This window comes from Arthrobacter sp. Dra40 (assembly GCF_059091905.1).
On record NZ_JBNHHB010000030.1, the window covers coordinates 1 to 56,649 of the forward strand.

Here is a 56,649-nt window from a genome sequence, read left to right on the forward strand (position 1 = left end):
GGGCACCGGCTACTTCGACACCATCTCCACTGCCCTCAACCCCAACGGCAGCACCCTGGCACTGGTCGGCTCCACCGAAGAGGGCCAGTTCCACTAAATCTTTTCGCATCGAGGAGTCAGCAGGCGCCCTTCTCAGGGCTGGGAAGGGCGCCAGCTGAACAGTCGATGCACTTCTTGAGGAGTGAATGAGCGATGAACGATCCGATTACCTTGAACGGGATTACGTTGACGGCCCCGCCGGTGCGCCGGCAGGAGGAAGTGCTGACGCCGCAGGCGCTGCAGTTCGTGGCCAAGCTGCACCAGGCCACCGCGGCACGGCGGGGAGACCTGCTGGTCCAGCGGGAGAGCCGGCGCAAGTCGATCGCCCGCGGGCACGACCCGAAGTTCCTGCCCGGCACCCGGCACATCCGCGAAAACGCCTCCTGGCGGGTGGCGCCCCCGGCGCCCGGGCTGGAGGACCGGCGGGTGGAGATCACCGGGCCGGTGGAGAAGAAGATGACCATCAACGCGCTGAACTCCGCCGCCAAGGTGTGGCTGGCGGACATGGAGGACTCCTCCACCCCCAGCTGGTCCAACGTCATCAACGGGCAGCTGAACCTGACCGACGTGCTGGAGCGGCGGATCGACTTCACCTCCGAGACCGGCAAGGAATACAAGCTCACCGGCCAGACGCTCACCGACCTGCCCACCATCGTGGTCCGGCCGCGAGGCTGGCACCTGCCGGAGAAGCACATGCTGATCGGCGGCGAACCGGTGGCCGGCGGGATCGTGGACTTCGGCCTGTACTTCTTCCACAACGCCCAGCGGCTGATCGCGCAGGGCCGCGGACCGTACTTCTACCTGCCGAAGATCGAGTCGCACCTGGAAGCCCGGCTGTGGAACGACGTGTTCATCCTGGCGCAGGACCTGCTGGGCATCCCGCAGGGCACCATCCGCGCCACCGTGCTGATCGAGACCATCACGGCCGCGTTCGAGATGGAGGAGATCCTGTACGAGCTGCGCGACCACGCCTCCGGGCTGAACGCCGGCCGCTGGGACTACATCTTCTCGGTGATCAAGAACTTCCGGGCCCGCGGGCCGCGGTTCGTGCTGCCGGACCGCACGCAGGTGACCATGACCGCGCCGTTCATGCGCTCCTACACCGAGCAGCTGGTCCGCGCCTGCCACCGCCGCGGCGCCATGGCCATCGGCGGGATGGCCGCGTTCATCCCCAGCCGCCGCGACCCGGAGGCCAACGCCATCGCCATGGAGAAGGTGCACGCGGACAAGACCCGCGAAGCCTCCGACGGGTTCGACGGCTCCTGGGTGGCGCACCCGGACCTGGTCCCGGTCTGCCGCGAGGTGTTCGACTCAGTGCTGGGTGACCGGCCCAACCAGCTGGACCGCCAACGCGAGGATGTCACGCCCGACGACGGTGCCCTCCTGAACATCGCCGGCACCGAAGGGACCATCACCGAGACCGGCATCCGCACCAACCTGGAAGTCGGCATCCAGTACATCGAGTCCTGGCTGCGCGGCAACGGCGCGGTGGCCATCCACAACCTGATGGAGGACGCGGCGACGGCGGAGATCTCCCGCTCGCAGATTTGGCAGTGGATCCACGCCCACGCCCTGACCGACGACGGCGAGATCATCACCCGCGAATGGGTCCGGGAACTGCTGGAGGAAGAGTTCGCGGCCCTGCCCCGGTTCGACGGCGACCGGTTCGACGACGCCCGCGAGATCTTCGAAGAGTGTGCCCTCGGCGAAGAGTTCCCGGCCTTCCTGACGATCCCCGCCTACCAGAACTACCTGCTGGAGAAGTCGCCTACCAAGGTGGTTGCTGCAGCCTAAGTCTCCTCGCCCTCTGGTCCGAGCCGCTGGCAACAGTGGCCCGGACCGGAGGGCGGGAGTGGGGGACGGGGGATGCTGCCCGGGATGTTCTGTTCTTTCCTCGCGATTGAACACAACATCCGGGGCCATCCCATCCGCCACCGAGGCATCGCCCTTCGGGAGATCCCCTTCTAACTGTCCGGCGGTTGACCTGGGTCCAATAGCCAGCCCCTGGTCAACCGCCGGGTTCACGTGCCGGTGCCATCACCGGGCACACACGGTTTCCGCTTACCGAGCGGAAGCCGGCCAACTCCGCGGGGCCGCCCGGTCCACGCCGTTCGCCACAGGCAACCCGAAATCCGGGCGGCCCGGGCCGGTCCTGCGGAAACACTGCCACCGTTGCTTCCATAAACACATTCTCATCCTTCAATGAGCGAGGGTGCGATGATCAACAACGATTTGCCACACTACGCTGTCTAGAAGTATTGACGTAAATAGTCCCTAAGCTCTTCGTTGCAGACATAGACGTAGGTGCCGAAAATCCCTCGGGTGAGCAGCACGGTGTAAATATTCCGCACGTACTCGAGCAGATCTTGGTCCGAGTAGGTGATCCCGAGTTTTGGGTTGTTCTCACGGCCCTTCTTGTCGTGATACGTGGATCGGTTAAAGGTGATTGCCCCAGCCGAATTGTCATAGCGAAGGTCTTCGCCGATTATGACGCCCGCATAGTTCAAGTCATAGCCTTGAACGGTGTGAATTGAACCGACTTCGAGCTCTGACCCGGGCGAATTGATCCAGTCGCGTTGAGTCGAGTTCCACCGAAGCTTCACGCCGTCGAGTTCGATGTCAAACGCATTCTTGTCCGTCTTGCTGCTCCACTTCCAGGCGTATCCTGCAAGGAGGCGTGACAGTCCCTTCTCCCGATCGCGCAGGAGGATCTCATGTCTCATCTTTCTGAGATCTGTGAAGAAGCGAAGGTCATAGCCATCGAAGTCCTCGCGGGTCAGCGGTGGCATATCGCTAAGCACTTTGCGGACATACCCGACATAGTCTTGTTCCGCAGATATTCTCATCTGCGATTGAAGCGGGTAGAGACGGCCTGAAGTTGATGCCTCCTTGAGGAGTGCGTTAGTGGTGGCGGCGGGCAGATCCGCGGGACGCACACTTTGCCCTGTATCGAGCATCAGGATGGTGTGCCTGCTCTGCTGCCGGACCCAATCTAGCTGCGTAAATTTGGGGTCGTCCTTACCGAAAAGCTTCCGGTTGATCTCCTCAAACTTCTTGTTGAGCGGGCCGGATGGCTGGTTAGCCCTTTGGTTGAGGCGATGAGCTTCATCAACAATCAGCAGATCAAAAGGCTCGTCACTCTCGCCGACGGAAAAAGGTGTGAGCACGAGGTTTTCGTGGAGCCCAGGGGTAAGTTTGAACACTCGCGAGATCGACGCACGGAGCGACTGTTGGGGGACGACCAGACCCACATGCAGTGTTGCCAAGAGTTCGGCACGTGCTGGGGTGAAATATTCGCTGAAGATGGAGTCACTGTCTAGTGGTTCTTCAGGGTCATGCCGTCGAATGTCTTCCAGCAGCTTCAGGAGATAGATGGCGACGACGGTCTTCCCCGTACCGGGATTGCCTTGAACAACGACAGTGCTCGGTGTATCGCTTTCTAGATCAGCGAAGAGTCCGTCAAGGATGTCCTCAACAGCGATCGCCTGATCATGATTAAGTGCTTTGAACGGTGAAAGCTTGAAGAGGTCACTGTTGATGATTTCAGGGAGAGTGCGCTGGAACAGGTGCTCTTGGGTTCGGAGCTTTTCGAAGACCTCATCGAAGCTCTTCCTGTACACCTCGCGGTCATAGTAGTCAGCGTCGGTAATGCCCGCGTTTTGGTTGAGCACCTGATACTGTCCGTCTCCGGAGAACATCCGGATGAGATACGATTCCAGATCCAGGCACGCTGACTTGTTGAAAGTTTCGTTTAGCACGACGCGAACCCAGCTGAGCCGACGCTTCTCGTCTGAGTCTAGATGCTGCCGCATACGGCTTTCGGAGTTCAACGATTCGCCGACGTACACTTCGGTGTCATTGTTCATGACGTACACAACAGGCCAGTTGCGGTGTCGAAGATCGGCCGCGCCCCACGCGCGAATTTCGTTCGGATCGAATGGGAATCGTTCGAGGCTAAAGTTGGTCATACTTCTCGCTTCGGCCTCGTGCTTTTTCTATTGGGTACTTCTCGCCTGTTTTCTTCAGCTTCTCTAACACGATGGCTTGGGGATCGACGCCCAGTCGGTCGGCAAGGAGAATACAGTACGTGAGTACGTCCGCGAGCTCTTCTTGCGCGGAGCGAAGATTCCCTCCGCCCCATTGGAAGCACTCAAGGAGCTCCGCAGCCTCAATACTGATGCTCTTTGCAAGATTCTCGGGCGTATGAAACTGCTCCCAATTTCGTTCGGCAACGAACGCGCGAAGTGCTTCAAGGGCAGATATCTTTTGCATGAATCAAAGCTATCAGCCGCCTGTGACAGCCCCAGTTAACCACTGCCCTATCGCAGGACCTGTTTAGTTGCACAGTGATCGTCAACGAAGACCATTTATCGGTGCCGGCGGCCCCTGCGGAAAAACAGTGAATGAAAATGCCGGGTGCGGCTCTCCCCACCCGGCGTTTCTCGTTGTCGGTTGTGGAGCCACCGCCCATCCAGGGCGCTGGCTCCACTCGGATGACGCTAACGAGCCTGGCGGCGAGGACCGCTCAGCGGGGACCTAGCTGGCGGGATCGTATCCGAAAGCCCGCACCTCCTGGGCGCAACGGCAAGCGACCGCGAACTTCGCGGCCCACTCCAACGCCGCATCATACCTCCAACACCGAGTAGCCGCCTTCTGCGTCGTATGCGGGTAAGTGCCCTCACGCACGATGCCATCGCCGGCGTCCTTCGCCGCCTGAACCACCGCGTGCGACGCATCCGAAACGGCCGGCAGCTCTTCCTCGGAGACGTCCATGGCGGCACTCGGAAACGAGATCAGATACTTCGTCATCGCGTCGACTCTCTCTTCGCAGCACATGATCACGTGCATCCTCGCGGATGCCACCGGGCCGCGCAAGGATTTCGGCCGGTTCCGGGGGCCGACCTCCGGCCAATCCGACTCGCTGTCTCGAAACCTCTGCGATCGCCAGAGCCGGCCCCGTACTCTCACTAGACTCGGCCCGACAAGGTCAAACGTCGCACGACGATGCCATTTTGGTTTTCGCCGCCGTGTTCCATACTGCAGGTGGAGGTGATGCGGCATGGTCAAGGGTTCGCAGAGGTATGTGCTCGCCAACGGTCCCCAATACGGGTTGCAGCCCGTCCCCGGATTCAAGTTCATCTACGTCCTGATGCTGAACTTGAAAGGGCTGCCTTCCAAACCATTCTACGTTGGGCAGGCCGAAGACCTGCTGCGGCGCTTCCACAACCATCAGATAGTCATGTGGCACTGGGCCAAATTCACCCGGCCCGTCCGGGCGTACATCGCTGGTCTGGTACCCGCGGCATCCGCCACTGAGGCCGAGATGGACCTGATCCAGCGCCTAACCGCGGCCCGGTACAAGCTGGCTAACATGGTCACCGGCTCGCCCGGCAGCAGGCGGGTCCAGGTCAGCCACGCCCTGCTCGATACGGGTGCCGGGGAAATCAGCGTGTACCTGAAGGAGCGCGGCCACCCCGAGGGGTCCGTACTGCTCAAATGGGGTGCCTACTGGGTGAGCCCGCGCTATGCCGATGTTAGCCTCAAGCAGCTTGGAAAACGGCTGCGCATCCGAGGCCTGGCGGTCCCGCAGCCGCAGCGGAGAGGTGACTTCAGATACCTGCAGAACATCTGGGTATTCCCACCCAGGGCCCACCGCGGCACCGGCCGCTTCAGGCTCACCAATCTCCAAGAGGAATCGCTCATCCGCTAAACAGACCGGCTTACGGGCTTTCGTGAAGGCGGCCGATAGCTCCCTCGGTTCGGCTATCAGGCGACCTACAGTGATCCGCGGCCGATTCGATCCCTGCTACGCGCTCTGCGGCGGGCCAATGGCTTCTCCACCCCGAACTGATAGTTGGCGGCTGGCTGGCACCGACCCAAAGGGGTGGCCGAAGGCCTTGTTCTGGTGTTCTTTCAGCAGCGGCGGGCAAACCTAAGCAGCGCTAAGGCTGCGAACGAGGAATTCGGCATAGCCTGCAGCGGTCAGGCCATGGAGCAAGAGCCAAGGCTTGGTCCGCGCGAAAGGTCACGGAACCTGGCTGCCCGCTGTCCACGACCGGCTTTACACGACAGGCAGAGCCCGTGCTGTTGCCTTGTGCTCGGCGCGGAGGGCCTTGAGCGTCGGGTAGTAGGGATGATGGCTGTTGCCCTGGAGGTTGAGTGGCAGGCTCAGTTCCTTGAATGCCTGCGCCTCCGCGTGCCACGGGGAATCCGCCTGCGCCCATGTCACGCGGGCATGCCCGCTCATCCACTCGCTGAGCTGACGTTCGCCGTCTGGCGTGAAGGTCAGCCGGGTTCCACTGCCGACTCTGCGGAGGGCGATTCCTAGCGTTCCTGTCAGGTGGCATCCCAGCGTCAGCCGCAGCGTAGAGCCGTAGGCGTTGCCGCGGTAGTGGTATCGGATCCGGTGCCGAAGCGTTTGCGAACTCGGCCGTCTTCCATTTCGTGGCGGCTCCTTCGGAGCGATCCCGACATATAGCAGCACGCCTTCTGGGCTGACATGGCAGCCACGGATGTCTACGCCAGACGGCAGTTCATCGAAGTACCACGCGTAGACGCCAGACAACATGGGCACTGGTGACGGCCGCTCAAGCACTTCCTTGCCGGTGTAGAGGCGCGTGGGCGTTAGTAGCTGCGTGAGCACTGTTGCATTGTCGGTGATGATGCTGTCCTTTCCGTGCCCATCATTGACTGGGGCGAACATCGAAGTTCATGGACCGCCTATGGCAAGTCCGGATACAGCCCGTGCCCGCCCGAGATTTCTGGTTCGGTCCTCACAGATCAACGATGACGGCGAGCCACCCGGTAGTCGTTCATCAACACGCCCAGAGAACGAATATCGCACGGGATGCCCTATCGGCCGGAGCAGAAGCAGTTGCTCCACCGTGTTGTTCAACCACCCGCCGGCCTTGGCCGGAGGGGAACCCGCACCCCTGCCCCCGGCCGCCGCCGATGGCACCCTAGGGACGGCCCTTCCGCGGTCCGCCGTAAGGATGCGGCCGCAACCGTTGACACAACAGTTCGCTGGCGACCGCATCCCGTCGCCGCCAGGGCCCTACGGTGACCGCGCCTTTTCAGTAGGATCAGTCCCGTGAAGATCCGCCTCGCAACCCAGCACGACGCACCCCAGCTCGCAGAACTGCTCAAACACTGGGATGGGCACCAGTTTGAATCCGAGCGCTACGCCAATGGCCGGGGACCACACGGTCCAGGTACCCACGTTGCCGAGCGCGACGGCACTATCGTCGGGTGGCTGAACGGCAGCCACACCAACTGGAACGCGAACCAGATGGCGGACTACGCGGACCGACCAAACTCGAGGTGCTCCGTGCTGGCTGCGATGTATGTTGACCCCAGCCACCAGGAAGACAATGTTGGCACGGCCCTCGTAGAAGCCTTCCTGAAGGAGAGCGAAACCGGACGCAACACCATGGCCTATGTACAGCCGGATGCCTCCGCCGACGTAGATCTGGAGCGGCTGCGGGGCTTCTACAGACGCTTCGGCTTCACGCTGCGCCAGCCGGTTAGCCGCATCAGGATGGAGCACTGGCCCATGGCCAGGGATATTGCGGGCTGGCGATACGATCACTGCATGTAGATCCGCCCCGCCACCGCCTTCGACCCCGCCCAGCTCGCGGACCTGCTCCGGACATGGAACGGGGTGACGGAGTACACCGAGGGCAACCGGTAGGGCGGCGGTCCAACCGGGCCGGGCACATGTCGCGGTTCGTTGCGCTTCTCAAAGTCCGGCTCCTCCTTCGAGCAAATCGTCCGAAACAAGATGATCCGTTTTTGGATGATCTGATGCCGGTCGATACCATGGGAGCGTGCTACCCAACGTTGATCTCGACCCGTCACTCAAGCCGTGTGCGACGGTGGACAGCCCTTTCACCAGCGACCTGACCTGGCTGATGCATCGTGCGGTCGGAGTGCTGACCGAGAACTTCGATGCTGCTTGCCGGGACAACGGCTTGCACGATATGCGTGACACCCTGGTGCTTGCGGTGGCCGGAGATGGCACGCCGCGCACCCAGATCGAGATCGCCACCACGCTCGGTCTCGACAAGTCCACGCTGATGTCTATTATCGACCGGCTCGAAAAGCAGGGCTACCTGGTGCGGGACGCCGATCCTACGAACCGTCGCATCCGCATTCCACGCACCACCGACGAAGGCCAAGCTGTACTGAACCGCGCCCTTGCCGCACGCGACCAAGTAGTCGAGCAGACCCTTGCCGGCTTCGGCGAGGACGATGTCCGGCAACTGCGCACCCTGCTGTGGAAGATCGCCACCACCAAATAACTTGACCCGCCTCTCCCGCCGGCTGCCTCCCGCTGCCCGGCTTGGCCCCTTTTCCGCGCCCCGCGCACCCCAAAACGAACCCTTAGTGAGGACTTGCCATGGAAACCCCTAGCGATATCGCCGTCGATGGGCACTACGACCTGATCATCATCGGCACCGGATCCGGAAACTCAATCCCCGGGCCGGAGTTCGAGGACAAATCGATCGCGATCATCGAGAAGGGAACCTTCGGCGGCACCTGCCTCAATGTCGGCTGTATCCCCACGAAGATGTACGTCTATGCAGCCGACGCCGCGTTGGAGACCGCCCAGTCCGGGCGGCTGGGCGTGAATGCCCAAGTCAACTCCGTGGACTGGCCCGGAATGGTCACCCGCATCTTCGAAAACCGCATTGACCCGATCGCCGGCGGGGGTGAAGAGTACCGCCGCGGTCCGCAGACTCCCAACATCGACGTCTACGACCAGCATGCTGTCTTCGTCGGCGAACGCACGCTGCGCACCGGCCAAGGCCAGCAGCAGAAGATCATCTCCGGCGACCAGATCGTCATCGCCGCCGGCTCCCGCCCCTTCATTCCCAACTCCATCGCTGCCTCCGGAGTGCGGTACTACACCAACGAGGACATCATGCGCCTGCCGGAGCAGCCAAAGTCCATGGTGATCATTGGTGGAGGCTACATCGCCATGGAGTTCGCCCACGTCTTCGAGGCCCTCGGCACCGAGGTAACGGTCATCTCTCGCTCTTCGCTGCTGCGTAGCCTGGACACCGAGTTGGGCGAGCAGTTCAATGCTATCGCCGCCCAGCGATACCAACTCCTGTCCGGCCGAACCGCCATCGGCGCCGAGGAGACAACCGAGGGCGTGACCGTCAGGCTCGACGACGGCACCTCCGTCACCGCGGAAGTACTGCTGGTGGCCACCGGGCGCGTGCCCAACGGTGACCAATTGGACCTGGCCTCTGCCGGGATCGAAATGACCGACGACGGACGTGTCCGCGTCGACGAGTACGGCCGCTCGACCACCGCCCAGGGTGTCTGGGCCCTCGGCGATGTATCCTCGCCCTACATGCTCAAGCACGTGGCCAACGCGGAGATGCGTGCCGTGCGGCACAACCTGCTCCACCCGGACAATCTGCGAAAGATGCCGCACGACCACGTTCCCGCGGCCACCTTCACGCACCCGCAGGTCGCCACCGTCGGGCTGACCGAGGAGCAGGCCCGAGAACAGGGCCACAACGTGACGGTCAAGGTGCAGAAGTACGGGGATGTCGCCTACGGCTGGGCCATGGAAGACACCACCGGCATCTGCAAACTGATCGCAGACCGCGACACCGGGAAGCTGCTCGGCGCGCACTACATGGGGCCCCAAGCCTCCACCTTGATCCAGCAGATGATCACCGTGCTCGCCTTTGACTTGGACGTCCGCGATTTCGCGGCCAAGCAGTACTGGATTCACCCGGCGCTGCCCGAGGTCACCGAGAACGCACTACTCGGCCTTGAGTTCAATTAAAACGAGGGAACGCTTTGTGGGTGCGGCTCTGCCTAAAGAGCCGCACCTGGCAGTGTTCGTGGCACGTTCTGGGGGCCAACCGCGTCGCAGAGACCTAGCTGGCAGGGTCGTATCCGAAGACCCGCACCTCCTGGGCACACCGGCAAGCGACCGCGAACTTCACGGCCCACTCCAACGCCGCGTCATACGAGGGCAGTTCCAGAACCGAGTAGCCGCCTTCGAGTTGCGCCGTCTGGGGGTAGGTGCCCTCGCTCACGGTGCCATCGCCGTCGACCATCACTGGCGGGACGCTGTCATCGATGCCACCGCCGAACACCCACACGCCGGCGTCCTTCGCCTCCTGCACCACCGCGTGCGCAGCACCCGAAACGGCCGGCAGCTCTTCTTCGGTGACGACCATCGCGTCACTGGGAAACGAGATCAAATACTTTGTCATCGCGTCGGCTCCTTCTTCGCAGCACGGGATAACAGGCATCCTTGTAGATGCCAGCGTGCCGCGCAAGGATTTCGAGGGTCCGGCGGATGACGGTACCCCGGTCCAAGCTCTGGACGAAGAGTTTCCGGACTCATGGTTGTCCTGGAGAAGTCGCCCACGCTACGGGCGCGGCCTAGAGTCGCAACCACCGTCCGGCGGCGGCCGTCAAATCAGGCTTTGTCTCGCCGCCGGCATCACAGACTCTCCGCCCGGCCGTCAGGTGAGCGCCCGGGTTCCTTGTTTTGTCGTTGGCTTCTGTCGCCTCCATTACAAACAGAAGCGGCGCATAGGCTCCGGTTATGGGATGGTTCTCAGACGCAGTCGAGGGGCTCCTAATCCGGCTGCAGCCAGATGCCGACGTCCTCTTGCCGTACGCGCCGCTGTTGCTCCCCTTGGCAGGTTTGCAGGCGGCGTTGATAGTGAAGCTGGACAAGAAGACCGGCAAGAAGACTGCTGAACACATCGTAAGAATCGCCGAGGGCAAAGCCAGTTAAGCAGCCGGGCTGAGGGACACGATGGCCGCGAGCTCGGCGCAGGCGGATCGCTACTGCACCTTCCCGCAGAGCTGTCCACCGCCGTCGTTATTTCCAGCCCCTAAGGGTCAGACCGTTTCGATCCCTTCCAGCACTTCGGTGGCATAGTCCATGACCGCACGCGCGCGGGCGCTGAGGGCCACGCCGTCGGGCCAGACGGCGACCACGGAGGTGACCCCGGCCCGGGGACGCAACGGCCTGGAGACAATAGGCAGTCCCTCCGTGGTGACGGGTATCTGGTTGGGCCTTGACATCAGCAGGCTGTAGCCCAGCCCGCGGCCCACCAGCGCGCGGACCAGGTCGATCTGCGGCACACGCGCCGCATAGTTAGGAGTGAGCCCGCGTTCGTCGAACATCAGCTGGGTGTAGCCGGTGCTGGGTTGCGATTCGAGCATGATCAGCGGTTCCGGGGCGAGCTCTGCCAGGTCGATGTCCGGCTTTGCGGCCAGCGGGTGCGACCCGGCGAGGATGGCCATCACTTCGGTCTTGTAGATCTCCTGCCGCTGCAGGCTCGCGGGCATGCCGATGCCGTAGACGATCGCGGCATCCAGGGCTCCTGTTTCCAGCTTCGGCAACAGGTCGCCGTGATCGCCTACCGTGATGCTGATGTCCACGTCGGGGTGCAGCTTGCCAAACCCTTCTAAGACTGACGGCAACACGTTGCTGGCCAGCCCGATGTAGCACCCCAGTGCCACGGGGCCCTTCAGTTGCCCTCCGACGCCGGCCAACTCGCTGACCAGCCCGTCGGTTTCCTTCAAGATGGTGCGGGCCCTGGCAGCAAGATATTGGCCCGCCTGGGTTAGCCGCATACCTCGGGCTTTCCGGCGTACACACAGCTGCTCCCCTACTGCCGCCTCCAATTCGCTGAGCGCATGGGAGAGGGCAGATTCGGAAATGTGCAGCGCCGCCGCGGCAGAGCTCAACGTGTCATGGTCCGGAAGGGCGGCAAAGAGTTCCAGCTGCCGCAAGGTGAACTTTGGCATGTAATCCTACTAAATCGAAGAAGTTGTCCGAATATCCGCAGTTTACTAGGAGAAGAACGCGCGTGACACTAGTCACCAAGATGTAGTTGATACCAGGAGGACAGATGTCTACCGCCCTCGACGGCCGATGCCCCTTCGGCTATGGAGCAGATTCCGGCAGCACCGCCGCCGTCGCACCCTTGGAAATCTCGGACACCCGCGGCGCGGCACTTGCTGCTACTTCGCTTGCCGAGTCCACGCCGAATGCACCCTACCCGGTGGCGGACTGGGTTGACCCGGTTCGGATGATGGCCGATCCCTACCCGACCTACGAGCGGCTGCGGCAAGAGTCGCCGGTCGCCTGGGTTCCGGCGATCAAGAAGTTTCTCGTGACCAACTACGAGGGCTGCCACGCAGTGGAGATGGATCAGGAAATCTTCAGTGCCAACGTCAGTGGCGCCGCGATGAACCGGGCACTTGGCGCGCAGCCGATGCTGCGCAAGGACGATCCGGAGCACGCCGCCGACCGCGCCCCGATCAATCCGGTGCTGCGCCCTAAGAACATCAAGGAAGCTTGGGCACCGGTCTTCGAACGCAACGCACAGACTTATCTGGATGTGTTGGAGGACATGGGCCCGGACAGGGCCGACCTCAACCGCGACTACGCGGCGCCGGTGGCCTCTCAGAACCTGATTGACTTGCTCGGTCTCAAGGACGTCGCCGTCGAGCAGATGCGCCGCTGGTCCCATGACTTCATTGCCGGTTCTGGAAACGTCCTGAACGATCAGGCCATTTGGGACCGCTGCGACGCATCGCAGGCCGAACTGGATGCCATCCTTGACGAACTCATCCCGTTCTATCAGCAGCACCCCAACGCGTCGATGACCTCGGCGCTGGCCAACAGCGGGCTGCCGTTCGACAACGTGGCCGCCAACGTCAAACTCACCATCTCCGGCGGGATGAACGAGCCGCAACACATGGTGACCAACATCGTGTGGGCACTGAGCCAGCACTCCGAGCAGCTGGATAGGGTCCTAACCGACGACTCCCTCTGGCCCGCCGTGTTCGACGAGACCGTGCGCTGGCGCTCCCCCATCGGCATGTACCCGCGTGAGACCACCCGGGAAACCACGCTGTGCGGCGTCCGGCTTCCGGCCGGCGCGGGTCTCGGTGTTGTTGTCGGATCTGCCAACCGGGACACCGCCCACTTCGGCCCCACGGCCGACGAGTTCAACATCTTCAGGCCCAAAACCTCCCACTTGGCCTTCGGCAGCGGCGTCCACCTGTGCGCCGGGCACTGGGCGGCCAAAACCTCCATCGGCCAGATTGCCGTACCGCTGGCGTACAAACGCTTCCCCAGCCTCCGCACCGACGAGACCCGGACGGAAAGCTGGGACGGCTGGGTCTTCCGCGGCCTCACCAGCCTGCCCGTCACCTGGAACTAGAAAGCAGAAGAACCAATGGCAAAGATCAGCTTCCACCACTCGGACGGCAACGTTGACGTCCTCGACGTCGACCCTGGCACGTCCCTGATGCGGGCCGCCGTGACCAATGGCGTCGCCGGCATAGTCGGCGAATGCGGCGGCCAGGCCATGTGCGCCACCTGCCACGTTTATGTCCGGCCAGAGTACCTCGACGGGCTGCCGGAGATCAGCGAGGACGAAGCGGAAATGCTCGACTGCACCGCCGGCCCGCGCGACGAAACCCGCAGCCGGCTCGGCTGCCAAATCAAGGCCGGCGAAGGGCTCGAGCAGATCGAAGTCGACGTCCCCGAAGACCAGATCTAGGACAAGCCCATGAGCACACTGGGGAACATTGTTGTTGTTGGCAACGGCCAGGCCGGCATCCAGCTGGTGGATTCGCTGCGCAAGGAAGGCTACACCGCCGCGATCACCTTGCTCGGCGAAGAACCGCACCACCCGTACCAGCGCCCGCCGCTGTCCAAGGACTACCTCGCCGCCGGCAAGCACCCGGTCCCGCTCCCCTTGCGCCCGGAAAAGTTCTTCACCACCAACGACGTCGATGCCCGCCTCGGCGTGCACGTCACCTCCATCGACCGGACCGCCAAGACCGTCACCCTCGACGACGGCACCACCGTGGCCTATTCCACACTGGTCCTGGCCACCGGCGCCGCCAACCGCGAACTCACCGTCCCCGGAGCCGGACTGACCGGCATCCACGGCCTGCGCACCCTCACCGACGCCCAGGCCCTGCACGCCCGCCTCGACACGGTCCGCTCCGTCGTCGTCATCGGTGCCGGGTTCATCGGGCTGGAGTTCGCCGCCGCCGCCCGCGCCCGGGGCCTGGACGTCACCGTGCTCGAGTACGCCGACCGGCCGATGGGCCGCGCCCTGACCCCGGTCATGAGCGGCTTCTTCGCCGACGCCCACCAACGCCTCGGCGTGACCCTCCGGCTGGGCGAAGGCATCGCTTCCTTCGACGGCGACAACACCGGGCACGTCACCGCCGCGGTGTCCACCACCGGGCTCCGCTACCCCGCCGACCTGGTGCTGGTCGGCGTCGGCGTCACCCCGCGCACCGAACTCGCGGCAGCCGCGGGCCTCGAGGTCGAGAACGGCATCGTGGTCGACGGGTCACTGCGCACGTCCGACCCTGACATCTACGCCCTCGGCGACTGCGCGTCCTTCCCCAACGTCCACGCCGGCACCCGAGCCCGGCTCGAATCCGTGCAGAACGCCACCGACCAGGCCCGCCACGCCGCCCACGCCATCCTCGGCGCAGAACCCGGCGGCGCGCCCGACTCCAAGCCCGGCACCGACTCCAAGCCCGGCGCCGGGTCCGGGGGCGCGTCCGGCGGTTACGCGGACCTGCCCTGGTTCTGGTCCAATCAGGGCCATCTGCGTCTGCAGATCGCCGGCCTGGTAGCCCCCGGCGACCAGACCGTGCTCCGCGGGAACCCGGCGGAGGAGAAGTTCTCCGTGTTCTGCTTCCGCAACGGGGTCTTGGCCGCGGTCGAATCAGTCAACCAGCCTGCCGACCACATGGCCGCCCGCCGCCTGCTCTCCGCTGGCCGCACCCTCACCCCTGAACAGGCTGCGGACCCGGACTTCGACCTCAAGACCTACTCCAAGCAACAGTCCGTCACCATCTAGCGCCAAACTCCTAACCCGTTCAATTGTCGGCCGACACCGACACCACAGTTTGACTATCAAAGGGGAAATCCATGAGCACTGCTGCTCTCAGGCATTCGTCCGCCGCGAACCAGCGCCGCGTCGCGTTTGCCACGATTATCGGCACCACCATCGAGTGGTACGACTTCTTCATCTACGCCACCGCGGCTGGCTTGGTCTTCGCGCACCTGTTCTTCGAGCCAGCGGGCGAATCCATTGGCCTGCTGCTGGCCTTCGCCTCCGTGGGCATCAGCTTCCTTTTCCGGCCGCTGGGCGCCTTCCTGGCCGGTCACTACGGCGACAAGCTTGGCCGCCGCGCCATGCTGGTCATCACCCTGATCCTGATGGGTGCGGCCACCACGCTGATCGGTGTGCTGCCGACCTACGAGACCGCAGGGGTTCTGGCACCGGTCCTATTGCTGCTGCTGCGCATCCTGCAGGGCATTTCTGCCGGCGGTGAATGGGGCGGCGCCGTGCTGATGGCCGTGGAGCATGCTCCCCGTGATCGCCGTGGCCGGGCCGGCTCCTTCCCCCAGCTGGGTGTACCGCTGGGGATGCTGCTGGCCTCCGGCGTCACCACGTTGATGACCGGCGTCATCGCCCCCGGCGATGCCTTCCTCGAGTGGGGCTGGCGGGTTCCGTTCCTGCTGAGCGTCGTGCTGATCGCCGTCGGTTACTTGGTCCGCCGCTCGGTAGACGAATCGCCGGTGTTCAAGGAGATCGCTGCGAAGAAGCAGCAGACCAAGGTCCCCGTCGTCGAGCTGTTCCGCAAGCACTGGCTGCTGGTCATTCTGGCCGCGCTGGTCTTCGCGGGCAACAACGCCGCCGGCTACATGGCCACCGGCGGTTTCATCCCGAGCTACGCCACCTCCGACGCGGTGGGTATGGAGCGCACGGACGTGCTGCTGGCCGTCACCTTCGCCTCCGCTATGTGGTTCATCTTCACCGCATTGGCCGGCGTCCTCGCCGACAAGATCGGCCGCAAGCGCACCTACCTGATCGGGTTCAGCGCCCAGTTGCTGACCGTCTTCCCGCTGTTCTGGCTGATCGACACTGGCTCACTGGGCATGCTCTACCTGGCTCTCGGCCTGTTCACCGTCGGCCTCGGCCTCGGCTACGGACCGCAGGCAGCGTGGTATAGCGAGATCTTCCCGGCCTCGGTCCGCTACTCCGGCGTCTCGATCGCCTATGCACTCGGCGCCATCCTCGGCGGAGCCTTCGCCCCCACCATTGCACAGGCGCTGATCAACGCCACCGGGGCCAGCAGCTCGGTCTCGATGTATCTGTTCGGCATGACGATCGTGTCCATCATCGCCGTGCTGATCCTGCGCGACCGCCCCGGCATCGACCTCTCGATCAACAACCAGGCGGAACAGGAAGTCGGTGCAACGGTCTTCGACAAGCGCCGCGGCATCTCCACCGACCACGCTGTGAAGGCCAGCGCCTGAGTCAACTAGTGGTCGTGTAGCGCCTCACGACATCGGACCTAGTCGCGGGTGTCCGGTCGGAACCATCCGGCCGGACGCCCGCCGCAGCAATCTACCTCGTCTTCGTGGGGCGGAGTGCCCTAGATGCCGTCCTCGTCCACGGTTCCGCCTTCGCCTTCCCACGTTTCCAGGCGCTTGACCTTGGTGGAGTTGAACTTGCGACGGACGCCGTAGCCGCCGTGGTCATCGTCCTCGATGAAGACCACACCGAACTGTCCCAGTGCCCGGCGTAGTTGCTCATTCTGTTCGGGCGTCAACGTGAGGTTGCCCTTCTCAAACTCCTGCACCTGCTGCTTGTCCAAGCCCGCGGAGCTCGCGATGACCTTGGTGGAAACCTGCGTCAGGGCACGTGCCGCACGTGCCAGATCCGAGGTAATCATCAGTTGATTCTTGCTCATGGCCTGATCATCCCAGCTTTCGGGCGGGTGTCTAATCCCCGGATCCATAAGACCTCGCCCAATTAAAGATGTCAGTGGAAACCTGTGTCCCTCACGGAGCTCGGTACCTTTCACCAGATGGTGCCCTAGATTGGAGCCATGGTCGCGCTGCAGGTTCCCGATCCAGTGGAAGTAGTGGTCCGGAACGATGGCCCGGACGGGTGGGACGTTCTCGCCTCGCTGGGTCCGCTGGCAATCCTTTTGGCTGCCGTCATCGCTGCCTTCATCGGTTGGCGCAGCATGCAGACGCAGGCGGAAGCAAACCGTCGGGCACAGTGGTGGGAGCGGGCCGAGTGGGCATTGGATGCATCCATGGCCTCCAACCTTGACCGGAGGGTGATCGGGTTGGGAGTTTTGGCGCTCCTCGCCGAGAGCGACCTCGCTGGCGAAGAAGAGGCTCGGATCCTTCAGGTCGCCTCGAACGACAGTTTGGCTCAGAAGGCCACAGCCCTTGCAGACGCGGACGCCGTGCCGCCCTCCCCTAAGGCCGCTGAGTCCTTACTGACGGGCCGTGTCAGGATCCAAGCCGCCAAACTCCGCGTGGTGACCGACAGGAAACTGGGGGAACCAACGCCCGAATGGATCGTAGGGCTCGCCCAAAGCTAGCCCTCAGCCGCGGCATGGCAGAATGACGGCAGACCAAGCCCGGAGGAAATGCATGACCGCCCACGATCAAACCGCCACCGCAGAAACGCAGCAAAGGCCGAAATACTACCTGCAGTGGAAGTTTTCCAGTGCAGGTAAAGTATTCCGCGACGTGCTCTGGACCGCCTTCATTTTTCTGTTCATCACTCTTTTCGATTTAGGCGGCAACGGGTTTTGGTTGAACCTTGGCGGTGCCGTCCTCATCGGCCTGGCCCTGGATGCGGTCGAGTACCAGCACGAAGTGCACCGAAGGCCCGCTCACCGGAAAAGCGTATGGCTGTGGCAGGTGCTGGCAGTACTGGCTGTGACCATTCTTTTCATCGGCTTGATCCAACTGATCCGCTGAAAGTACCCGCGCAAAGAGAACCCGAGCTAACAAGCTGCAGCGGTCCTCGCTGTACGGAATGCTGGTGTTGTGAGCACTACGTACAGGTACCCCATCGAAATCCTGCACCTGCTGGTGTCGCCGGGGCATGCCTACTTTGGCCGGGCCAAGGATGGCGCGGCAGAGGTACCTACGGCAGATCTTGACCGGGCGAAAGTAGTGGCGGGCAAGGGCATTGTGGGTGACAGGTTCTTCGGCAAGGCCGCGCACATGGATGCGGCGGTGACTTTCATGGCCGTGGAGTCCCTCGAAGCCATCGCCGCCGAGTTGGGCTGCGAGCCGTTTGATCCGCTTCTGGCGCGGCGGAATATGGTGCTGCGGGGCGCCCAACTGGCGCCGCTGATCGGTGAGGAGTTCGCGGTGGAATCCCGCGGCGAACAGGTGCGTTTCCGGGGTGGCCGGCACGCCCACCCTTGCGTCTGGATGGACCGGATGCTCGCACCCGGCGCCCACTCAGCCATGCGCGGACGGGGAGGACTCCGCTGCCAGCCGCTGTCGGATGGCGTTCTCCATCGCGGTCCCGCACTGCTGCTCAGCCCGGTAGAACTCCGGCCCGAAGAGGCGGGTGCCGCAGTCCGGCCTAGGCCCGGGCGGCTGCCGTAACCAATAGCTGCCCACAGGGTCTGCAAGCAACCGGGGATCCGGGGCCGGCGGCGCTCAGGTGAGCGCCGCCGTCGTTGTTTTAGCTCCTGAACAGGCCGCTGTAGGCGTTGAGGGCCGGTTGGCCGCCGAGGTGGGCGTAGAGCACGTTGCTGTCGGCGGGGATCTGCTTGCTGCTGACCAGGTCGATCATGCCGGCCATGGACTTGCCCTCGTAGACCGGGTCCGTGATCATCGCTTCGAGTGAGGCGCTGAGCCGCATGGCTTCGAGGGTGGAATCGACCGGGATGCCGTAGACGTCGCCCGCCCAGCCTTCCAGCACGGTGATCTCGTCGTCGTGCAGTTCCCGCTCGAGTCCGATGAGCTTGGCGGTGTTGCGGGCGATGCGGCCGACCTGCTCGCGGGTCTTGGGCAGGGTGGCGGAGGCGTCGATGCCGATCACGCGGCGCGGGCGGCCGCCCGCGTCCTGCAAAGCGGCGAACCCGGCGATCATGCCGGCGTGGGTGGAGCCCGTGACGGTGCAGACCACGATGGTGTCGAAGAAGACGCCGAGTTCCTCTTCCTGCTGCTGCACCTCGTAGGCCCAGTTGGCGAAGCCGAGTCCGCCGAGCTTGTGCTCTGAGGCGCCGGCCGGGATGGGGTAGGGCTTGCCGCCCGCTGCCTCCACCTCCGCGATGGCGTTCTGCCACGAGTCTCGAATCCCGATGTCGAAGCCGGACGGGTCGAGCCGCACGTCCGCGCCCATCAGCCGCGACAGCAGGATGTTGCCGACGCGGTCGTTCAGCGGATCCGGCCAGTCCACCCAGTTCTCCTGCACCAGCAGGGCCTTCAAACCGAGTGTCGCGGCCACTGCCGCCACCTGCCGGGTGTGGTTGGACTGGAAGCCGCCGATGGAGACGATGGTGTCCGCGCCTTCCGCGAGGATGTCCGGGACGATGTACTCCAGCTTGCGGGTTTTGTTGCCGCCGAAGGCCAGGCCGGAGTTCACGTCCTCCCGCTTGGCCCAGAGCTGCGCGCCGCCCAAATGTTTGGTCAACCTCGGCAGATGGTGGACCGGGCTGGGGCCGAAGGTCAGCGGGTAGCGGTCAAATTCCATGATGCCCATTTGTTCCTCATTCTGCCGGCTGACGGTTACTGGGCTGAACCGGCGTTTTCCGGAGCGGTGATGTTGACCATCCAGTTCACGCCGAAGCGGTCCGTGAGCTGCCCGAAGTAGTCGCCCCACGGGGCCTGCTCGAGCGGCTGGTTGATGCTCGCGCCGTCGCTCAGGCCCTCCCAATAGCTCCGCAGCTTGGCGTCCTCGCCCGGGTCTTCGCCGCTGGAGCTGAGGCAAATGTAACCGTTGTCGGCCGCGGACATATCGGCCGGCACGTCCGAGGCCATCAACAGGAAGCCGCGGTCTACGAACACCGACGAGTGCATGATCTTCGCGCCGGTCTCGGGGTTGTCGTCGCCCATTCCCTCGGCGTACGTCATCTTGTTCATGTCCCCGCCGAACACGGAGTGGTAGAACTCGATCGCCTCCGCGGCCTTGCCGCTGAACTGCAGGTAGGGATTCAGGTCCAGTGCCATGGGTCTGCCTTCCGTTGTGGATGCCGCTCGTTCCGATCCGCGTTCATTCTTGCGTGTTCGGCCGCGCGCGGGAAGAGGACCCGGAAGAGGTGCCCGATAGACGGGCCGTGAAGACGGCGGAGCACATGTGGAAACGCCCGCTCCCCGGAGCTGAACTGCTCCCCGAGAGTCGAAACTGATTTTTCAGTCCAACTTTCGGGGAGCAGTTCATTCCCAGGCGCCGGCCACAACCGCCCCGGTGCGGAACGGGAGCCTCCGTCACAGCTATGGGTGCGCGGATAAACACTGAAACGGCCCGACCCGTTTCCGCTCCTCGGACAAAGGAAATCCGTGATCCACACGTAGCGGAATGTTGTCTCGAACCCGGACGCCCGACGCGGCAAAGCATGGCGCCCGGGGTCCCACTGAGTATGGCAGTCTGATTTGGCCCCACTTTTGAGGGTTTTTGCAGTCTGATTTGGCCCCACCCTCGACCCGACCCGTAGCGTTCTGCTCGTCTGCCAAGGCGAGTGGAAGGTACGGGTTTGAAAGAGAGATCGAGAGTGGAGCAATTCGAGCGTATCCGTCGGGATCGGAGAGATAAAGACATGTCCATCCGCGAGCTGGCCAAAGCGCACCGGATGCACCGGCGCACGGTGCGTGCTGCGCTTGCATGCGCCGAACCGCCGGCACGGAAGACCCCGGTCCGCCGGTCCCCGGTACTCGCACCGTGGGAGGCGATCATTACCGGCTGGTTGAAGGACGATCTGACAGCGCCGGTGAAACAGCGCCATACCGGCCGCAGGATCTGGCAGCGGCTGGTTGAAGAACACGGCGCGCAGATCGCTGAGTCCACGGTCACGCATGCCGTGTCCCGGATCCGGAAGGAACTGACCGCCGCGGTGGCCGACGGGGCTGTCCACCAGACCCATCGAGCCGGTGCCGAGGCAGAGGTTGATTTCGGTGAGTTTTGAGCCGTGATCGCCGGGATCCGGATGAAGTTGTGGATGTTCGTGATGCGCCTGTCCTATTCGGGGAAGGCTGTGCACGTTGCTTACGCGAATCAGGCCCAGGAGATGTTCCTGGACGGGCACGTGTTGGCCTTCGAACGGTTCGGCGGAGTTCCCGTGGCCCAGATCCGGTATGACAATCTCAAACCGGCAGTGATCCGGCTGCTGCTGGGACGGGAGCGGGTGGAGAACCCGAAATTCATCGCCATGCGTTCTCACTATGGGTTCGAGTCGTTTTTCTGCCGTCCTGGTGTCGAGGGTGCCCATGAGAAGGGTGGGGTCGAAGGCGAGGTCGGCCGGTACCGGCGCCGCTGGCTGACTCCGGTGCCGGAGTTCGCCACGATCGCCGAGCTCAACGAGTTCATGGCCGTCCGTGACGCCAAAGGACGATAAGCGGGTCATCGGCAGCAAACCGGCCACCGTCGAGGCGATGTTCGCAGAGGAGACAGCCGTGCTGCGCCGGCTGCCGGCCGACCGGTTTGAGGCGGCAGAGGCACTTTCCTGCAAGGTCGATGCCAAGGCGATGGTCTGCGTGCGCCAGTCCTACTATTCAGTACCTGGCCCGGTACGCCGGCCGCCGGGTCTCGGTACGGCTCGGAGCCCGCCGGGTGGAGGTCTTCGTCGACGGTGCCCGGGTCACTTCCCACGTGCGGGCCATCGCCAAGTAATGCACGTGCTGGAACTGGACCACTATCTGGAGGTCCAGACCCGCAAGCCCGGTGCACTGGCCGGCTCCACCGCCCTGGCCGCAGCCCGTGCCTGGTGCGTTCACTGCCGGCCATCAGAAGTTCTGGGACAGGGCCCGCCGGGTCCTCGGCGACCGCGAGGGCACCCCTGCGCTGACCGAGGTACTGCTGCTGGCCCGTACCCTGCCCGTGGCAGCGATAGGGCATGCCATGAACACTGCCGCGGCCGCCGCAGATTTCACCGGTGAACCTCGCCGTCAGCGCCCGCAACCACGCCGCTGCAAGCGGTGCAGGGAGCGTGAGCGAGCGGTTGCAGCTGGAACAGCCACAATGATCCTTTCAATCACTTTTAGGCTAGTTGCCTTACACAATCAATCTGACGCCCTCACCGGATCTGGAGACATCCAGTTCGTCACACATGAACGACACATCGAATTCATCGGAATCAGCCCAGTCCGCGATCGCAGCGAATTTCACTGCTGGCCTTTCGCGAACCAGGTCGAGACATTTTTTGCGAAATGGAGCTGCACTTCCAGTTTCGCGTGGTCTTTCCGTAACGTTCCAGTTCGGCGGTTCCGATTCGCTCAGCGGTTCCTCGCCGGCATCTTCGGCCGGCGGCGCTATCTTCTTCATCCACTTCCTGATCGATGTTTCACTGTATCAAGCTTCTTTGCCACTTCGCTGACGGAATACGCGCCATCGTAATCAAGGCTATCGCGTCACGCTTGTACTCATCCGTGAAACTTCTCCGCGTCGAACCCATAAGAACATTTTCCTCCCTTTAGGAACACGGGCAAACCTCTTCCATGTCGACCAAACCAGGCACGCTCCAGAGAGGCGTAACCGAGACCCCAGGTGTAATTCCCAAAGCACCGGCTGGCAGCACACGCACGCCCCAAAACACGAGCGCCGCGCCAGTCACCCCAGAGACTACAAAGCCCCGACGGCCCCGAATCGAATCGGTGGATCAAGGCTCAGGAGAATTGCTCCTGTGGGTCGACGCCATCACGGTGAGGCGCACCCTGGAGTACAATTCAGGGCCCTTCGGGGGAAGAGCGTGAAGCCTTCGCCCGAAGGGCCTCGAATGCGGGTTATCCACCGAGCCCATTACGCGAACGGGTTCGGCGCTCCGGCAAGCTCTCCCCCGTCGGCGATGAACTCCGCCCCCGTCGAGAACGAGCTCTCATTACTTGCAAGGTATAGCACGAGGTTCGCGATCTCTTCTGGTTCTGCCGGCCGCTGCATGGGCACATGGGGAAACCCATCGTAGAGCCCCTCAAGCATTCGAGTGTTCACGTTGCCCGGATGTATCGAGTTCACTCGGATGCCCTCACCTGCAAGTTCCACAGCGAGACCCTTCGTGAGGCCACGCACGCCGAATTTTGAGGCTTGATATCCCGAGATCCCCGGGAATCCCTTGATCCCGGCGGTGGAGGAGATGTTGATGATCGAGCTCGGGGCGGAACGCGCGAGCGCGTTCTTCGCGGCACGGATACCTTTGAACACTCCGGTCAAGTTAATGCCGATGATCAGATCCCAGTCCTCATCGGAGAACTCGGCGATCGGGCTTCCGTTGAGAATACCGGCATTGTTCACGAGGACATTGAGCTTTCCGAATCGGGAAATCGCGTGCTCGACCGCATTAGCCCAATCTTCCGAACTCGTCACGTCCAGATGCACGTATGAAGCGTCGGCTCCGAGCTCACCGACGAGCTTCTCGCCCAGCACATCATCGATGTCGCCGATCACCACCTTGCCGCCCTCCGCGATGATGCTCCGTGCGTGGGTCGACCCCATGCCCTGGGCCGCCCCGCTGATCAATGCGACCTTTCCTTCTAGCCTTCCAGTCATGTAATCTCCCTTCCGTTCACAATCATTCGTTAAGGACGGAACGGCTCCGCCCCAGTAGATTCCCCTCCTCGTCAGACGACGGTCCAGCCGCCGTCGATCACGTAGGTTGCACCGTACACAAAGCTTGCTTCGTCACTCGCAAGGAAGGTGACGAGGTTGGCGACCTCTTCCGGCTGAGCATAACGGCCGGCTGCCACAGAGTTCACGGACTCCATCACGTCGGCGCTGCCCTCTGCAAAAATCTGCTTTGTCATCCCGGTTTCGATCGCGCCTGGGCAGATCGCGTTCGCACGGATTCCCTTACGTCCGTAATCGTGGGTGAGTGACTTCGTGAGGCCGATGACGCCGTGCTTCGCTGCGGTGTACGCGACACCGCCACCGCCCGCAACGATTCCGGCGATCGAGGCCGTGTTTACCACGGCGCCCCCACCGCGCTCAATCATCGAGGGGAGGAAGGCGCGCGTGACCAGATACAGGCTCTTCAGGTCGACATCGATGATGCGGTCCCAAAGCTCTTCGTTGGTATCCAGGAGTGGCGCGTAATCGTCGAGAATTCCCGCGTTGTTCACGAGAACGTCCACGCCGTCGACCTCTGCGAACACGGCCTCGCTGGCCGTAGTAACCGAGCCTGCTTGCGCGACGTTCGCTGAGATTGCGAAGGCGTTGCCGCCGGCAGCCGAGATCGAGTCCACGGTCTCTTGCGCGCTGGCGAGATTCAGATCGAGCACCGCGACGCGCGCACCCTCGCGAGCGAACCGCTGTGAGATAGCGCGGCCCATGCCGGAGCCGCCACCGGTGACGGCTGCGTTCTTTCCTTCGAGCTTTCCAGTCATTCCTGATGTTCCTTTCCTCGTGTGTGAATTGTTGGTTCGATGGGCTAGTAGTTGCATATGCGAGCCCGGCCAATGAGATGTACTTACGCCGTTGTAGCTCCGGATCATCTGGAGTGTTTCGTCAAGTATCCATGAAACCGAGAACCCTGCGATGTCCCATATTCGGTCAATCCCTGAACGCTAACCGAGCGATGCCCGGCGGCGGCTACCGATGGGGAGGAACTTTTGTTAACCGGCTCTTCCACTTTTAGCGTGGTTGCAGGTGTTCAGCAGGCTTGTTGGGCTGCCGTGTACAACAATAACCGGAGCCGATAATGGCCATGGTTTCTGTACCCGCGCCCGATTCGTTTGAGGTTCTTGGCCGTCAGATTGGCTGCCGCGCTGCGGGCGTTCGTCACACGGCTGCGGCAGAAGGACAGCAATTCCCGGCGCACATTTTCAAGGTAGCGAACATTGATTTTGCCTCACGCATCTTCGTGGCCTTCACCGCGTGCTCCAGCGGCTGCCCAGGCTCGCTGAAAGTCATTGATGGTGCGGGTCCACAGCAATTGGCGGACGTGTTCCTTGATGCCCCAGACGACTCCTAGTTCGATGTCGGAGGCGATGATTTCCTTCAGCCGCCCCCGCTGGGCAAGGGACATCCGTTCCTGATTGCACGTGAGCAGCTTCCGGTATTTCCACGGCGGATCGCTCGCCCTGCCCCGTCATCCGTGCAGGTCGTGGGAGCGGCGCCGGCCCACGTCGGTGATCATCTGGTTCGCCCGCGCCACCACGAGCCAATGATCTACGGTGATCAGCGCTTTCGGCAGCGCGCTCCGCACCGCCCGGCGAAACTCGCTGGACATGTCCATAGGCATCATCTCGATGCGCTTGCGCCACTAGCGTGGCCGGGCTCCGATCCATTCCCTGACAGCCTGGCCGCGCCGGCCGTCGACAATGTCGAGGATCGCCGCGGAGTCCAGATCGGTGAACACGATCGACCAAGGCTCGACCCGGATGACTTTGCCATCGTCGTCCTTGAGGTAGCGCACGGTGCGGAAGCGGTGTTCATCGACCCCAAGCCGACGTACCAGGCGCCGGTCCACGTTTCCTTCCAGCGCAGCGGTGCCGGAGACGATGCGCATCGCGGTCGTCCACGAGACACTGACTGGGAAGCCACGGGAGACCGCACGCAACTCGACGGCCAGAGCATCGACAATGTCCTCAACCAACGGGTCGTGTCCCGGGCCCGCAGCGGCAACTGCTGAGTGATCTGCACAAATGAACGGCGTGGACACTGCTGCTCACGGCAGAGCAGACGGCGCTTGGGGACCAGCACCTCCAATGATCCGCCGCCACACTGAACGTCGCGGACACGGTGCACCGGACGAATGCACCACGGAAGAAAACACGCCGGACGACGGGCATGGCCCTTCCCGCTCCACCGGCTCCACCAGCACACTGCGTCCTGCTGCCGTCCGCTCGGCGGACAGCACAACATGGCCCTCAAGATTGAACAAATCGACGCAGCGTCGACCTCACGCGTAACCTGTAACAAGGCTCGTAGTCCTAAGCAATAGATGTCTCGACAACACCTACGCTCGCAGGACTGCGAGCCCCTTCAATTCAGGTACACCACGCCAAAAGTTGATGAGCCGTTAATCCGGGGAGCGTCAGCCGTCCCGGATGTGCAGGAGTTCCTGATGCCATCTTCGCTGATCTCGACCCTTTACATCGCTGACATTACCGAGATGCCGGATCCTGAATCGCTCTTGGGGTACTAGCCTCGGTTCCGGATCCGCGTGCTCGGCGTGGCCGCCGGTACCCGCTCTGGGAGATCCTAGGCGTGGCCGTGTGCTGGCCGCCGACTCACGCACGCTCACGACGATCGCCGTGTGGGGCCTGTTCTTCCAGCTGGTGTCCTCACGCTACGGACACCCCTCCCTGATCCTGACCTCCAACCTGAGCTTCGCCCGCTGGGACGATGTCTTCGGCGACCAGGTCGTCCCGTCCGCAATGATCGACCGCATCGTCCACCATGCCGAGGTCCTCACGCTCAAAGGCTCCAGCTACCGGCTGAAGAACCATCAGATCGAATCGCTGCCCTCGACACGACCCGAAAATACGGCAGAATAACCAGCATCAACGTGGCTCAGTTTCGCCCAGCGAAACGGCTCAACATTCGACCAGCGCTGACATAGCCGGCCTGATCCACCAGCTGGGTGCCGTGAGCAACATGATCATCACCGCGGGCGCGCTGCACACCACGCACCGCAATGCGCGACCCCGAACACAAACACCAACTCGCCGGACTTTGAGATAGCCGCCCTGCGGGATACACCGCTCCGGGCACTCCGGGGGGCGGCGCAGTGTATACTTAGTCGAGCCTCGTTGCGCCTGGGTGAACCAAGATTTTCACGTGCTTATCGCGCCCCTCGATGAGTGCGTGAAACCCGTCTTCCACGACATTCTCGAGCGGGATTCGTGCGCTGATGAGCTGTTCCGCACCGGAAAGACGCCCATCCGCGAGTGCAGCGATCACCGCCGGAAAATCAGACGTCGCGTAGCAGAGGCTGCCTACAAGCGTGATCTCGCGGTAGAAGAACTCGATGAGGTCGATCTCCGCCTTATCCGGCCGGATTGCTAGGGTGGCGATCCGGCCGCCCGACCTCACCGACTCGACGGCAGTGTCCAACGCCGCCTGCGCCCCAGAGGTCTCGAAGACTACGTCGACGCCTCGGTCCCCGGTCTTCGCCAGCACCTGCTCCGTGATGCTTGCTTCGCTAGAGTCGAAGACGGCATCAGCGCCCAGGGAGATCGCCCGCTCTTTCCGTTCACCGCCGCGCCTGACTCCCACGTATACCGCCGCGGCCCCGAAAGCGCGCAGGCAGAGCGATATCGCTAGGCCGATCGGGCCGGCGCCCATTACGAGAGCGGTGCCACCGGGAGCGAAACCGGTCTTCTTGATCGCATGCCAGGCCACCGCAAGCGGTTCGACGAGCGCACCGAGCTCGGTGGTGACGGAGTCCGGGAGCTTATGGACCGTGTATCCGGGAACCAGCGCACGAGGCGAGAAACCACCGGAACCTCCATGGACCCCGAGCACTGCTAGCCCGGGGCAGAGATTGTATTCACCGCGTTTGCAGTACTCGCAGTCATTACACCGGATCATGGGCTCGATTGTGACGCGATCTCCACTCTCGACGTGCGTGACACCTGCGCCGATCGAGTGCACGTGTCCGGCGAACTCGTGTCCGACGCACACCGGCGTCTGATTACCGGTGACCGGGTTCGGGCTATCGTGGGGGGCGCTGATCGGGCCGTCGCGGTACTCGTGTATATCAGATCCGCAGATCCCGCACCACTCGACATTTATGAGGACCCAACCGTCTCTCAGTTCCGGCTCCGGTATTTCGTCGATGCGTATGTCTAGCCTGTCATGGAAACGCAACGCCTTCATCGTCGTACCAATCCTTTCGTGTAGGTGATCGAGTGGTCTAGAGGAGCCCACCAAGACTCATCGCCGTAGCAATAGATTCGGTACTCACGGTCGCCACCAACCCTTCTTCCGATTCGTTTCACCATCCTGATCTGCATAACTCCCGGCTGCTCCTCGTACGTGAGCGACTATCCTTCATTGTCACGAAGCTATTGGATCGGCGTCGAAGACGCGGGTTATCGTCCCGAAATAGGACACGCGACTGCAGGACTGCGATCGGAAGTCAGCGTTCTGCTTCCGACAGCGCTCGTCCCGAATACGACGGAGGAAATCGGGGTCGAGTGGGCGGTTACGTGCCGGCACGACCCATTGCGGTGTGCGTTGGAAATGGTTAGCTGGCCGCGTGTCGGTCGCCACGAGCCAGCGATCGGTTTCCTCATCAAAGATCAGGCTCTCGACCTGGGTATTGAACTGGTAGTTTTTGCGCAATTCGTAACGGTCCGCTACGTGACCGAGGTAGGCGAGGATCTCCGATTGACGGGGATAGCGCTCCTTCCACTTCCAGTCGTTGTATAGGTCCTAATCGAAGAAGTAGCAGTATGCGTTAGCCTCAGTGTCCGACCGGGCCCCGGGGTAACGGTTCCAATACCAGGTGCCTCCGACGTCGGTCGCGTTGTCGAACGCCTGCACCGAGAGCCCGAGTTCGTCGCGCAGTTTATGCAAGTGTAGAGACCAGCGAACCCACCCCCCATGACTACTGCGTCAATTTCGCTGATATCCAACTGTGCAGCGAGACTGCCCATGGAATGATTCCCTTCTCTGTAACTAACTCAGGTGTGTTGATCATCACCCGATCATGAGGCGGCTGGGGCCCGCCGTTGCAATTTGGGACAACACGAATTGGGCTGCATCGAGAAGACTGAGATCGTGTCCAAGCTACGAAAAGGCGACGCCTCGATCACTGGCGTCGGCCTCACTCCTTTCAGCCGCGACTCTGGACAGAGCGCACTCGAACTCCAGGCGACTGCCGCCTATCACGCGCTCGACGATGCGGGAATCTCAGCGCGTGGCCTCGATACCGTCATCGCGGGTTACGCGACCACCGCGAGCCACCTCATGCCGGGCAACGTGCTCGCCGAGTATCTCGGGGCCAAGCCCGAACGAGCGTTCGGCATGAGCGTAGGCGGCGCGACCGGACTCGCAATGGTCGCCGAAGCCGCCCGTCTCGTGCGTTCGGGTGCCGCGGACAATGTGCTCGTCGTAGGCGGTGAGAACCGGGCCAGCGGCCAGACCAGAGATGCGGCGATCGCGACACTCGCGCAAGTGGGCCACGCGAGCCACGAAGTGGTGCTGGGGGCAAACATCCCCGCCTACTATGCCTTGTTGGCCTCGGAATACCTGCACCGGTTCGGGCTCAGCCATGCCGACCTCGCTCCGCTGGCCGTCCAGATGCGACTGCACGCAACGAACCACCCAGGCGCGCAGTTCCGTAAGCCGATCACGGTCGAAGATGTGCTGAGTGCTCCGGCCGTCGCAAAACCCCTCGGCCTTCTCGACTGCTGCCCGATCTCTGACGGCGCCGCAGCTGTCGTCGTTTCTCGAGGCGCCGGGGGTGCCCGCGATGTGGCGGTCGTCGGGCTCGGTCAGTCAAACAACCATCAACATGTCAGCGAAGCTGACTTCACCTCATTCGGTGCATCAGTTAGCGCGGGTACCGCACTAACTGATGCCGAAACGCGCATCGACGAGCTCGATATCTTCGGCATCTATGACAGCTTCACAATTACTCTCGCCATTCTGCTCGAGGAGATCGGCATCGTCGCCCCGGGAACGGCGGGCCGACATGCGGCGGAAGGTGCGTTCGCAGCTGACGGCCGGTATCCACTCAACCTGCACGGCGGCCTCCTCTCCTACGGACACTCCGGCGTCGCAGGTGGGATGGCGCACTTGGTGGAGATGGTCACCCAGATGCGCGGAGAAGCCATGCAACGCCAACTGACAGATACCCCCCGCCGCGGCCTGCTTCACGCCGATGGAGGTGTGCTCTCGGCGCACGTCTCGATCGTGCTCGATGCCGCTCTAACAGGAGAACTCAAATGACCAAAAACAAAGACTGGACCAGCGGAGAGCGGAAATTGCTCGCGCGACGATGCGTCGAGGGCCACCTCTGGTACTTGCCACGACCTCGCTGCCCTGAGTGCTCGGCAGAGGCCGAAGCTTTCGAGCCGAGCGGCGAAGGCACCGTCTTTGCCGAGACCAGCCTGCACCGCCGCGTAGCCGTCACTGCAAAGGAGCCGATCGGTATAGCCCTCGTGGATCTTGACGATGGGGTGCGCCTGATGGCGCGCTGCCGTCCCGGTACTCCCATTGGGACCCGTGTGCAGGTGTCGATCGTGTTCGACGAGGGGGAACAACAACTTTTCCCACAGTGCGAGGAGCTAGCTGCACGAGCCATCTGAAATTTTTCCATGAACCGGCCTGGGTCGCGATCATCGGCGCCTCGAGCGACCCGGAGAAAATCGGCGGCCGGCCGATCCGCTACATGCAAGAAAGTGGCTACACCGGTGCGATCTACCCACTCAACCCTCAGAGATCCGAAATTCAAGGGCTTCCCGCCTACCCCTCCCTAGATGCCCTCCTCCCGGCCATTCCCGAGGTCGCGATCACCGCGGTATCCGGTGCAAACGCCGTCGCCCGGGTCGTTCGCTGCGCCGAGATCCCGGGGTCAACGGCTGCGTCATCATGGCCTCCGGATTCGGCAAGGTCGGTGACCAGCAAGGTCTCGCCTGGCAGCGCGAGATGCTTGATGCTGGCGGCCGCACCGGGATGCGAATCATCGGCCCGAACTCACAGGGTCTTGCAAACTTCGCCACCGGTGCTGTGCTCAGCTTATGCACAAGTCTGAACTCGGTCTCGTGCGGATCGAGGACGCGGAGGAGGTCGTGCAGCAGATGTTTGCGACAATGGAGAGAGAAGGGCTCGTCAGCGAGGGCGTCATCATTGCTCGCATGGTGAAGGGCCTGCATGAGGGAATGCTCGGCGCCCGCTTCGACCCGGTGTTCGGACCCGTCGTAGTGATCGGTGCTGGCGCAATCCACGTCGAGGTGATGCCGGACGTGCAGTTGTTGCTCCCGCCATTCTCTACCGATGATGCCCTTGCCGCTATCGGCCGGTTGCGCATTGCTGCCGCGCTCGGCGGCGTGCGTGGCGCTCCTCCTATCGATATCGAGGCGTGGGCGACCGTAGCCGTGGCCTTGGTCGACGCCATACTAGATCCGGCAACTGGCATTCTCGAGATCGACGTGATCCGCTCATGCTGCTGCCGTACGGCGGTGACGTGCAGCCCGCCGTACGAGCCGTAGATGCGGGGCGAGAGGCCGGGTCCGGTTTCTTGCGGTTTCAATCGGTCGTTGTGAGAACGTTGGCTGGTCTGGTTGAGCGTCATTCGGAGCGCCCAGTGAACCGCTCCCGTTTTCTCCTGGTCCCAGGTTGTGCGACGGTTGCTCTGTGGCGCGGCCCTATTACATCGAACGAGCGCCCTCTGTTCGGTAAGGTGCGGCTCTCACGCTCTGTCCAGCGAGTCGCACAGGCTACCCCTCACTGGTTTGGGGTCGGGTTTTTGACTCATTGCAGTAGGTCGGTGGCCGTGAGTGCGCTGGTGAGCTGCCACAACCGCTCGGCGTTCGTGGGATCGACCGCGTAGGGTTCCACCCCGCCAACCCCCCGGAACAACCCTCCGGACTCGTGAATCGGTGCTATGTTGCAGTCCTCAAGATACAAGCCACCAGAATCGTCAAGGTCAGTCGTCGTTGCTGCCCAGAGCCCTGTCGCTGCTCCTTGCGCGGGACTCTTGAAACCTTTGCCCGTAACGTTTCCGTTTTCGTCGATCCAGCCGAAATCGATCTGTTCCTCGTGAGGGATGCTGCGCTGGAGACCCGTGAGGACCTTTCCTGGGTGAACCGCGAACGCTCGCACCCCATCGCGCTGGCCGAGGTTATCCAAGTGCACAGCAAAGAGGCTGTTAGCGGTTTTCGACTGCCCATAGGCCGCCCATTTGTCATAGCCGCGCAGGAAGTGGAGATCATCCCATCGGATATTTGAGGCGTGATGACCCGATGAGGAGTAGGAGACGACTCTCCCGGCTTTCCTAGCCAGTAACGGGTACAAGCGGGTGACTAGGGCGAAGTGGCCAAGTTGGTTGACCGCGAGCTGATGTTCCCATCCCGGGCCAACCCGACGAAGGGAAGTCGCCATCACTCCTGCCGCAGCGATCACAAGATCAATTCCATCGCCAGCGATTTCAGTGACGCGTTCGGCTGCTAGGGCAACACAGGCTAGATCGCTGAGGTCTACTCCTTCGAGAGTCTCGACCTGACTGAGGCCGGCCTCCTCCTCGATGACCTCTGCTCGACGCATTGGGGCGATCACTCGCGCACCGGCCTGAATCAACGCCCGGATGGTTTCCAGCCCAAGACCGGAAGATCCGCCCGTCACCAAAGCTGTGCGCCCAGTCAGGTCGATTCCTGCGGTCACATCGGTTGTCGTACTGGTTGCGTCGAAGCCGGATTGAATTGCCCGCTGCTCATGTATACCCATAGCGAAACCGCCCTATTCTTGAATCGTGAGGTCTGTTTGATTGATTGCGTCAGAACGAGTGGAAGCTGAAATCGGGCATCACCCTGCTGACCGCTGGCCTTAGAAAGTTACTCGGTCCTTCTGGAGTGCAAAGTTTTCCTGGTATCCGTCTTCACGCTCCGCTTCCATGATGTCCATGTATGCGGCACTACCGCCGAGGTAGAAATAGTTCACCACAGGCTTGCCAGGCACGTTCGCGCCGTTGATCCAGGAGTTCACCTTGGAGAATAGACTCTGCTGCGAACCCTCGTCGCAGATCTTGATCCAACGGTTCTCCGAGTCAAGCTTCGGCTCGATGGACGACGCACCTGAGTCGAGGGTGTGCTTGATCGCAGAGGCGATCCAATCGACCTGAGCCTCGTGCATCGGAGGTTGGTTGGTGAACGGCCCCATCGGCCCGAACACCATGAAGAAGTTCGGGAAGCCGGCGGACATCATTCCGAGGTAGGTGCGGGGGCGGTGCCGCCACTTGTCCTGCAACGTGAGGCCATTGCGTCCTTCATGATAGATCCTCAGCTGATTACCGGAGACCGCATCGAATCCGGTCGCCAGGACGATGACGTCGACCGGGTACTCGTCGACCTCGGTCTTGATGCCGTTCTCCGTAATCTCGATGATCGGGTCGCTCTTTACGTCGACGAGTTTTACGTTCTCACGGTTGAAGGTCTCGTAGTAGTTATCGCAGCAGAGCGGGCGACGGGCGTAGAGTTCTGACGGCACCAGCAGATCGGCCACAGCCGGGTCCTTGACTGTCTCTCGGATCTTGTTCTCGACGACTTCGGTCGCGGCTTTGTTTGCGACCAAGCTCGTAGCTACATCGTTGAATGCCGAGAACATATATTGGAACCCGCCGCCACCGTCGTAGACTTCCGAGAGTCTCGCGCGGCGCTCCTCCTCCGAGACGCTCTCGGCGGAGATGCCGCTCTCGTAAACGCCCTGAGCTGTCGTCGAGTAGAGGATACCCCGCAGGTAGCCCTCGTAGTCGTTGCCGATGTGCTCGAGGAGCGCGGGATCGATCGGGCGGTGCTTCGACGGAACCACCCACTGTGGCGTGCGCTGCATCACCGTTAATTCTTTGACTTGTGGAGCGAGTTCGGTGATCACCTGGATCCCGCTCGAACCGGTGCCAATCACGGCGACGCGCTTCCCGCTCAGATCGACACCTTCGTGAGGCCACCTGGCAGTGTGGTAGATCTGGCCTGTGAAACGCTCATGGCCCTTGAACTCCGGAATATTCGTGGCCGAGAGAAGGCCGACGGCTTCGACGATGAACTGGCTCGAGAAGGTTTGGCCGTGATCAGTCGTGGTAATCCAACGGTTCTGCTCCTGCACGTACACGATGCCCTCGACCTGCGTCGAGAACTGATAGCTCCGGCGGAGGTCATGGCGGTCGGCGACGTGCCCCAGGTAGGCGCGAAGCTCCTCATGGCGGGGGTAGCGCTCCGTCCACTTCCACGAATCGAAAAGCTCACGGTCGAAGAAGTAGCAATAGGCAGTGACCTCCGTGTCTGATCGCGCACCTGGGTACCGGTTCCAGTACCAAGTGCCGCCGACGTCAGCGGCGTTATCAAACCCTTGCACCGAGAGGCCGAGTTCGTTTCGAAGCTTATGCATGGCGTACAGACCAGCGAAGCCCGAGCCGATCACGACAGCGTCGACCTCAATCACATCATTGTATTTGGTTGGATTGACCATTTGAAGAAGACCTTATCTTTCCATACATCTGCTTGACAGAACAGGTAGGAGAACGTCAAAACCGGACTGGCTTCAAAATAGTCTGCCTTGCGCGTTCAGCAAGGATCTGTTCCATTTCGGGACGTTCAGCTGACCTCCCGACGGAGAGAGAATCCGTCGCTGTGTAGGGAAGTCGCCTCTGGCTGACTCGCTGAGTCGGAGTCTCGCTTTGTCGTTGCAATTTGGGACACTCTCCCGGGCCCAAACGACGGGAAGCTTGATGGAAATACGTTCACGCGATCGATGCGTCTGGCATGGGACTTCTCAGACGCATCAGCTCTGCCGCTGACTCCGTTGCCGGGACGTACGGGGGCCTTGCTGCGTGTACCTTCGCAGCAAGGCCCCCGTACGCGGATCAGGCATCGAGCGTCTTGAGCGCCGGCGTCTCCGTCTCCTCGTTTCTCTTGAGGCGGGCACGACGCCTGAGCCGCCGCGTCGTTCTCGCGAAGAGCGCGCTGCTCGAGTTCGTAAGGAGAGCCAACACCGTGAGGATGCCGATAAGAATGAAGTTCCATCCGGCAGAGATTCCGAGAACGACCGCCAGGCTCTGTGTCAAAGCGAGAAGGATTGCCCCGATGACCGTACCGATGAGCGTGCCCCGGCCACCCCAAAGGCTCGCGCCGCCGAGAACCGGTGCAGCGATCGCAAGGAGAGTGTAGGGCTCGCCGACGCTGCCATCGCCGATACCGACCTGTGCCGACAGGAGCACCCCTGCAAGGGCCGCGAGAACCGCGCACAGGACATAGAACGACCACCGCACGAACTGCGTCCGAATACCAAGTCGGTACGCGAAGACACCGTTCAGGCCGACAGTCCTCGCCCGCAGTCCACGTCCGGTGCGGCGCAAATACAGGTCGCCGAGGACGACAAGAACAATCACCACGATGAAGACTGTCGGGAAGATGCCTGTCCGATGCATCAGCAACGCCGAGAGCCCCGGGCTGATCAGCCCAGAGGGCGTAGGCCGCACTGCGATAGCGATACCCGAGACGATACCGAGCGTGGCGATCGTCGCGATCACGGCAGATATCTTCATGCGCTCTACGAGCCAACCGTTGATCCCGCCTAGTAGGATACCGATGACGATGGCGGCCGCGACCCCGACGAGCAGTGAACCGAACGCACCCTCGGACGTCGCGAGGAACGATAGCGCCACCACCGTCATTCCCATGACGGCACCTACCGAGACGTCGATCCCTCCGACGAGGAGCGCGAAGTATTGCCCGACCGCCACGACGGCGAGGGGGAGCGCGAGAAGCAGGACGTTGTAGATACTGATCGCGGACAGGAAGACAGAACTCTGCGACGCCGCGTAAAGGGCGATGAGAAAAATGAGCGCGATCAGCGAGCCGACGCGCGCCAGATCTCCGCCCCGCAAGAGGCGCTTTAGGCGGCCGGGCGCTCCCGTCGCTATCGGCTCGTTCCTCTCTGTGGCCTCCTTCGGATGAGTATCCGCGTGTTTCTCGACTGTGAATGCACCGACGATCTCTTCCTCATTTGAGGGGATGCCCTTCAACTCAGCCGCTATCTGGCCTCTCGACATCACGATTATGCGATCCGCCAGGCCGGAGAGTTCGGCGGCGTCGGAGCTCAGTACGACAACGCTGCTTCCTGCGTTGGCGGCGGCGCGGAGCATCCGGTAGATGTCCAGACGCGAACGAACGTCGACACCGAGCGTCGGCTCATCGATGAGTACGACAGCTGGGTTATTTGCCAGTGCACGGCTGAGGGCAATCTTCTGCTGGTTGCCACCCGAAAGTTCTGAGGGGAGCTGAGAGGTCGAACCGAGACGAATACCGAAGCGATCGATCTGATCGGCCATGTACGCGGTTTCCCTTTTGCGGCTCAAAATTCCGGCCTTCGACAGCAGCTTGAGCATGCTGACGGTGAGATTCTCGCGGATCGACAACGCCTGGAAGAGGGACTCGTTCCGCCGGTCGCTTGTGAGCACCACGACACCGTTCTTCGTCGCATGCCGGTAGCTGTTGATCTGCTTGCCGTTGACGACGACGTCTCCGAATGCATCGTCGAGCAGGCCCAGTCCTCTGAGCAGTTCACCCTGCCCATTGCCGTCGGCACCCGCGATTCCCAGGATCTCACCCGCACGGAGATCCAGATCCAGCGGGCCGAACTTCACCCCAGTCAAGGATCGCGCCGTCAGTAGCACCTTCGCATCATCGTTCAGCGACTCCCGATGCGGGAACTCCATCTCGACTTTGGTGCCCGCCATCAGTTCGACGAGACTCGTCGGGGTCGCCCCCTTCGTCGGGTAGGTCCCGACGAACTTGCCATCGCGGAGCACAGAGACGCGCTCGGCGACACGGAAAACCTCGACGAGGCGGTGAGTCGCAAATATGACGGCGGACCCACGTGATGCGGCGAGCTCGACCAGCGAGAGTGCCATGTCGACGCCGGCCGCGTCGAGTGCCGAGGTTGCCTCATCGAGAAGTAGCAGCCGCGGCTTTGCCATGAGGGCTCGGACAATCTCGAGGATTTGCCGGCTGCCCGCGGGGAGTTCTTTGACAAGAATATCCGAATCATAATGGACACCATATTCAGCCATAACTTCCGCTGCCCACTCGTTCAGATTCGCGTAGGCAGGACGGAGCTCTTTGGAGGTACCAATGTAGAGATTCTGGCCGACCGTCAACTCTGGAATTAGGGAGCCGTCCTGAAACACGGTGAGGATGCCGGCGCGCTGCGAAACTGTGGGTTCGTGGCCGTTGTGGTCAGCCCCCTGGATCTGGATGGAACCCGTATCGGGAACCACCGTTCCGCTCATGATGCCAACGAACGTTGACTTCCCAGAGCCGTTCTCACCCACCAGGGCGTGGATTTCACCCGGTTCCACGCTCAAACTCATCTCGGAGAGCGCTTGAACCGGACCATATCGCTTGCTCAGGCCCGCAGCTCGAAGTGCTGGGGGAGCGGTCTTGTCGATCGCCGCGGTGGGCTGAGGAGTAGTCATTTTCACATTTCCGATCTACAAAGCTGGATATACGCCAGTGGCGCGGAGGGGTCGTGGTTGAGCCGACCCCTCCGCACACAGACGGGTTAGTGTTACTGCTGCTGGTTAATGATGGCTAGCAGCTCGTCCGGGACGAGCGTGCTGAGTCCGGGCCAATCAGCGGGCTGATCCGGATTGAAGTCGCCTACCTCTGCCTCAGGGAATGGCGTCGGTACGACGGAGTGGGTACCGACATCCACACCGTGCATTATCTGCAGCGCGTTGGATACGGCGAGGCGGCCCTGGCTAGCCAGGCTGTTCGTGGTGAAGAGCCGGTACTCGTTATCGGTCCCCTGCGCGTTCTCCCATTGCTCGAAGGCGCCGTTGTAGGCCGTCCAGGTCATGAAGTGGGGGAGCTTCACGCCTGCCTGGTTGAAGGCATCCACCATCTGATAGACATCGTTGGCGTAGTCGTGCAGGACGACATCGACGTCGCTTCCACTCGCCGCGAGAGCAGCACCCGCCGCAAAGGCACCGGCTGGCACCCAGTCGGTGTAACCGGTGTACTCGACCGAGGGTCCACCATTCGCGGCGAATTCTTCTTCAGCACAGCCGTGCCAGGTCGCACCCTGCTGGTTGCCTTCGACACCCGTCATCAATGCGACCTTTCCGTCGGAGGACAAACCGAGGTCGCCCATGACGACCTCTGCCATCGTAGTGCCGGCGATGCAGTTGTCGCCGTACACCTGGTTACTGATGCCATCCGCCGGGGCATCGGGGATGTTGCCGGTGAAGGTCACCACTGCCTTGACACCCTGTGCCTGTGCTTGCTGGTATGCCGGAATAATTCCCGGGCCGAACGGGTTGTTCTGGCTTGTGAAGAAAGTCACACCCTGGGAGGTCATCGTACGGATAGCCGACTGAGCGGCAGGAAGTCCATCGAGGAGCGCATAACTGATCTTTCCGACCTCAGGGTATTGCAGCGCCTGGAGGATCTGGTTCATGTACGCGAGCATCTCCCACTGGTTGTTGGTGCCAACGAGGATTCCCAGGTGTTCCGGACCGTCACCGATCTCGCAGACAGGCTGCCCGAAGCAGCTGGCCGCGAGTTCGAGCTGTTCGTCCGACAGGGGCAGACTTGCGACCCGGTACCCTTCCACAAGCTCCGGCGGAATCGCGTCAAGTGGCACCTCCTGCCCGAGTGCCCGCGAGATTGTCTCCAGTACAGTCGCATCATCGACGTCAGCAGCGGGGCTCACGTATCCGGTGCTCGTGCCGTTGCCAGTATCCTCGGCGCTCGAAGAGGGGCCTGCATCCGAACAACCCGAGATGACCAGCGCGAAGGCTGCGACGGGGGCGAGATAGGCGAGCCGGCGGCGGAAACCCTGCCGTGACTTGCCGTGCTGAGACAGATCAGTCATTATCTTCGTTCCTTACTTGTTTGAGTCGTGTACTTCAGATGTGAGCTAAGAAAGTGCGTCCTTGCACTCTTTCCGCGAGCCGTCTTCCGACGGGTCAACCTTGGTGTTCTCAGGAGTCTTCGAAGCTGGTGTCGCGGGACGCCTGTTCCGTACGACATACAGGACGGACAGTCCACTCACCAGGACGATGCCAAGAACGAGCGTCCGTAATCCCGGCCCGTAGCCGAAAACGGCGAGGCCCTGATCCAAAAGGACGATGAAGAACCCCCCCATCGCAGCGCCGATGGGCGCCATCCGACCACCGGTGAGAATGGCCCCCCCTAGAACCGCAGCGATGACGCTGGTCAGCAGGTACGGGGAGCCGAGCGTCATGTTCGGGGCACCGACCTGCCCAGAGAGCAGGATCCCGGCGATCCCGGCGAGCAGGCTGCCGAGAATCCAGGCCCCTACTCGATAGAAGCGGACGGGCAGTCCGACGAGGAGACCTCCCCGCGCGAGAGCACTTGAAGCAACAAGACGGCGCCCAACGACGGTCTTCCACAAGAAGAACACGAGCAGGATCGCGACAACCAGAGAGGCGATGAAGACGATGCTGACCCCGCCGAACTGAGTTCTCACCGCCGACAGTAGCGCAGGCGGCACTGTCGATTCTGCGGCGAAGTTTCCTCGATACAGGAGTGTGATGCCTGCAACGAACTGCCCGACAGCGAGCGTGGCCACCAGGGCGTTGATACCCAAGACCTCGACGAGGAAGCCGTTGATGAGTCCCACCATGATCGCAGCGATGATGCAGAAGACGAGGGCGTTGAACAATCCTGCGTTACTGCTGCCTGCTTGCTTCAAAAGGATGACCCCCATCAGCGTGATGGTATTGGGAATGCTCAAGTCGATGCCACCGGTGCTGATGGCGAAAGCCTGCGCCATGGCGACGAAGATCATGATGCCGATAATCGGTGTCAGTGTTGCAAGCGTCGAGTATGCAAGGAGGTTTTGTCCAACCACGAACTGGAAGAAGATGATTGCAATGATATTGGCGATGATGATTACGGTCACAGGCGTGAGGAACCCTCGACGTCCGCTCTGGAGGCGACCTCGAATACCATTTCCAGCACCGTTCGGGGGTTGAGGTTCGGCGTCCACGAGCGTTGGTGAACTTGAGGTCACGTGCATAGCTCCTTTGCTTGCGTGTGCTTATCTGAACTGATAAATAACACACTAGGAGCTGCAGCCCGAGGGTTCGTGTCTCATTTTAGAACGAAGTTGATCACGTAGGGCGAGAATCAGGAATCCATTTAAACTGTCCAGTTTATCTTTGACAGCGGTGCGGGAAGATAGTCCCATGAGTCCCGGTCCATGTGCGGGAGGTCCGACCCCGAGGCGGGCGTTTACTCCGGCGCAGAAACTTGATCATCTGGCCGCGTATGAGGCCGCTGCGAACGCAATCAGGGCGGGGCCCATCTGCGGGAACAGGGCCTGTACCCCAAGTGTCAGGCTGTCGTGTGACAGTGATTGATCGCCAGGGGCGGGGAAAGTGAACGTCATGAATTTTGTTGTTCCCGTCCGTTCTTCCAAGAAGGCTCATTTCTCGACCGAGCAGAAGCTGGTGATTCTTGATGAGTACGACAAGTGTCTTGAACGCGGTTCTAAAGCAGCGTTGGCCCGTTCCCTCGGTATGAATCCCAACACGATCCGTGAGTGGTATCTGGACCGCGAGGCCGGCCGTCTGAAATCAAGTTCGGACAACTTGAAGGGGCAGTCCTTGGCTCAATGGATCAACGCTGGCGAAAAGAGACGGCTGAAGCATGTCGAGCAAGAGAACGAGGTTCTCAAGGTCAAACTCGCCAAGTCGGAAGCAGCGGTGGAGATTTTGGGAAAAGCTTCCGCCAGCCATCAAAGCCATCGGATTCGGATTCATCGCAGCCCTGATAGCAGCCGGCTGGACCAAGACCGCTGCCTGCTCGCTGGTGGGCGTCCACCGAATGAGCTGGCACCGGCATCAGCGCCCTCCGCCGGCCCCGGGCGTGCAGGTACCGCACAAGGAACGCGCGTATCCGAACCGGATCAGCACCGAAGAAGCCGACACGTTCATGACGATGCTCAGCAGCGAACCCTACGAGGACCTCTCAGTCACCCAGGCCTACTGGCGGATTTTTGACGCCGGGGAAGTGTTCTTTTCCCCGGCCAGCGCCCACCGAATCACGGCCGCCCACGGGCAAAACGGTGACCGCCGCATCCAGGGCAAAGGAGGCAGCAGCCAACGGCACAAGCCGGTCCAGTCCGCCACCGCACCCAACCAGCTCTGGAGCTGGGACATCACCATGCTGCGCGGCCCGGGAAGAACCGCCTACCGTCTCTATGCCGTCCTGGATGCTTTCTCCCGCAAAATCGTCGGCCTGCGTTGAACACACGGAACTGGCGATCCACGCCAAAGCCATGATCGATCAGGCGGTCGTACAGAACGAGCAATACCCCTCCGTGCTGCACTCCGATAACGGCGGCCCGATGCGCTCGGCAACCACGGTCGAGTTCGCCCGGTCCCTGGGCATCACACTGTCCTTCTCCAGGCCAAGGGTCTCCAACGACAACCCCTACTCCGAGTTGGCCTTCAAAACGATCAAGTACCATCTGCGCTTCCCCGCACGCTTCGAATCCATCGAACACGCCCGTGGCTACATGGCCGCTTTTGTAACCGATTACAACGCCAACCACCGCCACAGCGGCCTGAACTACTACACCCCCGACCATGTGCACCACGGGCTCGTCGAACAGGCCCGGGCACGGCGCCAAGCAAACATGGACGCCTACCACGCGGCGCACCCCGAACGATTCTCACGCAAGCAACCGCAGCCCACCCGCCCGCACACGCGGGCATCAATATCAACGAAAAACCACCGCTGTCACAAACAGCTTGATCTATACCGCTGGCCGCAGGCCCTCGTCGATCTCGGCGCGCTTGACGCAGGTCCGCAGCGCTTCGAGGTTCACACCGAGCTGCTCGCGGACCCGGCGCAAGGCGCCGGTCTTGGTCGCCGGGCCCTTCCTGGCGTCCAAAGCCATCCTGGTAGCTCGTTCCTTCAACTCTGCGGGATACTTCGATGGTGCTGGCATGTGCTTAGTCCTTTCGGGTAATCACTGCCTCCATCAAACCCGGTACAGATCAGTTTCAGGATGATGATTCCGATCATCGTAACGATCGAGGGCAGGCTTAAATTGATGCCCCCGGTCCCGATGACGAAGGCCTGAGCCATGGCGATCATGATTATGATTCCAAGGACCGGAGTGAGCGTGGACAAAGTTCTGCCGCTGAGCAAGTCCTGTCGGAGAACGGCTTGGAAGAAGAAGATCAGCAGGACATCGGCGACCGCGATCAGCCCATAATGTCAGTGCCGGGAAAGGCCATTTGCGCGTTGGCACACCACTGGGCTGGTTTTCACTATGCCTCCTCCGATCCATGAGGTTCCGGTCCGAAAGTCACCGAGGCCAGAACGACAGCGTCGACGGCGACAGCCCCTTCACCCTCCGGCAGCAGCATGAAAGGGTTGGCATCAAAGCCGTCCACAAGGCATCCGTCGGTGGTCAGCGCTTCCGAGGATCGGACGATGGCCGAGACCCAAGCCTCCACATCAGCCGCCGGTACACCTCGTACCCCGGGGAGCGCGGGGGCAATACGTAGGCGGCTGATTGCGTCCCTGACTTCTTCCGCAGTGCATGGCGCGAGCAGTACCTGTGTGTCCGGCATTACTTCGACGAAAATCCCGCCCGTTCCGAGCAGCATCACGGTACCGAACAGCGGATCCCGGGTGGCCCCAACCAGTACCTCGTGCAGGCCGTTGACCATGGGGGCGATGATGAAACCGTCCAGTTCCACACCATTCTCCGTGGCGGCCCCGGAGATCTCCCGGGCTGCGGCTACCGCGGCGGCGGCCGAGGTACATTTCAGGCGCACCAATCCGAGGTCCGACTTATGTGCGGTCTGGCTGCTGCATCCTTTCACGACCACCTCAGCCGCGCCGACCCGGTCGAAAGCAGCCCTGACAGCTTCCACCTCCGTAACGAACTCGTGAGGGACGACGGGTATGCCCACCTTCTCCAACGCCCCCAGGCTCTCGGACTCGTTTAGCTGACCAGCCCCGTCGTCGTTCGCTTTCCCTCTGCCGGGTCGCAGTAATGTTGCTGCCCGCTTCATGCGTGCAAGATGAGCGAGGTACCCTCCGATTGCGAGTACAGCTTCGGTCTCGTCCTCGAAAACCACCAGTCCCGCCTCACGGAATGGCTTGGCCACGCTGGGCTGCGGGATGGCCAGGACGATGGGCGTCCCGGACGCGGCAAACGTGGCGGCGTCCCGGGCGAACTGGTCCACATCGTATCCGCGTCCTGCGACAGGTATGCCGAGCAGGCACAGGTCTACGTTAGGGTCCGCGCCGAGCACCGGCAGGACGCGCCCGAAAATGCCGCTATCGGTGAGCAACGCTGCCGTGACGTCGATCGGATTGGTGGTTGCCGCGAACGCTGGGAGTTCTTCCTTTAACCGCCTCACGGTGGATTCCTCAAGGCCTGCCAGTGGCAGGTCTGCGTCCTCCGCCGCGTCCGCCGCCGTGACGCAGACCGCGCCGGAATTACTCAGAATCGCCAGTTGAGAGCCACGGGGGCTCCAGCCCTGCAGGTACAGTTCAACAGACGCCGTCATCTCCTGCATGCTGTGGACCTGCCGGATCCCGACCCGTTCGAGGAATGCATCCAGGACCCGGCGCTCTGTGGCCAGCGCCCCGGTATGGGAGGCCGCCGCGCGACTACCGTTTTGGCTGCGCCCTCCCACGAGCGCGATGACAGGAACACCGTTCCTGCGGGATTTCTCGCCGAGCTCAATCAATGCCTCAGTATCGCTCACGTTCTCAAGATAGAGCAGCAGCAGGCGCAAGTCCGGGTCATCGATGGTCGCGGCCGCCAGTTCCGCGGCGCTGACGTCTGCATCGTTACCGGTACCGTGCACATACCGTGCTCCGATTCCCCTGCGGCGGAGAATGCCGTAAGGGACCGAGGCCATAGCCCCGCTCTGGCTGATGATTGCCACCGGGCCGTCCTTGGGGGGGTCCTCCGTGAAGAGGGTGGAGAACCCCAAAACCGCCCCGGACTGAAAGCTCGCCAGGCCCTGCGAATTCGGACCCACGATCCGCATGCCTGATCGTTTGGCATCGGCGATCATTTGGGCCTGTAGTGCGGTCCCATCGTCCGTGCCGGTTTCTGAAAAACCGGAGGACATGATTACGCAGCCTTTGACCCCGAGATCGGCCGCCGTGGCCACCGTATCCGCGGCAGCTTGTCCGGAAACGGCGATAAGCACGACGTCGGGAATCTGGGGAGCGTCTGCCAGGGACGGCACGGCCCGAAGTCCCTGGACCTCGGTACGGTTCGGGTTGACCGGTATAACGGTTCCGGAATACCCGAACTCCCGCATATACCGCAGTGGACGCCCACCAATCTTTTCCGGATCGTCGGAGGCACCGACGACCGCAACCGAGGCCGGTTCGAAGAAGAAACGGAGATCGTTGACCATTTGACTCAGAGACCTCCGACCGACACGTACTTGGTTTCCAGGTATTCCTCCATGCCCAGATCGCCGCCTTCGCGCCCGATTCCCGATTGCTTTACGCCTCCGAACGGCGCCTGAACTGCTGAGATGCTTGCATCGTTGAGTCCGACGGTGCCATATTCAAGCCGCTCTGCGACCCGGATAGCCCGTGCCAGGTCAGTGGTAAAGAAGTATCCGGCCAAGCCAAAATCCGAGTTGTTGGCGCGGCGGATTACTTCGTCTTCGTCCTCAAAGGTGAAGATCGGAGCGACCGGACCGAAGGTTTCTTCCTTAGCCAGCAGCATGTCGTCGCTGGCACCTCGGATGATGGTCGGCTCAAAAAACAGCCCGCTCTTGGAGTCGATGATGTAGCGCTTTCCGCCGGTCATTACGGTGCCGCCGCGTTCAACGGCATCTGCGATGTGCGATTCGACCTTAGTCACGGCACTTTCCTCGACCAGAGGCCCGATGTCTACCCCCGGTTCGAGGGCATTGCCCACGACCAGACTGGCAAATTCCTTGGCAAGACGCTCCGAAAACTCGTCAGCCACGTCCCGATGGACAAAGAAGCGGTTGGCGGAAACGCAGGTCTGGCCCATATTCCGCAACTTGACGGCCATGGCTTCACGAATCACCAGATCCATATCGGCGTCCGGGAACACGATGAAAGGTGCATGTCCGCCGAGTTCAAGTGAAATCTTCTTCACCGTATCCGCGGCACCGCGCATCAAGACTTTGCCGACTTCAGTCGAACCAGTGAAGGATAGCCCCCGCACTCGGGCATCACTCATGAAGACACTGCTGACCTTCGCCGCGCTCTTGGATGCTGCTACTTGGAGCACGCCTGGGGGAAGGCCCGCCTCCTGGAAAAGCCGGGCGATCTCAAGGGCGGAAAGCGGCGTCAGGGCCGGCGGCTTGACGATCATGGTACAGCCTGCGGCAAGAGCCGCCCCCAACTTGCGCAGGATCTGCAGGGCGGGGAAGTTCCAGGGAGTAATGCAGGCCGTGACCCCCAAAGGTTGCTTCATCGTGATGATGCGCTTTCCCTTAGTGGTGGCCGGGATCGTGGTTCCATGGACCCGCCGGGCTTCCTCCGCAAACCATTCGATGAATCCCATGCCGTACCGCCATTCGCCGGCGGCCTGTTCTATCGGCTTCCCCTGTTCCAGGGCCAGTACGCAGGCCACATGGTCAACCCGTTCCTCGAATAGCTGACAGGCGCGCTTCATGATCTGCGATCGATCGACGGCGGGCATATTGCCCCACTCGTCTTGGACACCCGCCGCGATATCAATCATTCGGCGAACGTCGGCCTCGGAGGCATCCGCGACCTTAGCGAAGACTTCCCCTGTCGACGGATCGGTGACATCGAAGGTTGCACCTCCCTCGGCATCGGTCCATTCGCCGTTGACGAAGAGCTGTGTGTGAAACTCCATGATGTGAATCCTTTCGGGGAAGGGATTGTGGGGTCGAAACCGGGTAATGAAGCAATATCTCAGGGTTCGATGGTTACGCGGGCAACGGAACGTGACTCGCCCGCACGCAGCGCCGCGTCGACCTCGTCCAGTGAATATGACCCGGCGCTGAGGGCTTCAAATGGGTGCAAATGACCTCTGCGGGCCAGGAACTGGATAGCTTTATGCAGGTACCAGGGGTCGTACCGCAGGATCCCATTGATTTGCAGCCCTTTACGGGTGATAATTCCCGGCGCGAGGCTGATGGTGGCCTCGGCATTCAAGTTGCCCACGGAGGCAATGCGGCCTCCCACTCGTACAAGATCCACGGCTTCGGCGAAGGCCGGAGCGATGCCGGTCACTTCCAGGACGACGTCGGCTCCGATGCCGTCCGTGAGTTCCTGTATGGCCGCCACACGGTCTGCAGGTTGTGGATAGTCGTTGAGGCTGATGACATCGGAGGCGCCGAAGCGGAGGGCGAGTTCCAACCGCTCAGGAACGCCGTCGATAACTACGGCACGGGCACCGCGTTCATAGGCGATGGCCGCCGCATAAAGGCCGAGCCCGCCGGCGCCCTGGATGACGAGAGTCTCTCCGGTTTTCAGGTCCATCCTGTCGAGGACGTACACCATTTGGGCCAATCCGCAGTTAGCGCCCGCTACAGCCGCATCATCAACTCCGTCCGGCACTTTGTAGAAGAACTGACCCGGTTGGACATAGTAGTGAGTAGCGAAGCCGGAGCGGAAATGCGGGGCCACTTCCGGGGACAACGACCAGGAGTCGAGACTGTTCCGGCAAAGGTTGAACTCGGAGCGCAGGCATGTCGGGCACCGTAGACAAGTCAGGTAGTAGACCGGAACCACCCGGTCACCCACCGAGAGGGGCTCCCCGGCGAAGTCTGTGGTGACGCCTTCTCCAAGGGCCACCACATCACCCACAAATTCGTGTCCGAGGCCCGCGTCCCGCAGCGCCGGACTCTCGTAGTGCCATTGGTGCACGTCCGAGCCGCACACATTGGCCCTCCGAACGGTGAGCACCACGGCACCGGTCTCGGGGGCCGGGACCGGGAAAGTCTTTACTTTGACCGTTTCCGGTCCCGTGAGGGCGGCGACCCGTCCATCACTCATTTTGCACGATCCTTTCTCCAGAACTGCTGTGTCTTCAATCAAACGTCGCAGGAAGGACTTCGAACTGTCCGAGTTTGCGACACTTCCGCTTCGGGTGTTGCAAATTAGGACAACGGTGGCCCAACTCAAACGGACAGGATTAGGAATCGGTAAATGTGGAACCGAACATCGGTCGAAATTCGAAGAGGAGAGATATAGCGATGTCGCTCGGAGTTGCCCGAAAGCTATGGGCCCTTGATAGTCCAACCCTGACTGTCGACGCCCATACCCTTATGTATGGGCTCAGCGGAAAGCTGACCATACCCATGCCGGCGTTTCTCATCGAACATCCCAAGGGCCTGATCCTCTTTGACACGGGAATTGCGCCGGAGGCAACGGATGACCCGGCAGCCCTTTATGGCAAGGAACTTGCCGAAGGTCTGGGTGTCTCCGGTACTGAAGACCAGAAACTGCATCGTCAGATCGAGGGTCTGGGATACAAGCTGGACGACATCACCCATGTGATTTCCTCCCACCTGCATTTCGATCACTCCGGTGGGCACCATTACTTCCCGAATGCAAAATTCTATGTGGGACAGGGCGAGCTGGAATTTGCGCATTGGCCCACTCCCATCGGCGCGTTCTGTTACATGCCCGATCAGCTTGCGAGGATTCGCAACTTCGATTGGCGAGTTGTACCCGGAGTGGACGTCGATCTCTTCGGCGACGGGAGCCTGGTGATCCTTTCCATGCCAGGGCACACCCCCGGCGAGCTGAGCCTCAAGGTGCGGCTGGCTTCGCGGACCTTTATCCTCACGGGCGACGCCGTTCACCTGCGCGCCGCTTTGGAGATGGAATACCACTTCCCCATTGACTACGACACACGCGCGGCCATCACGTCCATTAAGCGCATCAAGCGCTTGAGAGAAGAGGAAGCCTCAGTCTGGATCAGCCATGATCCCGACGATTGGGCCGAGTACCGCCACGCGCCTTACTACTACGAGTGAGTGGAACTGGTATGTCGATACTTGTTGATTACCAATGCGTCGGATGCATGGAACGTGTCGAACGCTGGGTGCCGAGTCCGCCTCCTACGGAGGTTATATGCAGCAGTTGCGGTCAGGAGGCAAGACGGCTTTGGGCCGCGATCGGCCTAAGCGGTAGGGCCGCGGCCGCTGCCCTAGACAGGGCAGCAGCCTCCCCCCAACGGGAAGCGACCCTCTGTCGACAGTATCCGCAAATACCGGGTCTATGTCATATGACCGAAAGCGCGCAGCGCCGGTGGGTGGCCACTTATAACCGAGACAACCGGGCGCTGGACACGGAAATTGAACGCCAAGAAAAATCCGCTGCGGTGAAGGCACCGAAGCTTTCCGATGCGATCTCCCATGAGCACCACCATGAAACTCGCACCCCGGCGTCGGGTACCGCCTGATCCGCATCTCAAAATAGGACATTCGGCATCCACAACTGTGAAAGACCATGGGAATACATACCGGGCAACGGAAACGCCTAGGAAAATGAAAGGATAAATAAGAGATGAGTGATTTCGCGAGGTACGCCCCCAGCGACGTGACCGAAATTGACGCCGTCGTAATCGGGGCCGGTTTTGCCGGCCTCTACAGCCTCCACAAGCTCCGCAACGAACTGGGTCTGAGCGTCCAGGCATTCGACAACGCGGCGGATGTCGGAGGCACCTGGTTCTGGAACCGCTATCCGGGCGCGCGCTCTGACACGGAAGTGACCGCTTACTGCTACTCCTTCGACGAAGAGTTGTTCCACTCCTGGAAGTGGACCGAACGTTATCCGCGCCAGCACGAAATCCGTGCCTATCTGAGTCACGTAAGCGATCGTTATGACCTACGGCGCAGCATCCAGTTCAGCACCCAGATCGAGAGCGCTGTTTTCGACGAAACCGCTAACCGCTGGCTTCTCACAACCGAGCACGGGGACAAGTACTCGGCCCGGTTCCTGATCGAAGCCGTGGGCTTGCTCTCAGCTACGAACATCCCCCACTTCCCTGGGCAGGAAAATTTCAAGGGCGAGATTTACCATACGGCGCGCTGGCCCGAAGACGGCGGCGACTACAAGGGCAAGCGAGTGGGTGTAATCGGCACCGGCTCCAGCGGCATCCAGTTGATCGCAGACATCGCCCACGAAGTGGACGAGCTGACTGTATTCCAGCGCACCCCGCAGTGGGTAGTGCCCTCCAAGAACCGGGCCATTGATCCAGAGCTGCTCAAGGAAATCAAGAACGACTACGGCGGCTACTGGCGTAGTGTGCTGTACTCCACCACGTGCTTCGGATTCAAGGAGAGCGACGTTTCGGCTGAGAGTGTTTCCGAAGCGGAACGCCGGGCCGAATTCGAGCGCGTGTACAACGACGGCGGCGGCTTCCAGTACATGTTCCGCGCCTTCAACGACGTCGGCAGCAGCCTCGTGGCGAATAAGGCGGCTACCGACTTCATCGCAGAGAAGATTAAGGAGACGGTCAAGGATCCGGAGCTTGCACGGCTGTTAACCCCGACAGAGCTCTACGCGAAGCGTCCCCTGTGTTGCGACAACTACTACGAGACCTACAACTTGGACAATGTGCGCCTGGTGGATGTGAAGAGTGACCCGATTGTGGAGTTCACGCCCACAGGGATCCGGACCGCAAACGGCGAGCATGAACTCGACGTGATCGTGCTGGCCACCGGATTCGATGCCGTTTCCGGCAACCAACTCCGGATTGATCATGAAGGCCGGAACGGGTTGACACTGAAGGATAAGTGGGCGGCTCGGCCCCGCACCCATCTGGGCCTCATGAGCGAGGGATTCCCCAACCTGTTTATGATTTACGGGCCGATGGGACCGTTCACCAATCAGCCTCCGGCCCATGAGGCACAGGTCGACTGGGTGGGCGGAGCCGTCAAGCATGTACTGGACACGGATAGTGATGTAATTGAGCCCACCCCGGAAGCGGAGCAGCAGTGGATGGATGAATGCGATGCAATAGCCAACCAGACGCTGTTTCCCAAAGTGAATTCCTGGATCAACGGTGCCAACGTCCCGGGTAAACCGGTCACCAATATGTTCTTTATGGGCGGCATGGCTGCCTACATGGACAAGATGGAGTATGAAGAAACCACGGGCTACGGGGAGAACTTTAGAGTAAGCCGGGTTGTTCAGAGCGTATGATACGCGCGGCATGGCTTAGCTGTTGATTGCCTCACTCGTGCCTTGCCGAGACTGACCGGCTGTTGCATGTTTGAGACAGGGGAGGTGGCTCTGACCCGTGAAGATTGGTTATTGCCTACAGCGATCTGGTGCCACGGACGGAGCCACCTTCCAAGTGAGCATTTAACTCGCTTTTTCCTCGAGCCGACCTCGAAGAAGACCAATCCGAGGCCGGGCACCGGGCTGCAATCAGTTGGCACCCTTGCCAGCCGGCCATCCCCCGATTCCACGAATTGTTTACTGGTGGGCAGGCTCCGGGGTATTCCAGCCGTTCGGCGGCTGAATGGCGTCAGCTAACTCGAGTGGGTGCTCGGATAAGCGAGGCGGCGGGGGCGGCCTCGCGCAGGCCGACGGGGTCTGCTGCGACGCACGAGGTGGGATGTAAGGGGCCCCCATCCATTGCTCAATCACAGACGCCCGGCCAGGGGGTCGCCGTGTACGGAGGATTCCATAAAATCTAAACTGCTACCGTATCAACCGATACGATCAACGACTCAAGCATTTTTCCAATCAGTGGGCGTTGCAAAACGAGTCGTAAGTAATTTCGTTTTAGGAGGCAGCCTACCGCTGTCCAGGAGCTCTCTTTCTGTGGCCGGCGACTGCACGATGTGGAGGTTATCTAAAGGTCAAAACAAGGCCTTTTTGTTGACCATTCGGTAAGGTACACTCTGGTTTTGGGGGAGGACGACGTCGTTGTCGTCTCTTCGCATATGTAGTCATGAAGACTCGCCGACTTGCAAGGGCGCATTTGGAGCGGAGATATATTGACATGTCAGTTCATGAACTCAACGAAGTGCGGAATATTTTTATCGGTGACGGAAATATTGATCCATCGCACGCGTCGATCGTGCGGCCGGAAATCTTGCAATCATGGCAACGTTCCCGGCTAAGTGGCGCCCATCGGACTTCGTCATCGTTGCCGTTCGAAACGCCCACAATTAATGATTCCCTGCTGCTGCGTGCAGCTGATCCGATCCTCACCCGGCTTGCTGAAGACCTTTCAGGCCTGAACGTGAGTTTGCTCGTAGCAGACCGGCATTCACGTATTCTCAAACGTTGGGCGAGGGAGAAGAGATTCGAAGCTCGGATGGATGCTATAGGATCGGCTCCAGGCTTTAGCGGCGCAGAGACCGAGGTGGGTACTAACGGAATAGGAACGGTGGTTGAGGATCGAAAGCCGCGTATGGTCATAGGGTCCGAGCATTTTTCAGAGTTCCTCAGCCCATTCACATGCGTCGGTGCCCCGGTCCAGATTCCTGGCACCAACCGCCTGAACGGGGTAGTAACGTTAACCGCATACTCCGAGGAGTTCAGCCCGCTGCTCGCACCCCTGCTTTCCAACACGGGCCGCGATATCGGCAGAAACCTACTTTCACTTTCGACGCACCGCGAGCACGCGTTACTCAACTCCTATCTTGAAGCATGCCGCACCGGACTAGCCGTTGCGGTAGTGGGCAGCGATATCTTTATGGCGAATGTCAAAGCCAACGAGCGACTGCGCGGCATTGATCAAGCGACGCTCTGGTCCATCGTTTCGGATACGCTGACACATGCGCACCCGGAACGGTTGATCAACCTCCAGACGGAATCGGCGGTCCTGACCATTCACTGCCGCGGTGTCGAAATCAAGAGCGAGATTGTAGGCGCCGTGCTTGAGATCGAGGCGCGCAATGAGAACACCGCACGGCTGCCGCGCGATTATCGACCCGCGCAGCAACTCCGGGAAAAACGGCTGGCAGCGGCATTGCCCGGAACCAGTTCAGCTTGGACCGAAGTCAGGCGGCTGGTACAAAGTGCTTGCGACCGCGGTGTTCCAGTCACCATCTTCGGAGGACCCGGCACAGGCAAAACAACTGTTCTCAGGGCGGTTCTCGGTGCGGGAGCCGAAACAGATCCCGACGTCCCGCAGTTGAGCACCGTGGACTGCAGCCAGTCCGGCCAGGATGGCGAGAGCTGGCTGCAGCCGGTAGTCCACCTGCTCCAAAGCGGCGCTCCGGTGGTCCTTCAACACCTCGACGCCCTTGACGCCCCCATGGCGGGACGCTTCGCAGCAGAACTTGACGTTCTACCCGCGGGCGGTCGGGTCTACGCAACCGCATGCGGCCAAGAGTTCTGGCCGGAGTCAGATGCCCACCGCCGGCTGCTCGACCGACTTGCCGTTAGCAAGGTGGAACTGCCCAACCTGCGAGACCGGCGGCAGGACATTGGTGCACTGATAAAACAGATCAACCTGCGCTACTCCCCGCAGCAGACATTCGTCATCACCCAGGGCGCGTTTGACGCACTCACTCGGGCACCATGGCCCGGGAACATACGCCAACTGGAGAGTGTGCTCCGCGGATTGTTTGCATCCGCCCGCTCCACCAAGGTCACAGTGGACATGCTTCCTGCCGAAATCGCAAGTTATGCGGGTCGGCGCGGTCTATCGATGATGGAACAACTTGAAGTGGACGGGATCGTCAACGCCTTGATGCAGTGTCAGGGTAACAAGATGGCCGCTGCCCAACTTCTTGGCGTGTCCAGGTCGACGCTCTACCGAAAAATGCGTGAGTACAAACTGAATTCGGAACGATTTTTGCTTTGACTGGACCGAAACTCGCTTCGCCAGTTCCGCCGAAGGCGCATTCGACGAGCATGCCCACAATCCGGCCCTTCGCAGATGAGCGTGGTTGGGCTGTTTGAATCTCCGTGGTGCCTGAAGCCGCGCGCTGGCGTGGCGTTGGCCTGAAAACAAGACGGGGTCTCTTTGAATTGGTAGCGACCAAGCAACCAAATCCACAAAGAGACCCGACAATGTTCAAAGCTACTTCCTGCGCGGGCGGACGCTGGTGCGAGCGTGCCGACGGGATGCTCGGCATCGACGGCCTGCACGTTGTTTCCGTCGCTGCTAACAATGACGGATTGGCCCTTCAAATCGAATTCGGCCGGCAGCTTGCCGGCTGCCCGGACTGCGGCGTCGTCGCGACCGGCCACGGACGCCGACGCGTACGCCTGCACGACACTCCGTGCTTCTGCAGGCCTGTCCGGTTGGTCTGGGCCAAGCGGATCTGGCGCTGCCCCGACCCCGACTGCAAGACCACCACGTTCACCGAGGAACATCCGATAGCGCCGCCGCGGGCGAAGCTGACCGCCCGGGCCGTGGCCTGGGCGACCGATGCGCTGCGGAATTTCGACACCTCGGTTTCGGCGCTTGCCCATCAGCTCGGGGTCTCCTGGCACACCGCCTGGGATGCAATCCGGCTCCGGGCCCAACGCCGCCTCAGCACGCCCGGCCGGCTCAAAGGGATCGACGGGCTCGGCGTCGACGCCCAGTCTGGTGCCACACCGGTCTGCCCGGCACCGGGAAGGTGACCGGGATCGTCGATCACACGCGTGATGCACACGGGACCGTGCATGCCCGGCTGCCTAGTCGAGGGCGCCGCTCCGGCAAGGCCTACGCAGACTGGCTCAAGGACCGGGGCACGGCATTCACAGCCGGGATCAAGACCGCAGCGCTGGATCCGTTCCGCGGCTACGCCAACGCGATCCGTGAAGAACTGCCAGAGGCCATCACCGTGCTGGATGCGTTCCACGTCGTGAAGCTTGCCGGCGCCGCCGTTGACGAGGTCCGCCGCCGCGTGCAGCAGGACACGCTGGGCCACCGCGGACGGAAAGGTGATCCGCTCTACGGTATCCGGCGCACCCTGCAGATCGGGGCCGAGCACCTGAGCGAGAAGCAGATCGCACGCCTGAACGCCAAGCTCGCCGCGGGCGATCCCCGGCACGAAGTCAGCCTGGCCTGGCAGTGCTACCAGCAGGTCAGATCGATCTACCACGCACCGCCAGCCTACGCTCGGGAATTGGTCACCAGGGTTTTGGCGTCGTTTCCGTCCTGTCCCACCCCTGAGATCGGACGTCTCGGCCGGACATTGCGCAGCTGGAAGAGCGCGATTCTGGCCTACTTCGACACTCACGGTACTTTCAACGGCCCTACCGCAGCCGTCAACGGCGTCATCGAGACCACCAGGCGGACCGCCCGCGGATTCCGGAACTGCACCAACTACCGGCTACGGATGCTGCTCTCCGCCGGCGGCCACCGCCCCTACCGGCAGAAACCTACCAACCATGCTTAATTACTAAGGGCCACTTATGCCGTTGCCACACTTGCCCCGCAAAGATTCTGGCGAGCAGAATCAACCGGTCCGTCGGGGTCTCGCGCGCATGTCGTTGGCGCACTGAGTACTAATCCAACGAGGAAGGGACGGCAATGGAGCAGATGGACGGCAGCGCCGACATACCTGAGCTTCAACAGCTCTACCGCGACTTTGAAGCGAACGACATGGCTCCGTTGTGGACCCAACGCGACGACCTCATGCCGATGACCCCGTCGCCCCAGGCCATCCCATTCGTCTGGCGCTGGAGAACGCTGTTCGATCTGGCTGAACGATCCGGCCGGCTCGTCCCGGTGGGCCGCGGCGGCGAACGCCGGGCCGTTGGACTCGTCAACCCTGGCCTGCCTGGCACCGGCTACGCCACGCCGACGCTGTCCAGTACCTTGGCGGTCACGAAACCGCACCAGAGCACCGTCATTCGCAGAATGCATTCCGATTCGTCGTAGAGGGCGAAGGCGTGTGGACCGTCGTGAACGGGGATCCCGTCGCCATGCGGCGCGGCGACCTTCTGCTCACCCCTGGCTGGAACTTCCATGGTCACCACAACGACACCGCCAACCCGATGGCATGGATCGATGGCCTCGATATCCCCTTCAGCAGCTACACCGATGTCGGCTTCTTCGAGTTCGTATCCGAGCGCGTAACCGACGAGGCATCCCCCGCGGTTTCCCGTGCCGAGCGAATGTGGGCGCACCCGGGGCTCCGCCCACTCTCGGTGCTCGATGAGAAGCGTTCGTCTCCCCTGTCCGCGTACCGTTGGGAGCACACGGATGCGGCACTGCGCGAGCAGCTGAAACTCGAGGACGAGGGTTTCGCAGCGACCGTCGCGCCCGGGCACGCCGCCCTCCGGTACACGAACCCCACCACCGGTGGCGACGTGATGTCGACGATCCGCTGCGAGTTCCACCGCCTGCGCGCGAATGCGTCGACGTTGCCCCGCCACGAAGTGGGATCCTCGGTCTGGCAGGTCTTCGAGGGCACCGGGACCGTTGTGCTCGACACCACCGAACACAAACTCGAAAAGGGCGACCTCCTCGTCGTGCCCAGCTGGGTTCCCTGGTCGCTGCACGCCGACAACGACCAATTTGACCTCTTCCGCTTCAATGACGGCCCAATCATGGACCGGCTCAACTTCGCCCGCACCTACGTGCCCGGGCGTGACAAGGAGATCCGATGAAACTCGCCACTCTGCGCAAGAACGGAGCAACGGTCGCCGTTCGCTTGGATCAGTCCACTGCCGTGGAGATCGACGGATTCACCGACGTCGGCGCACTTCTAGCGAACAGCGACTGGCGCGCGATCGCCGAAACAGCGTCCGGCGCGAACCACCCTCTCGACTCCATTGACGTGAAGGACTGGGCGCCCGTCGTCCCCAACCCGTCAAAGGTGGTCTTCGTCGGGCTCAACTACGCCAGCCACATCCGAGAGATGGGACGCGAACTCCCCGAGTTCCCGACCCTGTTCGCCAAGTACCCGGAAGCACTGATCGGCGCCAACGACGACATCTCTCTCCCCGCGAATGCCGCGGAGCATGTCGACTGGGAAGGCGAACTCGCCATCATTCTCGGCGCTCCCGCCCGCCGCGTCGAGGGTGATGCCGCGGCATCCGCCATCGCCGGCTACGCCGTTCTCAACGACGTGACCATGCGCGACTACCAGTACCGCAGCCCGGAGTGGTTCCAGGGCAAGACCTTTGAGAACACAACGCCGTTCGGCCCCTATATGGTGACGGCCGACGAGTTCACCCTCGGCGGCGAACTGCGCACCGAGGTGGACGGCGAGGTGGTGCAGACGACACCCACGGATGACCTTGTGTTCGACCCCGCGACGCTCGTCTCGTACATCTCGAACATCGTCACCCTCAACGCGGGCGACGTCATCGCCAGCGGGACGCCCGGTGGAGTGGGCCACGTGCGTAGGCCCGCGCGATACCTCGCAGCGGGCAACATGCTGTCGACGAGTATCGAAGGCCTGGGCGTTCAGCGCAACGCTGTCGTGACCGAACAGTAGCCATGGCCGCCCGCGACGACAAGACGCAGGACCCGGTCCTCCGGGAGCAGCTTCTCCTCGCCCGTCGGGGGGCAATCCTACTTCTCCCGCCAACTCCACGAACTCGCTGACGCCGAGTTCGATGAGGATTCAGCGCTCCCCGGCTGGAACCGGCGACATGTGATCGCCCATGTTGGCCTCAACGCACGGGCGCTCACCAACCTGACGACATGGGCCGCCACCGGTGTGGTGACCCCGATGTACGAGTCACCTACCCAGCGCAATGACGACATCGAATTCTCGGCTACCCTGCCGCCGCAAGCGCTGCGCAACCTCTCCGACCATGCCGCCATCCATCTGAACGTCGAATGGCGCGACATGGAGCCTAGCGCCTGGACAAGCGAGGTGCGCACGGCCCAGGGCCGGCAGGTTCCCGTGTCCGAGACAATCTGGATGCGGACTCGCGAGACCTGGATCCATGCCGTCGATCTCAACAACGGTGGCAGTTTCGCTGACTTCCCCCCAGCGCTGGTCGATTGCTTGCTGGTCGGCGTGCTCGGTGCGTGGGACAAGCGG

At 61.8% G+C, this 56,649-nt stretch carries 52 protein-coding genes and 4 pseudogenes (1 of these 56 only partly in view); 32 read left to right on the forward strand and 24 right to left on the reverse strand.

Annotation, left to right across the window (positions count from 1 at the left end):
• Positions 1 to 192 precede the first annotated feature (192 nt).
• Positions 193 to 1,833: a malate synthase A gene (aceB, locus tag AC5RWT_RS14510; protein ID WP_494080782.1), complete on the forward strand. Its 1,641-nt coding sequence runs from the start codon at positions 193 to 195 to the stop codon at positions 1,831 to 1,833.
• A 455-nt stretch (positions 1,834 to 2,288) separates the two neighbouring features.
• Here aceB and AC5RWT_RS14515 read toward each other — a convergent pair whose 3' ends face one another.
• The 3 genes from AC5RWT_RS14515 to AC5RWT_RS14525 form a co-directional block, all read right to left on the reverse strand.
• Positions 2,289 to 4,007, reverse strand: a complete 1,719-nt coding sequence (locus AC5RWT_RS14515) for a DNA/RNA helicase domain-containing protein (protein ID WP_494080783.1) — start codon at positions 4,005 to 4,007, stop codon at positions 2,289 to 2,291.
• Complete coding sequence (locus AC5RWT_RS14520; RefSeq protein WP_494080784.1) at positions 3,994 to 4,311, reverse strand: nucleotide pyrophosphohydrolase; 318 nt, start codon at positions 4,309 to 4,311, stop codon at positions 3,994 to 3,996. Before AC5RWT_RS14520 ends, AC5RWT_RS14515 begins: the two co-directional genes overlap by 14 nt.
• 264 nt (positions 4,312 to 4,575) lie before the next feature.
• Positions 4,576 to 4,848: a YciI family protein gene (locus AC5RWT_RS14525; protein WP_494080785.1), complete on the reverse strand. Its 273-nt coding sequence runs from the start codon at positions 4,846 to 4,848 to the stop codon at positions 4,576 to 4,578.
• A 250-nt stretch (positions 4,849 to 5,098) separates the two neighbouring features.
• On the opposite strand from AC5RWT_RS14525, the gene AC5RWT_RS14530 reads away from it, so the two are divergent.
• Complete coding sequence (locus AC5RWT_RS14530; RefSeq protein ID WP_494080786.1) at positions 5,099 to 5,749, forward strand: GIY-YIG nuclease family protein; 651 nt, start codon at positions 5,099 to 5,101, stop codon at positions 5,747 to 5,749.
• Positions 5,750 to 6,100: 351 nt separating this feature from the next.
• On the opposite strand, the gene AC5RWT_RS14535 is transcribed toward AC5RWT_RS14530, so the two are convergent.
• The gene (locus AC5RWT_RS14535) at positions 6,101 to 6,742 is read right to left on the reverse strand and encodes a GIY-YIG nuclease family protein (protein ID WP_494080787.1); all 642 of its coding nucleotides are present in this window, start codon (positions 6,740 to 6,742) and stop codon (positions 6,101 to 6,103) included.
• A 387-nt stretch (positions 6,743 to 7,129) separates the two neighbouring features.
• Between AC5RWT_RS14535 and AC5RWT_RS14540 the strand changes: the two genes are divergently transcribed.
• From AC5RWT_RS14540 to mtr, 3 genes are all read left to right on the forward strand, one after another.
• Complete coding sequence (locus tag AC5RWT_RS14540) at positions 7,130 to 7,636, forward strand: GNAT family N-acetyltransferase (RefSeq protein ID WP_494080788.1); 507 nt, start codon at positions 7,130 to 7,132, stop codon at positions 7,634 to 7,636.
• Positions 7,637 to 7,865: 229 nt separating this feature from the next.
• On the forward strand, positions 7,866 to 8,339 hold the full coding sequence (locus AC5RWT_RS14545; RefSeq protein ID WP_494080789.1) for a MarR family winged helix-turn-helix transcriptional regulator: 474 nt from the start codon (positions 7,866 to 7,868) through the stop codon (positions 8,337 to 8,339).
• A 98-nt stretch (positions 8,340 to 8,437) separates the two neighbouring features.
• Positions 8,438 to 9,844 (forward strand): mycothione reductase, encoded by a 1,407-nt coding sequence (gene mtr / locus AC5RWT_RS14550; RefSeq protein WP_494080790.1) that lies wholly within the window; start codon positions 8,438 to 8,440, stop codon positions 9,842 to 9,844.
• A 94-nt stretch (positions 9,845 to 9,938) separates the two neighbouring features.
• On the opposite strand, the gene AC5RWT_RS14555 is transcribed toward mtr, so the two are convergent.
• The gene (locus AC5RWT_RS14555) at positions 9,939 to 10,280 is read right to left on the reverse strand and encodes a YciI family protein (RefSeq protein ID WP_494080791.1); all 342 of its coding nucleotides are present in this window, start codon (positions 10,278 to 10,280) and stop codon (positions 9,939 to 9,941) included.
• Between the two features lie 338 nt (positions 10,281 to 10,618).
• On the opposite strand from AC5RWT_RS14555, the gene AC5RWT_RS14560 reads away from it, so the two are divergent.
• The gene (locus AC5RWT_RS14560; RefSeq protein ID WP_494080792.1) at positions 10,619 to 10,813 is read left to right on the forward strand and encodes a hypothetical protein; all 195 of its coding nucleotides are present in this window, start codon (positions 10,619 to 10,621) and stop codon (positions 10,811 to 10,813) included.
• A 107-nt stretch (positions 10,814 to 10,920) separates the two neighbouring features.
• Here the strand turns inward: AC5RWT_RS14560 and AC5RWT_RS14565 are convergent, their stop codons facing one another.
• Positions 10,921 to 11,835: a LysR substrate-binding domain-containing protein gene (locus AC5RWT_RS14565; protein ID WP_494080793.1), complete on the reverse strand. Its 915-nt coding sequence runs from the start codon at positions 11,833 to 11,835 to the stop codon at positions 10,921 to 10,923.
• Between the two features lie 104 nt (positions 11,836 to 11,939).
• On the opposite strand from AC5RWT_RS14565, the gene AC5RWT_RS14570 reads away from it, so the two are divergent.
• From AC5RWT_RS14570 to AC5RWT_RS14585, 4 genes are all read left to right on the forward strand, one after another.
• The gene (locus AC5RWT_RS14570; protein ID WP_494080794.1) at positions 11,940 to 13,259 is read left to right on the forward strand and encodes a cytochrome P450; all 1,320 of its coding nucleotides are present in this window, start codon (positions 11,940 to 11,942) and stop codon (positions 13,257 to 13,259) included.
• A gap of 15 nt (positions 13,260 to 13,274) precedes the next feature.
• Positions 13,275 to 13,601: a 2Fe-2S iron-sulfur cluster-binding protein gene (locus tag AC5RWT_RS14575; protein ID WP_494080795.1), complete on the forward strand. Its 327-nt coding sequence runs from the start codon at positions 13,275 to 13,277 to the stop codon at positions 13,599 to 13,601.
• A 9-nt stretch (positions 13,602 to 13,610) separates the two neighbouring features.
• Positions 13,611 to 14,927, forward strand: coding sequence for an NAD(P)/FAD-dependent oxidoreductase (locus tag AC5RWT_RS14580; protein WP_494080796.1), 1,317 nt, complete (start codon positions 13,611 to 13,613; stop codon positions 14,925 to 14,927).
• 71 nt (positions 14,928 to 14,998) lie between these two features.
• Entirely contained in the window at positions 14,999 to 16,393 is a 1,395-nt protein-coding gene (locus tag AC5RWT_RS14585; RefSeq protein ID WP_494045330.1) for an MFS transporter, read from the forward strand.
• 119 nt (positions 16,394 to 16,512) lie between these two features.
• Here the strand turns inward: AC5RWT_RS14585 and AC5RWT_RS14590 are convergent, their stop codons facing one another.
• Entirely contained in the window at positions 16,513 to 16,830 is a 318-nt protein-coding gene (locus AC5RWT_RS14590; protein ID WP_494080797.1) for an XRE family transcriptional regulator, read from the reverse strand.
• 138 nt (positions 16,831 to 16,968) lie between these two features.
• Between AC5RWT_RS14590 and AC5RWT_RS14595 the strand changes: the two genes are divergently transcribed.
• The 3 genes from AC5RWT_RS14595 (at position 16,969) to AC5RWT_RS14605 (ending at position 18,502) form a co-directional block, all read left to right on the forward strand.
• On the forward strand, positions 16,969 to 17,475 hold the full coding sequence (locus AC5RWT_RS14595; RefSeq protein WP_494080798.1) for a hypothetical protein: 507 nt from the start codon (positions 16,969 to 16,971) through the stop codon (positions 17,473 to 17,475).
• 52 nt (positions 17,476 to 17,527) lie between these two features.
• The gene (locus AC5RWT_RS14600) at positions 17,528 to 17,860 is read left to right on the forward strand and encodes a hypothetical protein (protein WP_494080799.1); all 333 of its coding nucleotides are present in this window, start codon (positions 17,528 to 17,530) and stop codon (positions 17,858 to 17,860) included.
• 69 nt (positions 17,861 to 17,929) lie between these two features.
• Positions 17,930 to 18,502, forward strand: coding sequence for an MOSC domain-containing protein (locus AC5RWT_RS14605; protein ID WP_494080800.1), 573 nt, complete (start codon positions 17,930 to 17,932; stop codon positions 18,500 to 18,502).
• A gap of 79 nt (positions 18,503 to 18,581) precedes the next feature.
• Here AC5RWT_RS14605 and AC5RWT_RS14610 read toward each other — a convergent pair whose 3' ends face one another.
• Together AC5RWT_RS14610 and AC5RWT_RS14615 are read right to left on the reverse strand one after the other, a co-directional pair.
• Positions 18,582 to 19,604 (reverse strand): 1-aminocyclopropane-1-carboxylate deaminase, encoded by a 1,023-nt coding sequence (locus AC5RWT_RS14610; RefSeq protein WP_494080801.1) that lies wholly within the window; start codon positions 19,602 to 19,604, stop codon positions 18,582 to 18,584.
• Positions 19,605 to 19,630: 26 nt separating this feature from the next.
• Positions 19,631 to 20,071 carry a VOC family protein gene (locus tag AC5RWT_RS14615; RefSeq protein WP_494080802.1) on the reverse strand — a complete coding sequence of 147 codons (441 nt, stop codon included), beginning with the start codon at positions 20,069 to 20,071 and terminating at the stop codon, positions 19,631 to 19,633.
• Between the two features lie 587 nt (positions 20,072 to 20,658).
• Between AC5RWT_RS14615 and AC5RWT_RS14620 the strand changes: the two genes are divergently transcribed.
• Both AC5RWT_RS14620 and AC5RWT_RS14625 read left to right on the forward strand, forming a co-directional pair.
• The gene (locus tag AC5RWT_RS14620; RefSeq protein ID WP_494080803.1) at positions 20,659 to 21,024 is read left to right on the forward strand and encodes a hypothetical protein; all 366 of its coding nucleotides are present in this window, start codon (positions 20,659 to 20,661) and stop codon (positions 21,022 to 21,024) included.
• Positions 21,025 to 21,027: 3 nt separating this feature from the next.
• Positions 21,028 to 21,453: a hypothetical protein gene (locus tag AC5RWT_RS14625; RefSeq protein WP_494080804.1), complete on the forward strand. Its 426-nt coding sequence runs from the start codon at positions 21,028 to 21,030 to the stop codon at positions 21,451 to 21,453.
• Between the two features lie 157 nt (positions 21,454 to 21,610).
• Here AC5RWT_RS14625 and AC5RWT_RS14630 read toward each other — a convergent pair whose 3' ends face one another.
• From AC5RWT_RS14630 to AC5RWT_RS14650, 5 genes and pseudogenes are all read right to left on the reverse strand, one after another.
• Entirely contained in the window at positions 21,611 to 21,832 is a 222-nt protein-coding gene (locus tag AC5RWT_RS14630) for a hypothetical protein (RefSeq protein ID WP_494080805.1), read from the reverse strand.
• A gap of 277 nt (positions 21,833 to 22,109) precedes the next feature.
• The gene (locus tag AC5RWT_RS14635) at positions 22,110 to 22,379 is read right to left on the reverse strand and encodes a hypothetical protein (RefSeq protein WP_494080806.1); all 270 of its coding nucleotides are present in this window, start codon (positions 22,377 to 22,379) and stop codon (positions 22,110 to 22,112) included.
• A 474-nt stretch (positions 22,380 to 22,853) separates the two neighbouring features.
• Entirely contained in the window at positions 22,854 to 23,597 is a 744-nt protein-coding gene (locus AC5RWT_RS14640; RefSeq protein WP_494080807.1) for an SDR family oxidoreductase, read from the reverse strand.
• A 71-nt stretch (positions 23,598 to 23,668) separates the two neighbouring features.
• Positions 23,669 to 24,430, reverse strand: coding sequence for an SDR family NAD(P)-dependent oxidoreductase (locus AC5RWT_RS14645; protein ID WP_494080808.1), 762 nt, complete (start codon positions 24,428 to 24,430; stop codon positions 23,669 to 23,671).
• Positions 24,431 to 24,696: 266 nt separating this feature from the next.
• Positions 24,697 to 25,967, reverse strand: a pseudogene (locus AC5RWT_RS14650) (ISL3 family transposase).
• 344 nt (positions 25,968 to 26,311) lie between these two features.
• Here AC5RWT_RS14650 and AC5RWT_RS14655 point away from each other — a divergent pair.
• Positions 26,312 to 26,545, forward strand: a pseudogene (locus tag AC5RWT_RS14655) (ATP-binding protein); the annotation flags it as partial.
• Between the two features lie 241 nt (positions 26,546 to 26,786).
• Here the strand turns inward: AC5RWT_RS14655 and AC5RWT_RS14660 are convergent.
• Complete coding sequence (locus AC5RWT_RS14660; protein ID WP_494080809.1) at positions 26,787 to 27,869, reverse strand: 2,3-butanediol dehydrogenase; 1,083 nt, start codon at positions 27,867 to 27,869, stop codon at positions 26,787 to 26,789.
• A 558-nt stretch (positions 27,870 to 28,427) separates the two neighbouring features.
• Positions 28,428 to 28,571, reverse strand: a complete 144-nt coding sequence (locus AC5RWT_RS14665; protein ID WP_494080810.1) for a hypothetical protein — start codon at positions 28,569 to 28,571, stop codon at positions 28,428 to 28,430.
• A gap of 204 nt (positions 28,572 to 28,775) precedes the next feature.
• Here AC5RWT_RS14665 and AC5RWT_RS14670 point away from each other — a divergent pair, with 204 nt between their 5' ends.
• The 4 genes from AC5RWT_RS14670 to AC5RWT_RS14685 are packed head-to-tail and all read left to right on the forward strand — an operon-like array spanning position 28,776 to position 31,210.
• Positions 28,776 to 29,948 carry a thiolase family protein gene (locus tag AC5RWT_RS14670; RefSeq protein WP_494080811.1) on the forward strand — a complete coding sequence of 391 codons (1,173 nt, stop codon included), beginning with the start codon at positions 28,776 to 28,778 and terminating at the stop codon, positions 29,946 to 29,948.
• Positions 29,945 to 30,307, forward strand: a complete 363-nt coding sequence (locus AC5RWT_RS14675; protein WP_494080812.1) for a Zn-ribbon domain-containing OB-fold protein — start codon at positions 29,945 to 29,947, stop codon at positions 30,305 to 30,307. Before AC5RWT_RS14670 ends, AC5RWT_RS14675 begins: the two co-directional genes overlap by 4 nt.
• Positions 30,277 to 30,753 (forward strand): CoA-binding protein, encoded by a 477-nt coding sequence (locus tag AC5RWT_RS14680; protein ID WP_494080813.1) that lies wholly within the window; start codon positions 30,277 to 30,279, stop codon positions 30,751 to 30,753. The genes AC5RWT_RS14675 and AC5RWT_RS14680 overlap by 31 nt, the downstream gene beginning before the upstream one ends.
• A complete protein-coding gene (locus tag AC5RWT_RS14685; RefSeq protein WP_494080814.1) occupies positions 30,740 to 31,210 on the forward strand; it encodes an acetate--CoA ligase family protein in 471 nt (156 codons plus the stop codon). Before AC5RWT_RS14680 ends, AC5RWT_RS14685 begins: the two co-directional genes overlap by 14 nt.
• A gap of 262 nt (positions 31,211 to 31,472) precedes the next feature.
• Here AC5RWT_RS14685 and AC5RWT_RS14690 read toward each other — a convergent pair whose 3' ends face one another.
• From AC5RWT_RS14690 to AC5RWT_RS14710, 5 genes are all read right to left on the reverse strand, one after another.
• A complete protein-coding gene (locus tag AC5RWT_RS14690; protein WP_494080815.1) occupies positions 31,473 to 32,444 on the reverse strand; it encodes an oxidoreductase in 972 nt (323 codons plus the stop codon).
• Between the two features lie 99 nt (positions 32,445 to 32,543).
• Positions 32,544 to 34,178 carry a flavin-containing monooxygenase gene (locus AC5RWT_RS14695; RefSeq protein ID WP_494080816.1) on the reverse strand — a complete coding sequence of 545 codons (1,635 nt, stop codon included), beginning with the start codon at positions 34,176 to 34,178 and terminating at the stop codon, positions 32,544 to 32,546.
• Between the two features lie 394 nt (positions 34,179 to 34,572).
• A complete protein-coding gene (locus AC5RWT_RS14700; protein ID WP_494080817.1) occupies positions 34,573 to 37,185 on the reverse strand; it encodes an ATP-binding cassette domain-containing protein in 2,613 nt (870 codons plus the stop codon).
• A 92-nt stretch (positions 37,186 to 37,277) separates the two neighbouring features.
• On the reverse strand, positions 37,278 to 38,585 hold the full coding sequence (locus AC5RWT_RS14705) for a substrate-binding domain-containing protein (RefSeq protein WP_494080818.1): 1,308 nt from the start codon (positions 38,583 to 38,585) through the stop codon (positions 37,278 to 37,280).
• A gap of 45 nt (positions 38,586 to 38,630) precedes the next feature.
• The gene (locus AC5RWT_RS14710; RefSeq protein WP_494080819.1) at positions 38,631 to 39,638 is read right to left on the reverse strand and encodes an ABC transporter permease; all 1,008 of its coding nucleotides are present in this window, start codon (positions 39,636 to 39,638) and stop codon (positions 38,631 to 38,633) included.
• A gap of 487 nt (positions 39,639 to 40,125) precedes the next feature.
• Here AC5RWT_RS14710 and AC5RWT_RS14715 point away from each other — a divergent pair, with 487 nt between their 5' ends.
• Genes AC5RWT_RS14715 through AC5RWT_RS14725 form a run of 3 tightly spaced genes read left to right on the forward strand, consistent with a single transcriptional unit; the run spans position 40,126 to position 41,714 of the window.
• Positions 40,126 to 40,740: a transposase gene (locus AC5RWT_RS14715; RefSeq protein WP_494080820.1), complete on the forward strand. Its 615-nt coding sequence runs from the start codon at positions 40,126 to 40,128 to the stop codon at positions 40,738 to 40,740.
• Positions 40,673 to 40,987, forward strand: a complete 315-nt coding sequence (locus AC5RWT_RS14720; protein WP_494080821.1) for a hypothetical protein — start codon at positions 40,673 to 40,675, stop codon at positions 40,985 to 40,987. The genes AC5RWT_RS14715 and AC5RWT_RS14720 overlap by 68 nt, the downstream gene beginning before the upstream one ends.
• Entirely contained in the window at positions 40,953 to 41,714 is a 762-nt protein-coding gene (locus AC5RWT_RS14725; RefSeq protein WP_494080822.1) for a transposase, read from the forward strand. Before AC5RWT_RS14720 ends, AC5RWT_RS14725 begins: the two co-directional genes overlap by 35 nt.
• A gap of 304 nt (positions 41,715 to 42,018) precedes the next feature.
• On the opposite strand, the gene AC5RWT_RS14730 is transcribed toward AC5RWT_RS14725, so the two are convergent.
• From AC5RWT_RS14730 to AC5RWT_RS14740, 3 genes are read right to left on the reverse strand one after another with little or no spacing between them, the layout of a single operon-like run.
• A complete protein-coding gene (locus tag AC5RWT_RS14730; protein WP_494080823.1) occupies positions 42,019 to 44,139 on the reverse strand; it encodes an acetate--CoA ligase family protein in 2,121 nt (706 codons plus the stop codon).
• Positions 44,140 to 44,144: 5 nt separating this feature from the next.
• Complete coding sequence (locus AC5RWT_RS14735; RefSeq protein ID WP_494080824.1) at positions 44,145 to 45,590, reverse strand: NAD-dependent succinate-semialdehyde dehydrogenase; 1,446 nt, start codon at positions 45,588 to 45,590, stop codon at positions 44,145 to 44,147.
• Between the two features lie 59 nt (positions 45,591 to 45,649).
• Positions 45,650 to 46,735 (reverse strand): zinc-binding dehydrogenase, encoded by a 1,086-nt coding sequence (locus AC5RWT_RS14740; protein WP_494080825.1) that lies wholly within the window; start codon positions 46,733 to 46,735, stop codon positions 45,650 to 45,652.
• A 155-nt stretch (positions 46,736 to 46,890) separates the two neighbouring features.
• Between AC5RWT_RS14740 and AC5RWT_RS14745 the strand changes: the two genes are divergently transcribed.
• From AC5RWT_RS14745 to AC5RWT_RS14785, 9 genes and pseudogenes are all read left to right on the forward strand, one after another.
• Positions 46,891 to 47,721: an N-acyl homoserine lactonase family protein gene (locus AC5RWT_RS14745; RefSeq protein WP_494080826.1), complete on the forward strand. Its 831-nt coding sequence runs from the start codon at positions 46,891 to 46,893 to the stop codon at positions 47,719 to 47,721.
• Positions 47,722 to 47,972: 251 nt separating this feature from the next.
• Positions 47,973 to 48,149, forward strand: a complete 177-nt coding sequence (locus AC5RWT_RS14750) for a hypothetical protein (RefSeq protein ID WP_494080827.1) — start codon at positions 47,973 to 47,975, stop codon at positions 48,147 to 48,149.
• A 104-nt stretch (positions 48,150 to 48,253) separates the two neighbouring features.
• Complete coding sequence (locus tag AC5RWT_RS14755) at positions 48,254 to 49,894, forward strand: flavin-containing monooxygenase (RefSeq protein WP_494080828.1); 1,641 nt, start codon at positions 48,254 to 48,256, stop codon at positions 49,892 to 49,894.
• Positions 49,895 to 50,702: 808 nt separating this feature from the next.
• On the forward strand, positions 50,703 to 52,517 hold the full coding sequence (locus AC5RWT_RS14760) for a sigma-54-dependent Fis family transcriptional regulator (protein WP_494080829.1): 1,815 nt from the start codon (positions 50,703 to 50,705) through the stop codon (positions 52,515 to 52,517).
• Positions 52,518 to 52,726: 209 nt separating this feature from the next.
• Positions 52,727 to 53,284, forward strand: coding sequence for a helix-turn-helix domain-containing protein (locus AC5RWT_RS14765; RefSeq protein ID WP_494080830.1), 558 nt, complete (start codon positions 52,727 to 52,729; stop codon positions 53,282 to 53,284).
• The gene (locus tag AC5RWT_RS14770; protein WP_494080831.1) at positions 53,281 to 54,045 is read left to right on the forward strand and encodes an ISL3 family transposase; all 765 of its coding nucleotides are present in this window, start codon (positions 53,281 to 53,283) and stop codon (positions 54,043 to 54,045) included. The genes AC5RWT_RS14765 and AC5RWT_RS14770 overlap by 4 nt, the downstream gene beginning before the upstream one ends.
• A 134-nt stretch (positions 54,046 to 54,179) precedes the next feature.
• A pseudogene (locus AC5RWT_RS14775) lies at positions 54,180 to 55,261 on the forward strand (cupin domain-containing protein).
• A complete protein-coding gene (locus AC5RWT_RS14780) occupies positions 55,258 to 56,094 on the forward strand; it encodes a fumarylacetoacetate hydrolase family protein (protein ID WP_494080832.1) in 837 nt (278 codons plus the stop codon). Before AC5RWT_RS14775 ends, AC5RWT_RS14780 begins: the two are co-directional and overlap by 4 nt.
• A 141-nt stretch (positions 56,095 to 56,235) precedes the next feature.
• Positions 56,236 to 56,649: pseudogene (locus tag AC5RWT_RS14785) on the forward strand (maleylpyruvate isomerase family mycothiol-dependent enzyme) (its annotated part continues 84 nt past the right edge of the window); the annotation flags it as partial.

Bases quoted from the DNA above. Each gene is read 5' to 3' on its own strand.
- aceB (WP_494080782.1), top strand. From the start codon at position 193: ATGAACGATCCGATTACCTTGAACGGGATTACGTTGACGGCCCCGCCG.
- AC5RWT_RS14515 (WP_494080783.1), bottom strand. From the start codon at position 4,007: ATGACCAACTTTAGCCTCGAACGATTCCCATTCGATCCGAACGAAATT.
- AC5RWT_RS14520 (WP_494080784.1), bottom strand. From the start codon at position 4,311: ATGCAAAAGATATCTGCCCTTGAAGCACTTCGCGCGTTCGTTGCCGAA.
- AC5RWT_RS14525 (WP_494080785.1), bottom strand. From the start codon at position 4,848: ATGACGAAGTATCTGATCTCGTTTCCGAGTGCCGCCATGGACGTCTCC.
- AC5RWT_RS14530 (WP_494080786.1), top strand. From the start codon at position 5,099: ATGGTCAAGGGTTCGCAGAGGTATGTGCTCGCCAACGGTCCCCAATAC.
- AC5RWT_RS14535 (WP_494080787.1), bottom strand. From the start codon at position 6,742: ATGTTCGCCCCAGTCAATGATGGGCACGGAAAGGACAGCATCATCACC.
- mtr (WP_494080790.1), top strand. From the start codon at position 8,438: ATGGAAACCCCTAGCGATATCGCCGTCGATGGGCACTACGACCTGATC.
- AC5RWT_RS14555 (WP_494080791.1), bottom strand. From the start codon at position 10,280: ATGACAAAGTATTTGATCTCGTTTCCCAGTGACGCGATGGTCGTCACC.
- AC5RWT_RS14560 (WP_494080792.1), top strand. From the start codon at position 10,619: ATGGGATGGTTCTCAGACGCAGTCGAGGGGCTCCTAATCCGGCTGCAG.
- AC5RWT_RS14565 (WP_494080793.1), bottom strand. From the start codon at position 11,835: ATGCCAAAGTTCACCTTGCGGCAGCTGGAACTCTTTGCCGCCCTTCCG.
- AC5RWT_RS14570 (WP_494080794.1), top strand. From the start codon at position 11,940: ATGTCTACCGCCCTCGACGGCCGATGCCCCTTCGGCTATGGAGCAGAT.
- AC5RWT_RS14575 (WP_494080795.1), top strand. From the start codon at position 13,275: ATGGCAAAGATCAGCTTCCACCACTCGGACGGCAACGTTGACGTCCTC.
- AC5RWT_RS14580 (WP_494080796.1), top strand. From the start codon at position 13,611: ATGAGCACACTGGGGAACATTGTTGTTGTTGGCAACGGCCAGGCCGGC.
- AC5RWT_RS14585 (WP_494045330.1), top strand. From the start codon at position 14,999: ATGAGCACTGCTGCTCTCAGGCATTCGTCCGCCGCGAACCAGCGCCGC.
- AC5RWT_RS14590 (WP_494080797.1), bottom strand. From the start codon at position 16,830: ATGAGCAAGAATCAACTGATGATTACCTCGGATCTGGCACGTGCGGCA.
- AC5RWT_RS14595 (WP_494080798.1), top strand. From the start codon at position 16,969: ATGGTCGCGCTGCAGGTTCCCGATCCAGTGGAAGTAGTGGTCCGGAAC.
- AC5RWT_RS14600 (WP_494080799.1), top strand. From the start codon at position 17,528: ATGACCGCCCACGATCAAACCGCCACCGCAGAAACGCAGCAAAGGCCG.
- AC5RWT_RS14610 (WP_494080801.1), bottom strand. From the start codon at position 19,604: ATGGGCATCATGGAATTTGACCGCTACCCGCTGACCTTCGGCCCCAGC.
- AC5RWT_RS14615 (WP_494080802.1), bottom strand. From the start codon at position 20,071: ATGGCACTGGACCTGAATCCCTACCTGCAGTTCAGCGGCAAGGCCGCG.
- AC5RWT_RS14620 (WP_494080803.1), top strand. From the start codon at position 20,659: ATGTCCATCCGCGAGCTGGCCAAAGCGCACCGGATGCACCGGCGCACG.
- AC5RWT_RS14635 (WP_494080806.1), bottom strand. From the start codon at position 22,379: ATGAAGAAGATAGCGCCGCCGGCCGAAGATGCCGGCGAGGAACCGCTG.
- AC5RWT_RS14640 (WP_494080807.1), bottom strand. From the start codon at position 23,597: ATGACTGGAAGGCTAGAAGGAAAGGTCGCATTGATCAGCGGGGCGGCC.
- AC5RWT_RS14645 (WP_494080808.1), bottom strand. From the start codon at position 24,430: ATGACTGGAAAGCTCGAAGGAAAGAACGCAGCCGTCACCGGTGGCGGC.
- AC5RWT_RS14660 (WP_494080809.1), bottom strand. From the start codon at position 27,869: ATGAAGGCGTTGCGTTTCCATGACAGGCTAGACATACGCATCGACGAA.
- AC5RWT_RS14675 (WP_494080812.1), top strand. From the start codon at position 29,945: ATGACCAAAAACAAAGACTGGACCAGCGGAGAGCGGAAATTGCTCGCG.
- AC5RWT_RS14685 (WP_494080814.1), top strand. From the start codon at position 30,740: ATGCACAAGTCTGAACTCGGTCTCGTGCGGATCGAGGACGCGGAGGAG.
- AC5RWT_RS14690 (WP_494080815.1), bottom strand. From the start codon at position 32,444: ATGGGTATACATGAGCAGCGGGCAATTCAATCCGGCTTCGACGCAACC.
- AC5RWT_RS14695 (WP_494080816.1), bottom strand. From the start codon at position 34,178: ATGGTCAATCCAACCAAATACAATGATGTGATTGAGGTCGACGCTGTC.
- AC5RWT_RS14700 (WP_494080817.1), bottom strand. From the start codon at position 37,185: ATGACTACTCCTCAGCCCACCGCGGCGATCGACAAGACCGCTCCCCCA.
- AC5RWT_RS14705 (WP_494080818.1), bottom strand. From the start codon at position 38,585: ATGACTGATCTGTCTCAGCACGGCAAGTCACGGCAGGGTTTCCGCCGC.
- AC5RWT_RS14715 (WP_494080820.1), top strand. From the start codon at position 40,126: ATGAATTTTGTTGTTCCCGTCCGTTCTTCCAAGAAGGCTCATTTCTCG.
- AC5RWT_RS14720 (WP_494080821.1), top strand. From the start codon at position 40,673: ATGACGATGCTCAGCAGCGAACCCTACGAGGACCTCTCAGTCACCCAG.
- AC5RWT_RS14725 (WP_494080822.1), top strand. From the start codon at position 40,953: ATGCTTTCTCCCGCAAAATCGTCGGCCTGCGTTGAACACACGGAACTG.
- AC5RWT_RS14730 (WP_494080823.1), bottom strand. From the start codon at position 44,139: ATGGTCAACGATCTCCGTTTCTTCTTCGAACCGGCCTCGGTTGCGGTC.
- AC5RWT_RS14735 (WP_494080824.1), bottom strand. From the start codon at position 45,590: ATGGAGTTTCACACACAGCTCTTCGTCAACGGCGAATGGACCGATGCC.
- AC5RWT_RS14740 (WP_494080825.1), bottom strand. From the start codon at position 46,735: ATGAGTGATGGACGGGTCGCCGCCCTCACGGGACCGGAAACGGTCAAA.
- AC5RWT_RS14750 (WP_494080827.1), top strand. From the start codon at position 47,973: ATGACCGAAAGCGCGCAGCGCCGGTGGGTGGCCACTTATAACCGAGAC.
- AC5RWT_RS14755 (WP_494080828.1), top strand. From the start codon at position 48,254: ATGAGTGATTTCGCGAGGTACGCCCCCAGCGACGTGACCGAAATTGAC.
- AC5RWT_RS14760 (WP_494080829.1), top strand. From the start codon at position 50,703: ATGTCAGTTCATGAACTCAACGAAGTGCGGAATATTTTTATCGGTGAC.
- AC5RWT_RS14765 (WP_494080830.1), top strand. From the start codon at position 52,727: ATGTTCAAAGCTACTTCCTGCGCGGGCGGACGCTGGTGCGAGCGTGCC.
- AC5RWT_RS14780 (WP_494080832.1), top strand. From the start codon at position 55,258: ATGAAACTCGCCACTCTGCGCAAGAACGGAGCAACGGTCGCCGTTCGC.